At 50.5% G+C, this 57,671-nt stretch carries 41 protein-coding genes and 1 tRNA gene (2 of these 42 cut by a window edge); 27 read left to right on the top strand and 15 right to left on the bottom strand.

Features of this window, described 5'->3' with window-relative positions:
- Nucleotides 1-56 carry the 5' portion of a cellulase family glycosylhydrolase gene (locus ACYVAM_RS12045; protein WP_461067240.1) on the bottom strand. 1,132 nt of this gene lie to the left of the window's left edge, so 56 of the gene's 1,188 nt are visible here — the first part of the coding sequence; its start codon is at nucleotides 54-56; its stop codon lies off the left edge, out of view.
- 323 nt (nucleotides 57-379) lie between these two features.
- On the opposite strand from ACYVAM_RS12045, the gene ACYVAM_RS12040 reads away from it, so the two are divergent.
- Nucleotides 380-1,618 (top strand): DUF5018 domain-containing protein, encoded by a 1,239-nt coding sequence (locus ACYVAM_RS12040; RefSeq protein ID WP_461067238.1) that lies wholly within the window; start codon nucleotides 380-382, stop codon nucleotides 1,616-1,618.
- Between the two features lie 89 nt (nucleotides 1,619-1,707).
- Complete coding sequence (locus ACYVAM_RS12035; protein WP_461067236.1) at nucleotides 1,708-3,162, top strand: outer membrane protein assembly factor BamB family protein; 1,455 nt, start codon at nucleotides 1,708-1,710, stop codon at nucleotides 3,160-3,162.
- Between the two features lie 258 nt (nucleotides 3,163-3,420).
- Here ACYVAM_RS12035 and ACYVAM_RS12030 read toward each other — a convergent pair whose 3' ends face one another.
- Together ACYVAM_RS12030 and ACYVAM_RS12025 are read right to left on the bottom strand one after the other, a co-directional pair.
- Nucleotides 3,421-4,434 (bottom strand): sterol desaturase family protein, encoded by a 1,014-nt coding sequence (locus ACYVAM_RS12030; protein ID WP_461067234.1) that lies wholly within the window; start codon nucleotides 4,432-4,434, stop codon nucleotides 3,421-3,423.
- Nucleotides 4,435-4,700: 266 nt separating this feature from the next.
- Entirely contained in the window at nucleotides 4,701-5,327 is a 627-nt protein-coding gene (locus tag ACYVAM_RS12025; RefSeq protein WP_461067232.1) for a hypothetical protein, read from the bottom strand.
- A 272-nt stretch (nucleotides 5,328-5,599) separates the two neighbouring features.
- On the opposite strand from ACYVAM_RS12025, the gene ACYVAM_RS12020 reads away from it, so the two are divergent.
- The 5 genes from ACYVAM_RS12020 to ACYVAM_RS12000 all read left to right on the top strand — a co-directional run bounded on the left by ACYVAM_RS12020 (nucleotide 5,600) and on the right by ACYVAM_RS12000 (nucleotide 10,910).
- On the top strand, nucleotides 5,600-6,850 hold the full coding sequence (locus ACYVAM_RS12020) for a hypothetical protein (RefSeq protein WP_461067230.1): 1,251 nt from the start codon (nucleotides 5,600-5,602) through the stop codon (nucleotides 6,848-6,850).
- A 169-nt stretch (nucleotides 6,851-7,019) separates the two neighbouring features.
- Nucleotides 7,020-8,270, top strand: coding sequence for a hypothetical protein (locus ACYVAM_RS12015; protein ID WP_461067228.1), 1,251 nt, complete (start codon nucleotides 7,020-7,022; stop codon nucleotides 8,268-8,270).
- A gap of 26 nt (nucleotides 8,271-8,296) precedes the next feature.
- A complete protein-coding gene (locus tag ACYVAM_RS12010) occupies nucleotides 8,297-10,009 on the top strand; it encodes a hypothetical protein (RefSeq protein WP_461067226.1) in 1,713 nt (570 codons plus the stop codon).
- Between the two features lie 146 nt (nucleotides 10,010-10,155).
- Nucleotides 10,156-10,228, top strand: a tRNA-Gly gene (locus tag ACYVAM_RS12005).
- Nucleotides 10,229-10,553: 325 nt separating this feature from the next.
- Entirely contained in the window at nucleotides 10,554-10,910 is a 357-nt protein-coding gene (locus ACYVAM_RS12000; protein ID WP_461067224.1) for an HNH endonuclease signature motif containing protein, read from the top strand.
- A 295-nt stretch (nucleotides 10,911-11,205) separates the two neighbouring features.
- On the opposite strand, the gene ACYVAM_RS11995 is transcribed toward ACYVAM_RS12000, so the two are convergent.
- Nucleotides 11,206-12,189 (bottom strand): GlxA family transcriptional regulator, encoded by a 984-nt coding sequence (locus ACYVAM_RS11995; protein WP_461067222.1) that lies wholly within the window; start codon nucleotides 12,187-12,189, stop codon nucleotides 11,206-11,208.
- A gap of 552 nt (nucleotides 12,190-12,741) precedes the next feature.
- On the opposite strand from ACYVAM_RS11995, the gene ACYVAM_RS11990 reads away from it, so the two are divergent.
- Both ACYVAM_RS11990 and ACYVAM_RS11985 read left to right on the top strand, forming a co-directional pair.
- Nucleotides 12,742-15,744 carry a DEAD/DEAH box helicase gene (locus ACYVAM_RS11990; protein WP_461067220.1) on the top strand — a complete coding sequence of 1,001 codons (3,003 nt, stop codon included), beginning with the start codon at nucleotides 12,742-12,744 and terminating at the stop codon, nucleotides 15,742-15,744.
- A gap of 93 nt (nucleotides 15,745-15,837) precedes the next feature.
- The gene (locus ACYVAM_RS11985; RefSeq protein WP_461067218.1) at nucleotides 15,838-16,014 is read left to right on the top strand and encodes a hypothetical protein; all 177 of its coding nucleotides are present in this window, start codon (nucleotides 15,838-15,840) and stop codon (nucleotides 16,012-16,014) included.
- 96 nt (nucleotides 16,015-16,110) lie between these two features.
- On the opposite strand, the gene ACYVAM_RS11980 is transcribed toward ACYVAM_RS11985, so the two are convergent.
- On the bottom strand, nucleotides 16,111-16,623 hold the full coding sequence (locus tag ACYVAM_RS11980) for a phosphoribosyltransferase family protein (RefSeq protein ID WP_461067216.1): 513 nt from the start codon (nucleotides 16,621-16,623) through the stop codon (nucleotides 16,111-16,113).
- Nucleotides 16,624-16,761: 138 nt separating this feature from the next.
- Here ACYVAM_RS11980 and ACYVAM_RS11975 point away from each other — a divergent pair, with 138 nt between their 5' ends.
- From ACYVAM_RS11975 to ACYVAM_RS11965, 3 genes are all read left to right on the top strand, one after another.
- Nucleotides 16,762-17,160 carry a DUF4783 domain-containing protein gene (locus ACYVAM_RS11975; RefSeq protein ID WP_461067214.1) on the top strand — a complete coding sequence of 133 codons (399 nt, stop codon included), beginning with the start codon at nucleotides 16,762-16,764 and terminating at the stop codon, nucleotides 17,158-17,160.
- Nucleotides 17,161-17,292: 132 nt separating this feature from the next.
- The gene (locus ACYVAM_RS11970; protein WP_461067212.1) at nucleotides 17,293-17,877 is read left to right on the top strand and encodes a YcxB family protein; all 585 of its coding nucleotides are present in this window, start codon (nucleotides 17,293-17,295) and stop codon (nucleotides 17,875-17,877) included.
- A 94-nt stretch (nucleotides 17,878-17,971) separates the two neighbouring features.
- On the top strand, nucleotides 17,972-20,173 hold the full coding sequence (locus ACYVAM_RS11965) for a S9 family peptidase (protein WP_461067210.1): 2,202 nt from the start codon (nucleotides 17,972-17,974) through the stop codon (nucleotides 20,171-20,173).
- A 90-nt stretch (nucleotides 20,174-20,263) separates the two neighbouring features.
- Here ACYVAM_RS11965 and ACYVAM_RS11960 read toward each other — a convergent pair whose 3' ends face one another.
- From ACYVAM_RS11960 to ACYVAM_RS11930, 7 genes are all read right to left on the bottom strand, one after another.
- Complete coding sequence (locus ACYVAM_RS11960; protein WP_461067208.1) at nucleotides 20,264-21,736, bottom strand: DASH family cryptochrome; 1,473 nt, start codon at nucleotides 21,734-21,736, stop codon at nucleotides 20,264-20,266.
- A 139-nt stretch (nucleotides 21,737-21,875) separates the two neighbouring features.
- Nucleotides 21,876-23,264 (bottom strand): TonB family protein, encoded by a 1,389-nt coding sequence (locus tag ACYVAM_RS11955; protein WP_461067206.1) that lies wholly within the window; start codon nucleotides 23,262-23,264, stop codon nucleotides 21,876-21,878.
- Complete coding sequence (locus ACYVAM_RS11950) at nucleotides 23,261-23,734, bottom strand: hypothetical protein (RefSeq protein ID WP_461067204.1); 474 nt, start codon at nucleotides 23,732-23,734, stop codon at nucleotides 23,261-23,263. The genes ACYVAM_RS11955 and ACYVAM_RS11950 overlap by 4 nt, the downstream gene beginning before the upstream one ends.
- Nucleotides 23,731-25,674 carry a TonB family protein gene (locus ACYVAM_RS11945; protein ID WP_461067202.1) on the bottom strand — a complete coding sequence of 648 codons (1,944 nt, stop codon included), beginning with the start codon at nucleotides 25,672-25,674 and terminating at the stop codon, nucleotides 23,731-23,733. The genes ACYVAM_RS11950 and ACYVAM_RS11945 overlap by 4 nt, the downstream gene beginning before the upstream one ends.
- The gene (locus tag ACYVAM_RS11940; protein WP_461067200.1) at nucleotides 25,671-26,042 is read right to left on the bottom strand and encodes a BlaI/MecI/CopY family transcriptional regulator; all 372 of its coding nucleotides are present in this window, start codon (nucleotides 26,040-26,042) and stop codon (nucleotides 25,671-25,673) included. Before ACYVAM_RS11940 ends, ACYVAM_RS11945 begins: the two co-directional genes overlap by 4 nt.
- 167 nt (nucleotides 26,043-26,209) lie before the next feature.
- Nucleotides 26,210-28,147, bottom strand: coding sequence for a glycoside hydrolase family 2 protein (locus tag ACYVAM_RS11935; RefSeq protein ID WP_461067198.1), 1,938 nt, complete (start codon nucleotides 28,145-28,147; stop codon nucleotides 26,210-26,212).
- Between the two features lie 82 nt (nucleotides 28,148-28,229).
- Nucleotides 28,230-30,758 carry a glutaminase family protein gene (locus tag ACYVAM_RS11930; protein ID WP_461067196.1) on the bottom strand — a complete coding sequence of 843 codons (2,529 nt, stop codon included), beginning with the start codon at nucleotides 30,756-30,758 and terminating at the stop codon, nucleotides 28,230-28,232.
- A gap of 221 nt (nucleotides 30,759-30,979) precedes the next feature.
- Here ACYVAM_RS11930 and ACYVAM_RS11925 point away from each other — a divergent pair, with 221 nt between their 5' ends.
- From ACYVAM_RS11925 to ACYVAM_RS11890, 8 genes are all read left to right on the top strand, one after another.
- The gene (locus ACYVAM_RS11925) at nucleotides 30,980-31,924 is read left to right on the top strand and encodes an RraA family protein (RefSeq protein ID WP_461067194.1); all 945 of its coding nucleotides are present in this window, start codon (nucleotides 30,980-30,982) and stop codon (nucleotides 31,922-31,924) included.
- A 42-nt stretch (nucleotides 31,925-31,966) separates the two neighbouring features.
- Entirely contained in the window at nucleotides 31,967-33,244 is a 1,278-nt protein-coding gene (locus tag ACYVAM_RS11920) for a mandelate racemase/muconate lactonizing enzyme family protein (protein ID WP_461067192.1), read from the top strand.
- 338 nt (nucleotides 33,245-33,582) lie between these two features.
- The gene (locus tag ACYVAM_RS11915) at nucleotides 33,583-34,911 is read left to right on the top strand and encodes an MFS transporter (protein ID WP_461068316.1); all 1,329 of its coding nucleotides are present in this window, start codon (nucleotides 33,583-33,585) and stop codon (nucleotides 34,909-34,911) included.
- Nucleotides 34,912-35,080: 169 nt separating this feature from the next.
- Nucleotides 35,081-36,523: an alpha/beta hydrolase family protein gene (locus ACYVAM_RS11910; RefSeq protein WP_461067190.1), complete on the top strand. Its 1,443-nt coding sequence runs from the start codon at nucleotides 35,081-35,083 to the stop codon at nucleotides 36,521-36,523.
- A gap of 118 nt (nucleotides 36,524-36,641) precedes the next feature.
- Nucleotides 36,642-37,862 carry a mannonate dehydratase gene (gene uxuA, locus ACYVAM_RS11905; protein WP_461067188.1) on the top strand — a complete coding sequence of 407 codons (1,221 nt, stop codon included), beginning with the start codon at nucleotides 36,642-36,644 and terminating at the stop codon, nucleotides 37,860-37,862.
- Nucleotides 37,863-37,893: 31 nt separating this feature from the next.
- Nucleotides 37,894-40,008 carry an alpha-glucuronidase family glycosyl hydrolase gene (locus ACYVAM_RS11900; protein WP_461067186.1) on the top strand — a complete coding sequence of 705 codons (2,115 nt, stop codon included), beginning with the start codon at nucleotides 37,894-37,896 and terminating at the stop codon, nucleotides 40,006-40,008.
- On the top strand, nucleotides 40,008-40,811 hold the full coding sequence (locus tag ACYVAM_RS11895; RefSeq protein WP_461067184.1) for an SDR family NAD(P)-dependent oxidoreductase: 804 nt from the start codon (nucleotides 40,008-40,010) through the stop codon (nucleotides 40,809-40,811). Before ACYVAM_RS11900 ends, ACYVAM_RS11895 begins: the two co-directional genes overlap by 1 nt.
- A 290-nt stretch (nucleotides 40,812-41,101) precedes the next feature.
- Nucleotides 41,102-42,343, top strand: a complete 1,242-nt coding sequence (locus tag ACYVAM_RS11890) for an alkaline phosphatase family protein (protein ID WP_461067182.1) — start codon at nucleotides 41,102-41,104, stop codon at nucleotides 42,341-42,343.
- 3 nt (nucleotides 42,344-42,346) lie between these two features.
- Here ACYVAM_RS11890 and ACYVAM_RS11885 read toward each other — a convergent pair whose 3' ends face one another.
- Together ACYVAM_RS11885 and ACYVAM_RS11880 are read right to left on the bottom strand one after the other, a co-directional pair.
- Nucleotides 42,347-42,802: a DUF2147 domain-containing protein gene (locus tag ACYVAM_RS11885; RefSeq protein ID WP_461067180.1), complete on the bottom strand. Its 456-nt coding sequence runs from the start codon at nucleotides 42,800-42,802 to the stop codon at nucleotides 42,347-42,349.
- 212 nt (nucleotides 42,803-43,014) lie between these two features.
- Complete coding sequence (locus tag ACYVAM_RS11880; protein ID WP_461067178.1) at nucleotides 43,015-43,467, bottom strand: hypothetical protein; 453 nt, start codon at nucleotides 43,465-43,467, stop codon at nucleotides 43,015-43,017.
- Nucleotides 43,468-43,592: 125 nt separating this feature from the next.
- Here ACYVAM_RS11880 and ACYVAM_RS11875 point away from each other — a divergent pair, with 125 nt between their 5' ends.
- The 5 genes from ACYVAM_RS11875 to ACYVAM_RS11855 all read left to right on the top strand — a co-directional run bounded on the left by ACYVAM_RS11875 (nucleotide 43,593) and on the right by ACYVAM_RS11855 (nucleotide 54,803).
- Complete coding sequence (locus ACYVAM_RS11875; RefSeq protein WP_461067176.1) at nucleotides 43,593-43,889, top strand: SCP2 sterol-binding domain-containing protein; 297 nt, start codon at nucleotides 43,593-43,595, stop codon at nucleotides 43,887-43,889.
- A 188-nt stretch (nucleotides 43,890-44,077) separates the two neighbouring features.
- Nucleotides 44,078-46,051: a sensor histidine kinase gene (locus tag ACYVAM_RS11870; RefSeq protein ID WP_461067174.1), complete on the top strand. Its 1,974-nt coding sequence runs from the start codon at nucleotides 44,078-44,080 to the stop codon at nucleotides 46,049-46,051.
- A 101-nt stretch (nucleotides 46,052-46,152) separates the two neighbouring features.
- Complete coding sequence (gene treZ, locus ACYVAM_RS11865; protein ID WP_461067172.1) at nucleotides 46,153-48,021, top strand: malto-oligosyltrehalose trehalohydrolase; 1,869 nt, start codon at nucleotides 46,153-46,155, stop codon at nucleotides 48,019-48,021.
- Nucleotides 48,022-48,211: 190 nt separating this feature from the next.
- Nucleotides 48,212-51,640, top strand: a complete 3,429-nt coding sequence (locus tag ACYVAM_RS11860; protein ID WP_461067170.1) for a HEAT repeat domain-containing protein — start codon at nucleotides 48,212-48,214, stop codon at nucleotides 51,638-51,640.
- Between the two features lie 418 nt (nucleotides 51,641-52,058).
- Nucleotides 52,059-54,803, top strand: coding sequence for a bifunctional YncE family protein/alkaline phosphatase family protein (locus tag ACYVAM_RS11855; protein WP_461067168.1), 2,745 nt, complete (start codon nucleotides 52,059-52,061; stop codon nucleotides 54,801-54,803).
- Here ACYVAM_RS11855 and ACYVAM_RS11850 read toward each other — a convergent pair.
- Entirely contained in the window at nucleotides 54,800-55,348 is a 549-nt protein-coding gene (locus ACYVAM_RS11850) for an RNA polymerase sigma factor (RefSeq protein ID WP_461067166.1), read from the bottom strand. The two genes, ACYVAM_RS11855 and ACYVAM_RS11850, sit on opposite strands and share 4 nt — an antisense overlap.
- 245 nt (nucleotides 55,349-55,593) lie before the next feature.
- Here ACYVAM_RS11850 and ACYVAM_RS11845 point away from each other — a divergent pair, with 245 nt between their 5' ends.
- Together ACYVAM_RS11845 and ACYVAM_RS11840 are read left to right on the top strand one after the other, a co-directional pair.
- Nucleotides 55,594-56,133: a heme NO-binding domain-containing protein gene (locus ACYVAM_RS11845; RefSeq protein WP_461067164.1), complete on the top strand. Its 540-nt coding sequence runs from the start codon at nucleotides 55,594-55,596 to the stop codon at nucleotides 56,131-56,133.
- 3 nt (nucleotides 56,134-56,136) lie between these two features.
- Nucleotides 56,137-57,671 carry the 5' portion of a PAS domain S-box protein gene (locus ACYVAM_RS11840; protein ID WP_461067162.1) on the top strand. 1,318 nt of this gene lie beyond the right edge of the window, so only the first 1,535 of its 2,853 coding nucleotides appear in the window; the start codon lies at nucleotides 56,137-56,139; its stop codon lies off the right edge, out of view.

Here is a 57,671-nt window from a genome sequence, read left to right as displayed (position 1 = left end):
GCCAAATGGCTGATCGCTATCAGGAAAAAACTCCGGGTAATTAGTAGTTTGTTCATAGGTGACAGAGTATGTGTAATGGAGATCGAACGTATACCGTAGAACTGACTTTCTCAAAAGACAGTCCGCCAACAGCATCAATTACAGGGTGAGTAGCCGACTTTACCAAGTTAGTGGTGGCAGGCCGATCTGCGAACCGATCTGTTGTGTCGCCTGACCGTTTACTTGCTTACCCTGGAAAAGCCGTCGTTTACCCTAAAAAGTCAGCGACTCACCCTGACTGGCTGGCATTCTAGTAGCTAGGTGCTGCAACTTAGCGACATGGAATTATACAAATGAGCCAATAATGATCCTATCTACGCATTTTTAAACCAAATTAATCGTGAAAACACATTTTTTACGTCTATCCATTCTGTTAGGTCTGCTACTCGTATGGATGCTCGCCTGCAAGAAGACAGAAGATACGCCGGTTGTTACGCCCAAGAGTGCCGATAAAAGTATTGCGACCTTTGCTTTCAGTGAGCTCATCCCAGTCGTAAATGCCACGGTTGATGCTACGACCAAAACTATTTCGGCAACCGTCACGTCAGGAACAGACGTAACAAAACTGGTTCCGACCATTACCGTATCGACAAAAGCTACTGTTTCGCCAGCCTCGGGCATAGCGCAGGATTTTACGAATCCTGTTACCTATTCGGTCATGGCCGAAGATGGTACGAAGCAAACGTATACGGTAACCGTTACGAAGTTGACGGCTTTGAAAAGTTCAGCAAAGAATATTTTGACCGTATCGTTTGATAAAACAGCCCCTGCCGTAAAAGCGGTAGTTGATACAACTGCCAGAACGATAACAGCTTTGTTGCCTGCTGGTGCCGACCTGACAAGACTGGTACCTACGATCACTACATCTGCTAAATCGACGGTTTTGCCAGCCTCGGGCGTAGCACAGGATTTCTCGAAAGTTGTAACCTATACCGTAACCGCTGAAGATGGCAGTACGAAGGTGTTTAGCGTATCGGCCGCCACGGATGCCTATTATTTCGCCAACATACGGATGACGGTTAATCAAACCGCCGACAGGTTGACCGATTCATGCCTGATCGACTATAAGACCGGTACGGTCTTTCAACTGCAAGATGGCGCCAAATACGCCGACCGCATTGATGGCCTCCTGAACGGTTATTGTAACCTGGAAATGTATACGCCAGCCAATGTTATCCTTTGTGGGGGTAGCTGTGGCGTTGGCAAACTGAATGCAGTTATTGTCGGCCAGAAGTGGAGTACCTATCGCAAAGGAGGTATAGAGTTTATTACAAAAAACAGCGTCACGGCAGATAATGGGTATACATCAGCTGACCAGTGGAACAAGTTGTCTTTCGGGGCTGACATTGCGGCCCTTGTCGACAAAACCAGATTGAAGCCTGAGGGCGGTGCTGCCGATTACACCGTTGTCGCTGACGATGCAGTTAATGGCGATCCCTGTGTGCCTGTTGTCTTATTTGACCAGGTTTTAAACCGATTTGTGACGCAGGATGGCAAAAAAGGCGTCATGCGCATGAAACAACTGGGCAAGAAGGGAACCGGATACTTCATTGTCTTTGATCTTAAAATCCAAAAGTAACATCCAGGTTCAATCAGCAGCCGTTGTTGGCCAGCATCCAGCTGATTCGGAGAAGTCCTATTTATATCATTTTCAAACCAGACAAGCCAATGAAAACCTCCTTTCCATTTCTGCCCACTTTAATCTGTTTATTGCTGTTGTGGGTTGTTTCCTGCAAAAAAGATCCAGATCCTGCACCTACAACTGGCGGCACGACTACACCCGGTTCGACAACCACTAAAAGTGCGGCTAAAGATATCAAAACATTCTCCTTAGCAGCGCTGAGCCCGGCCGTAACGGGCAACATTGATGCAACGGCCAAAACCATCTCGGCTACGGTGGCTACTGGCACGGACGTAACGAAGTTAGTGCCCACTATTACGCTCTCTGATAAAGCTACTGTTTCGCCAGCCACGGGCGTAGCTCAGGATTTCTCGAAAGCAGTGACCTACACCGTTACGGCCGAAGATGGCAGTACGCAGGCATATACGGCCAACGTGACGGTCAATAAACCGGTAGTCAGTAGTATCTCAACGGCTGATCCATCCCCTGTAGCCGAAGACTCACCTGACGCTATTTATTTTGGAAGTAGCCAGGTATTAAGTGCAATTGATTTGGCCACTCAGAGTAAGAAATGGAGTCTTTTTACACAAACTGATTTCGGGCGCCCTACTGTGAAAAATGGGATTGTTTACGCTGGTTCGGGTAGTAGCTTACTTGCTTTTGATGCCGTAACGGGCGCATCAAAATGGAAGGCTTCTGTTAAGGACGGAAGTTATTATGGAGTAGATGCGCCTAAAGTGGCTGATGGTATGGTCTATTATAATAGCAACGGAACGGTATACGCATTCGACGCCTTAACTGGGGATAAGAAATGGGAGTTTGATGCTGGACAGGGGAAATTTGGGAATATTAATCTGGCTAATGGAATTGTTTACACCAATGGTTATTCGAAGACATATGCACTCGATGCTAAAACTGGTGTGAAAAAATGGGAATTGAATCAGGCGATGAGCATTAGCGAGTACAATGGCGTACTTTTTGGATTGAATGTTAGTGGAATTTATTCGCTTGATGCGGCCTCTGGTTCTCAAAAATGGTTTTTTCCATCAAGCAGCCAGTTCGGAATGTATCCTTTAACAATTTCGCAGGGGATTGTCTATTCCGCCGACGGAAATACCGCAGTTGGCGGACAATTTTTTGCGATAGATGCCATGACGGGCGCTGTGAAATGGAAAGTACAGGCCGAGGGAGGAAAAGCCTTTAATGGAACCCCAATCGCCTACAACGGAATTGTTTATGCGTATAACAGTAACAAAAAGATTTATGCATACGATGCCGCTACAGGGGCAAAGAAATGGGAATTTGATACGAACAGTGAATTCAGTGGACTCGTAGTAGCTAAAGGAGTCCTTTATGCTGGCGCCTATTCAGGTAAGAGTTATGCGCTGGATGCAACGACCGGAGTGATGAAATGGGCGTTATCCGAAAATCTGAGTGGACGATACCCATGTATTGTATCTGGCAAGAAACTGTACGAGGTTCTAAAATCCATTAAAGAATAATAAATCGATTCATTCTCTGGTCAGCAATAGATTAATTAAAACTAATCCCTTACTAACCTTGACGCAAAGCAGGGGACCAAAACAGGTCTGCCATAAGCTGAACTCCATTTTTTAACAATTCTAACCATTAAAAGACAAGCGGTTGCTGTTCAGGGTAAAGTAGAACGCCTGTGCATCAGGATGCTCACTTATATGGACTCGATGTCATTTCTTTTGCTATATCCTGACCCTATTCCTATATCCCTTCAGGCTTTACCGTCAGGATTTCGTTTCTAAATGAAGCTCGTGCTGATTGTTTTTGACATACTCAGCCTTCACAATGTTGGCCGTTTTGTGGTCGCCGGTATGGCTCCAGCCGGGGGGCATGAAAATATAGAGAATTTTGTTTTTGAGGCCGGGGGCGTGGTATACGTCCTTGCCCAGGGCAACGATCTCGCCAAAATAGGCATCCAGAAAATCGCCCTTTTTCATCGGGCGGCTGATGCCATACTCGATCTCCATGGTGTGTTTTTCATCCTGCAGGGTGCCAAACACTTTATCCCAGATATTGAGCAGATTACAAAAATTAGTATCCATATACAATGGATTGCGTGCGTGGTGTACGCGGTGATGCGATGGCGTCAGAATTAGTTTATTCAGAAAACCCAGCCGTCCGTCTTTAAGTAAGTTCTCGCCAACATGGATGAAGGCCCCCCAGGTTCCGTCGATGAACATGATCAGGAAAAGCAAGGGTGGATTTACCCCAAGCAGCATACAAATGGTGGTACGGATGATGTCGGCATAGGGAGCTTCAAGGAAGAAGTGGGCGTAGGTTACCGAAAGGTTCATGTGTTCGGGCGTATGGTGAGTAGAATGCAGGCACCAGAACAGCCGGACTTTATGCCCGAAATAATGATAGACAAAATGGGCCAGCTCCCAAACGACATAGCTATAGATAAACCAGTACCAGGTAAACGTCGTCTTGAAAAGTGCATAGGGTTCAAAAAAGCCGATGCAGAAGGCGACCATCGCAATCGAAAGAAAACTGGAAATGAAGCGGTTCAGAATGTAGGTGAACAGCGAAATTTTGTATTGGGAGTGGGAGTAGCGTTTATGGAATAAACCCCGTATAATCTCGAACAGTAATAGAACCGGGACCAATGGTCGTAGAAAAGTCTGAATCCCTTTTTGCGTCAGCAGGGCTTCATAATTCTGCGTTCGTACAAGATCTATGAGCCCGTCGAACCCCCAAAAACCAATGAATTCTTTGTATAGGATGTCGAAAATATTCATGGTATAACGTGATCTAAACGTAGAGCAATGAGTTTCGCTTCTTTTCGGTTGGTCTATCGAATGAGGCAATCGACATACAATAGCCTATAAACAGGATAAACGCAATTTATGCAGAATTATACCGATCCTGGGAAGCTCATCCACGCAACAACACGTGATCTTTACACGACTTTCTGGCACCCAGGGTAAAAGCCAGGCATTAATTTAATCAAAGCTTAATAGAGAGTACGTTTTTTACGGGCGGTAAACTCTCCGGAACGAACGGATTAATCGACAATTTTTACCCGAATGCGGTGCGGAGCTACCTGATTACCGCCGAAGTAAAGACCTGTATTATAGGCAAACGACTTGTTGTGGGTGAACGGCACGGTTTTACCCCCTAAAACCTGATACACTTTCCGTTCGTAGTCGATTTTGATGGTTAGTTTGGTGGGCGTATTCAGCGCTGTTTCTGCAACCTTGAAGTCAGTGCGTACCCCTTCCACATAGATGTAAGCGCCCAGGTCGATGCGACCGCGTTGCGGATTCCAGCGCCAGCCTACCCGGGCCCCATCGACCTGGTGTGGGGGGACGCCGGTTGTAATGTCCTGATCTTTAGAGCCCACAAACCCCAGACCAATTACTTTGTTCCAGTCATCGGCATCAACAGCGCCGACATCGTAAATGCAGGAGCTATCGAAGGTAACCGTTGCCGATATTTCTTTGGGACTGATAACGATGCCTACCTTCCGTTTAGGGTTGGGTTCGTGCTCCCCCGCTTCGATCACGACCCAGTCGGGGTCGGACAGTAAAAAGTCAGGAACGCATGCCGTCATCGACAGGCCAAGTCCCAGAAATACAAGTGTCTTTGCCGAGAGCAGGAAAATGCGTACCGATGAGGTTAGACGTAACATGGTGATTGGGTCGGAACACGAATGGTTATGCAAATAACGTCATAAACCATTTGATTGGTGTCCCGTTGGCTCAAGTTGGCCGTTTGACTCCCGCTTGGCTAAGGGTACATCTATTTTCCGGGTACGCCACCAATCAAAATGTACCGGCCTGACTGACAGTATAGTGTGCCTGATAAAATTAGCTACCGTACGCACTAATTTTAGCCTGATGTGTGCAACTTTTAGGTAAGTTTGGCCTTCCTTACCATACCGTTTCTTAGCCCGTTCTTTTTATGGAATCTTCATTTCCTTCCTCATTTCATGTCAGCCGTGAGCAGTCGGATGCTCGTTCCGGTAGTTGGCGACTGGGCATACCCGCCTACATTTATGCGGTTGTTTTCTCGTCGTTTTGCGTGATCATGGGTCTCCTATGGGACATTATGTGGCACATGAGCATCGGACGAGATGGCCTACTGGCTCCTCCCCACGTTGTCATCTATGTAGGGGCCATTGTATCGGGTTTATTTTCGGCCTACCAGATTCTGAGCCTGACCTTAACCAAGAACCATCCGGGTCGGGCCAGCGCGGTTCCCTTCTGGGGCATTTTCTATGGACCGCTGGGAGCCATGTTCAGCGTTTGGGGCGCTCTGGCCATGCTCACATCGGCTCCCTTCGACGACTGGTGGCACAATACGTATGGCCTGGATGTTCAGATTCTGACCCCACCGCATACCATTCTGGCGATCGGCATCATGACCGTGCAATTCGGGGCTATGGCTGGCGTACTGGCTCTCCAAAACCAGTATCGTGCACAAACGGCTATGCCCGGGGGCGGTAGTTTACAGCAACTGGCTCGCTTAAAATGGCTTTTTGCGCTGGCAGCCGGGTTGCTTCTGATTATGCTTTATACGCTGATGTCAGAGTCAATGGGTATGCGGGAAACCCACCAGTCTGGTTATTATGCGACAGCCGCTATCATCTTGCCATTTTATTTACTGGCCGTCGGGCGGGCGTCCATGCTGCGCTGGCCCATCACCATCATTACCGGAATTTATATAGTAGGGATGCTGGTGCCAAGCTGGATACTGCAGAATTTTCCCGCCACTCCCCGGCTTGGTCCTGTTCTGAACCCAATCACGCACTATCAACCATTTATGTTCCCGTTGTTGCTGATTATACCGGGAGTCGTTCTCGATTGGCTGATGCACCGCTTCGATTCGGCCAGGGATGGTCAAAAGAAACCGAACGACTGGGTATTATCTGGTTTATATGGGGTTGCCTTCATGGTTATCTTGCTGGCCGTACAATGGCCATTTGGCGAATTTCTGCTCACCTCGCCCTACGCGCAGAATGGCTTTTTTCTATCGTACTCCTGGACGTACGACAGCCCACCCGACTGGCAGTATCGGTTTGCCTTCGCGCCCTGGAATACACAGTCGGCCGCTGGATTCTGGGCTGGCTTTGCGAAAGCGCTGGTCTACGCTACTCTCTCCGCCCGGGTTGGCCTGCTCTGGGGTAACTGGATGAAACGAATTGCCCGGTAGAGTTTTGTTGGCTACCGAATTGACGCCGAGGGCCTTATCTGGAGATCGGTTGGCGATAGAACGACCGGTTAAAAACCGCTTAGCCAACAGCCAGACTTAGCGGTTTTTCGGGCAGATGAAGCCATTAATTTCGTTATCTTTAAGGCTTAACTCCGTAATTCGTTCCTCTATGCAACCTGCAATTCCTTCGTCAATTCAAACCGGTCGTGCGCAGTCAGCCACGCGGTCGGTTAGTTGGCGACTGGGCATACCCACTTACATTTATGCGGTCGTTTTTTCGTCACTTTGCGTCGTTTGGGGGCTACTCTGGGACATCATGTGGCACATCAGTATTGGCCGTGATGGACTCTTAGCTCCTCCCCACACACTGATCTATGTGGGGGCCATTGTATCGGGTTTATTTTCGGCCTACCAGATTCTGAGCCTGACCTTAACCAAGAACCATCCGGGCCGGGCCAGCGCGGTTCCATTTTGGGGCGTTTTCTACGGTTCGCTGGGAGCTATGTTCAGCGTTTGGGGTGCCCTGGCCATGCTCACGTCGGCTCCCTTCGACGACTGGTGGCACAATACGTATGGCCTGGATGTTCAGATTCTGACCCCACCGCATACCATTCTGGCGATCGGCATCATGACCGTCCAATTTGGGGCTATGGTGGGCGTGCTGGCCTTGCAGAATCAATATCGAAATCCGGTCGGTGTGCAAAGCTTGGACCAGCATCAACGGGCCACCCGCCTGAAATGGCTGTTTGCCATCTCGGCCGCTCTTGTCCTGACGATGCTATTTGTCATGGCATCGGGCATGATGGGATCAGGGCGATCACACCATTCGAGTTATTACATCACGGCCGCTATTGTTTTTCCATTTTTCCTGCTGGCCGTTGGGCGGGCGTCGTTGTTACGCTGGCCCATTACGACTATTGCCGGGCTTTATTTTCTGGCGCAGGGGTTGCCGAGCTGGATTATTCAGAATTTCCCTGCCACCCCCCGACTGGGACCCGTGCTGAATCCAATCACGCACTATCAGCCGTTTCATTTTCCGATACTGCTCATCGTTCCGGCTTTTGTTCTGGATTGGTTAATGCATCGGTTCGATACGACGACCGCTAAACGCCGGAAGCTATCCGATTGGGTACTGGCCGGGTTATATGCAACGGCCTTTCTGGTTGCTCTTCTGATTATCCAGTGGCCATTTGGCGAGTTTTTGCACACATCACCTTTTGCCCGTAATGGCTTTTTTCTGTCCTACACGGCTCCATATAACAGCGATCCTAACCGAACGTATCGCTTTATAATGGCCCCATGGAACCTACAGTCGGCCACTGATTTTGGGATTGGTTTTGGAAAAGCATTGCTCTATGCCACCCTCTCCGCCCGTATTGGCCTGCTTTGGGGTAACTGGATGAAACGAATCGTACGGTAGAAAAAGAAGCTAGTCGAATCAAGCACATGACCACTAATAAAAAATACAACTGGATCAAGGAATTCCTGTTCCTCTATGCATTCCTTCTGGCACTCACTCAAGCACCAGTAGCCTCTGCCCACGTGGGTAGTTCGGGCGTGATCGTGCAGAAACAGGCCGGAAAATATCAACTCCTGATCAGTATCAAACCGCCTGATGTGGTGCCCGGCACGGCCAGCGTAACGGTGTTTGTGGAACAGGGGCGTGTGGGCAGCATTGGCGCGCGCCCGATTTATTTCCGTTCCGGCGACAAGGGTGCGCCAACGCACGATATTCTGGCACCCACCGGCCAAAACCGCTATGAGGGTGATTTGTGGCTGATGGATTCCGGTTCATCGAGTATTGAATTAAGCATAGACGGTCCTGATGGCAAACAGCAGGTCGTTGTGCCCGTTATGGCCGTTGCCACCGCCCTGCGTGACATGCCCGAAGGAACCGGATTCGGGCTAGCCGCCATGGGGTTGTTGCTCGTCGTTATGTTGATAACCATTATTGGGGCTAGTAATGCCGACGGTGTTGTGGCACCCGGTCAGGCACCTCCGGCTAAAATTGGCCGTCGTCGGCTGGCGGGTATGAGTGTCGGGCTGGTAGTTATCGTGCTGATTCTGGCTGGCTGGCGGTCGTGGTGGAACAGCACCGCCGAAGACTATCGGAACGTTCAATTGTATCGCCCAACGCCCATTCGTTCGTCAGTAAAGGTTGCCGACGGCCAACGACAACTCACGATTCAGTTTGATACAACCGGCTTTGGTAAGGATCGGCAAAAACGGCGGACACTGAGCTACATCTTACCGGATCATGGTAAACTGATGCACGCATTTCTGGTGCGCATGCCGGGTCCATCCAGACCGGGACTGGATGCGTTCGCCCACCTTCACCCAAACCGGCGTGATACCCTGACGTATGAAGCCACATTGCCTGCGCTGCCGGGTGGTAAATACCTGCTCTATACCGACGTGGTGTATCGAAGTGGTTTCGCCGAGACCCTTACCGATACCGTCGACGTGCCTGGCCTGAAGACTGCCGGTTCACTTCCTGCTGCGAACGTTTCTAAACCTTCCGATAGCGACGATAGCTGGCTTGTGGCCGAACCGATGGGCGTAAAAGCTGGTGCAGAGAACATACCTCATCTGGATAATGACATGGTGGTTTGTGGCAAGCCCGGCGCCAGTGTCAAGCTTGCCGATGGCTCTACGATGCTCTGGATGGATAAAGCGTCGCCGGTTTTGGAAGCCGGTAAGCTGTATACCCTGAAATTTGCGGTGGCCGATGCACAGGGCAAAGCGGCTCCGGTAGAGCCTTATCTGGGTATGGGCGGCCATGCCGTTATTTTACGCTCCGATGGTACGGTCTACATTCACCTTCATCCCGTTGGGACATACTCGATGGCGGCTGAGGGATCGTTGGTTGGGCGCATTGCAGACACTGCCCGAACGTTTCACTATCCGGATGCTGTCCATTTCCGCGATAGCATCGACTTGTATATTGCCAGGCTCAAAACGATGCCGGAAGCGGAGAAAAACAAGTTGCTGGCAGCAGCCATGCCGGGCATGAGCCACCAAATGAAGACGAACAACATGGTCGAGTTTCCTTACGCTTTTCCGCGAGCCGGGCATTACCGAATCTGGGTGCAGGTTAAGCGAAACGGGCAGGTATTAACGGGCGTGTTCGATACACAAGTTAACGAGCCCTTATTGTAAAAATGGCCCTTAACTCGCTCAGAATCAGTTTTTGATAGAAAACTTGAGATTTTTATTGAAATTTTTTTGAGGTGAACTCTTGACAAGCGCCAAAAATAGGCTACCTTTGCATCCACAATTCGCCGATAGGCAGGCGAAATTGAATCGCGAAAGTAGCTCAGCTGGTAGAGCGCGACCTTGCCAAGGTCGAGGTCGCGGGTTCGAACCCCGTCTTTCGCTCAACAAAAAGGCACCGACCCCGGTGCTTTTTTTGTAAATGCCGCTCCGTTAATTCGGGGCATGGAATGCCGGGATGGTGGAACTGGTAGACACGCCGGACTTAGTTCTTTGATATGTTCGATTTTATGCTGTAATTGAGAATAGTACTTTCTTGATTATATGGCGCGTTACGTGTTTGATCTTCTTTTGAGGAGAAATTGATTGACGTTTGTGTGACGTCTGATAGTATGGCAAAGGCAGCTTTGACACTGGGTATGAATTACAAAAATTGTGTTTCCATGCAAAGAAACTTAATTGCTTTTACGCCAATTAATCAGGACTAGGTTTGAAGAAGAAGCCATCGAAGGAGTCTATTTTTATGGCGGATATCTTTAGTGGTACTCATCGCACCTATCAAACTCACAAGATCAAAAAACGACTTTTGAAAGAAGGTTATAAAAAACACGTTTGTGAATCATGTAATTTGTCAGAATGGATATCTAATCCAATTCCTTTGGAACTGCATCACAAAAATGGAGTAAAGGCAGATAATTCATTAGATAATCTTGAGTTGCTCTGTCCTAATTGCCATGCGCTTACAGATAATTATCGAGCTAAGAATATCAAAAAATTGAGTGCGCGAATGGAAACGTTCGCAGTAGAACCGCTTAAATTCGGGGAAACCTTACCAAGTGTAACTTGATTGGCAATCCCGAGCCAAGCCCGTTAGAGAAATCTGACGTGGAAGGTGTAGAGACTTAACAGGCGGCACCTACGTCCTTGCCATTGGCAGGATATGGTGAAGAGAAAGTCCAGACCACAAATCATTGCAATTGGCAATGTGCAGCGAAAGCTGTAGTTGGTACGAAAATCCTGTGGGCCTCAAGCCCGTGCGGGTTCGACTCCCGCTCCTGGTACAAAACGAAAAAAGGTCGCTATTTCTAGCGACCTTTTTTCGTTTTTAGCATCTGAACATTATGCCTTAACCAATAAACTTGCTACGCAAAAATAGCCTCTTTATTGTACTTATTTCTATAATCAACGGGCGTCATGCCAGTCGTTTTTTTGAAAATAATGCGAAATGCTTTCGTGTCAGAATAGCCGACGTCATACATTACTTCATTAATATTTTTTCGGCTGGTTTCTAAATTCTTTTTAGCGGCTTCAATTTTTACCCGTTGAATGTATTCACTAACGGTATTGGAGGTTGCTTTTTTAAACCGACGTTCGAGACTGCGTCGACCCAGGGCAAACCTGTCGGCCAGTTGATCAACGGAAATTTTGTCCTGAAAATTAGTTTCAATAAATTCCTGCGCTTTTTTTATGGGCTCATCTTCATGGTTTTTCTGCCCTTGAAAAATAATAAACGGTGATTGGCTCGTCCGGTCAATATCAATCATAAAGGCCTTTGCTGTCAGAACAGCCATTGCCCGCCCGGCATATTTCTCAATCAGGTACACCAGCAGGTTTAAATACGAATAAGCGCCCCCGCTTGTGTAGATGCCCCCATCTTCGGTCATTATTTTATCATCGACAAGATGTACATCCGGGAACATAGTTCGGAACTCGTTAGCCAGTTTCCAGTGAGTGGCGCATTGCCTGCCTGTCAATAAGCCCGTAGCAGCCAGGAAAAAAGCCCCTATGCAAAAACTGGCGATTTCGGCACCCTGGTTATGTTGATGTAGAATCCAGGGAATAAAGGCTCGATTCAGCTCGATAGCCTTTACGGGATCGCCGTGCAGGGCGGGAATAATAATTAAATCTGTCTTTTTTATATCCTCGATTAAATGATCCGGATTTATCGTAAATAAGCCATTTCGTTGTGAGATTTCCTTTGAAAGGCCAATGAATTGAATGGTAAATATGGGCGGCTTTCCCATACCAGCAAGAAAGCTGTTTACTTCGGAAAGTATCTGGTGAGCGCCCTCAATATTTGTTAAACTGCAATGCCCTTTAGGGATTAGGATGGAGATGTGTTTCATAGATTAAAAATAACCAAAATCAGGGGTATAATCAACTTATATTATATATCTTTTTGATTTGGATAAATGTAGTTTGTAAGCCTATTTATTGTCATCAGAAACGCCAGAGTTGGCTTGATTACGATAAACCTGGTGACATATTCGCGCCTTAATCCAGGCTGTATTACGCTTGTCAAATCATGAATTTTAAGAATGCTCTGCCTAAGTCCCTGACCATATGTGCGTACCGCCCATTTTACCTTTTGTGAAATTGCCTGCCTTGTAGTCTCCTTAAATTTTTGCCCATTTTTGTCAACGTATAACAGGTTTGACAATAGAATTTCCCGTTTACTGATTTTGTCAAATTCTCACTTGTACATTTTGTTTTGATTCGTATATTTGACACCTTTGATAAATGTAGACGGCCGTTAATTCGCTCATTATGAGCAACTTTGATTGGTCTTTCTATGCTTGTCCGCCATTATATCCACGCAGTTTCTTTTCTGAAATTGTTCACCTATTCCCGGCGTTCTACCCAACCCCCAACGGGCTGGCCTGAACGATATTGTTATCATGAAAGTATCGCCTTTGCAGCCGTTTCAAATCGTGTATTCGTTACTGGATCACGAGTTTCTAGGTTATCTGATTGAGGCTTTTGTGGTGCAGCGCAACAGTAAGGGCGAATTGACCTTACAAAATCAGACATTATCTGCCCAAAACGTCAGTGAGTTTGCTAAAGGACTGGACGACCGGGACTTCGAACTGGTAAAACTCATCGATACGATTCAGCAGGATTTTATTGTTAAGAAATTCAACACCAAGAAGTTACCCGCCGTTGATTTCTTCTTGAAAATATACGATCCGCAAAAGGGGGACAAGCTTATTCAGGAAACGATTGGTGGGCATCTGGAAACGGTTAAGGCTAAAATTATGGCGTTGCTGCCCGGTAAGCCTTTTTATATCATGGGAAACGATGGTAATCCCGCCTGGGAGCCGATCGTCTGGATGCCCGAACCAGCCCGTGTGCATTTTCACTTTGTTCGCAATACCGAGTCGACGCACTATTTCCCAATTATCCGCTATCCGGTGACTCCGCGCGAAGGCGGTGCGAAAGATGGACAGACCAGCGAGACCGAGCGGGTCGAATTCCAGTTCAAGGATGCCCTGATGATTTGCGATGAACCAGCCTACCTGATGGTTGGCAATCGACTTTATCACTTCAGTAAGAATGTAGATGGCAAAAAACTACGGCCGTTCTTTACGAAAAACCATATCGTTATTCCCCGAAACATCGAGCAGCAATATTACGAGCGCTTTGTTACTCCCCTGATTGCTTCGTATGACGTATATGCCAAGGGTTTTGAAATTCGTACCGAAGCCATTGAGCCAGTGCCCGTTCTAACGGTTTCGGAGATGGTGCAGTCGAGCCGTTCCGTAGCCGTTCCTATCTTTCAGGGAGGCCCCGAGGTTGTCGACAGCGAAGAGGGAACCAACCAGCGTATTGTTTTCGATCTGTCGTTTCAGTATGGCGATTTTATGTTTCGGTTCGAGAGTTCCGGCGCATTGGCCAATGTGAGTCTGGAAAAGAAAAATGACGAGTACATTTTCCATAAAATACGCCGGGATCAGCGTCTGGAGCGGAATAAGCTTGCCTTTCTGCAGGACGCCGGTCTGGATTTACGGCATGGCAGGCTTGCGGTGTCGAAGGCCGAAGCTTTCTCCTGGCTGTCGAACAACAATAGTCAACTTCAGGAGGCCGGCTTTTTACTTCGGCAGGATGCACAAGATACCAAACGCTATTTCCTGGGGTATTCGAGCATTAACGTGTCCATTGAAGAGGGGCGCGACTGGTTCGATATCTACGCCAATGTTCGCTTCGGAGAGTTTGAGATTCCGTTTCTAACCTTACGAACGCTTATCCTCAACAAAAAACACGAGTTTACTCTGCCCAATGGCGAGATCGCCGTTATTCCCAACGCCTGGTTCACTAAATATTCTGAATTGTTTGGTTTTCTGGAACATGCGGGCGGTATCGACGACAATGAACGGCTGGTTTTGCATAAATACCATCTGGCCCTGGTGCAGGAACTGGAGCGGGAAAATCTGGCAACAACCATCATTAGCCGAAAACTCGAACGTTTACGGAACTTCGAAGAGATCGAGCCATTTCCATTACCCAAAGGCTTCAACGGAAGCTTACGGCCCTATCAGCAGGCAGGCTATGACTGGATGAATTTCCTGCGGCAGTACCGGTTTGGCGGTTGCCTGGCCGATGATATGGGTCTGGGTAAAACCGTGATGACACTGGCAATGCTCCAGGGTCAGAAAGAAGCGGGTGCTACCGAACCCAGCTTGCTGGTTATGCCGACCTCGTTGTTATACAACTGGGAACTGGAAGCCAAAAAGTTTACGCCCGATTTACGCGTAATGGTGTATACCGGCACATACCGCGAAAAAAATACGGCTCAATTTGATGGGTACGATTTGATTTTAACCTCTTATGGCATCGTCCGTATTGATATTGATTTGTTGAGCGACTACCGGTTCAACTACGTTATTCTGGATGAGTCGCAGGCGATCAAAAATCCGTCGTCGCACATTACAAAAGCGGTGATGCAACTCAATACGAGCCACCGGCTTATTCTGACCGGAACGCCACTCGAAAACAGCACGATGGACCTTTGGTCGCAGATGTCGTTCATCAATCCGGGTTTGCTGGGCAGTCAGTCATTTTTCCGGAATGAGTTTCAGATTCCGATCGAGAAGCGGCACGACGAAGCAAAAACTGGAAAATTGTACGCGCTGATCAAGCCATTTATGCTTCGGCGAAATAAGGCACAAGTCGCCACCGATCTGCCAGCCAAGGTAGAGAGTGTCCTGTATTGCGATATGACCCCCGACCAGTCGGCTCAGTATGAAGAAGCAAAATCGTACTACCGGAACCTGATTCTGGAGCGGATCGAAGAAGAAGGCATTGCCAAATCGCAGATGATCGTCCTGCAGGGGTTGACCAAACTTCGGCAAATTGCCAATCACCCGCGCATGGTCGATGCGGATTATGAAGGCGATTCGGGTAAGCTGGATGATATGCTGATGCGACTGGAAACGGCCATGACCGAGAATCACAAGGTGTTGGTGTTCAGTCAGTTCATTAAACACCTAAACGTCGTTCAGCAGTATTTGAAAGAGAAAGGTACCAAGTATGCGTATCTGGACGGGTCTACGGTCGACCGCAAGAGCCAGGTGGAGTTATTCCAGACCGACGATTCGATAAAATTGTTTTTGATTTCGCTAAAGGCGGGTGGCCTGGGTCACAATCTGACCGCTGCCGACTATGTGTTCATTCTGGACCCCTGGTGGAATCCCGCTATCGAAGCGCAGGCTGTAGACAGGGCGCACCGCATCGGGCAATTGAAAACGGTATTCACCTATAAATTCATCGCCAAAAATACCGTCGAAGAAAAAATCCTGTCGCTGCAACGAGCCAAACAGCAGCTGGCCGGGAGCCTGGTTACGACCGAAGAAAATTTCATGAAATCGCTGACAAAGGAGGATATTATGGTGCTTCTGGAGTAGAGTGTTCAACAGAAACCATAATTTTTGGGAGGATTTTGGCTGATGGTAGTTATTCACCCGGTAACCTGTCATTCTCACTAAAAAACTCGGCGTATGAATGCTAAAAGTGTATTGGGTATTATTCTGACACTTGTCGGTTTAATTGGTCTCATCTACGGTGGTATCGACTTCACCAAGGGCGGTGTTTCTCAGGCTTCTTTCGTGTATGTCATTCTGGGTGGCATCTTCTTCTTTGCTGGCATAGGCCTGGTTCGCAGCACACGAGCGTGAATTAAGTTGTAATGAAAGTATATCCTAAAGGGTAAGCGGCTAATAATTAAATTCATTAATTATCAGCCGCTTACCCTTTAGGAGTTGTGTCGATGATTACGTTAAATAAACGCCCATTCGGCTTTCATCGCTAAGCACCACGTCAACGCGTTCGGTGAGCGTTGTACTCAGTTCATAGCCTTTGTAATCGGCAGAAACAGGGTAGCGGGGGTGATTGCGATCCACCAGCACGGCAACCTGCAACTTGCGAACCGGCACGGTCAGAAAAGGCTGTAAGCTAAACGCCAGCGTACGGCCGGTATACAAAACGTCGTCGATCACGATCACGACCGTATCGGTATACGCAGTGGCAGGCTGGTCAGCCTGCACGAGCGGTTGAGCCAGTTGTGTTTTGTCGAGATTAAGTTTAAGCAGGTTGACGGAAAACGGAGCGATAGCTTGCAATTCTTTTGCCAATGCCTGTGCCAGTACATACCCCTCTCCCGAAATACCGGCCAATAATAAAGCTGGTTCTTCAAAATTATTCTCATAAATCTGGAACGCTATCCGTCTGATTTTCTGACGGATCTGCTCTGCATTCAGGATAAGCGTCGGCTGGAGGGTATTCATGTAGGAGTCAACGAAATTTTTGGCGGTGTAAAGATGGAGAAAAAGCCATTAGCCAATGAAATATCGGCAATGTATTTAGTTGGCACAATTTTCGCCTTTAATGGTAGAAAGCTAGTCAAGCTTTATCCATCTATGAACATGCTTATTAGTTTTATTGTCAGCCTGTGGCTCTGCCTGTCTCCCGGAAAGGTCCCGTCAGAAGCTGATATTACCCAACTGGTGGGTACATCGCTACGAAATGGCGATGCCAGTCGGTTATCCGCGCGTTTTGCAAAAACGATTGAGTTGGTCATTGATGCCGAAAACGTTGAATTTCAGGCTTTGCAGGCTACTCATGCCGAATTGATTTTACGCTCCTTTTTTCGCAAGTACCCGCCCCATGGTTTTCAATTCGTTTATCGGGGCGCGTCGGATAAACTTCGCTACAGCACGGGCACCTATGCAACGGGAGGGCAGGTATTCTCGGTATATGTCCTCATGCGTCAGACACCCGATCACCAATACGCGATTAGCGCCCTGCACTTTAGAAAAGAGTAGAGAGTGATGTATGATGTAGGATATAGGGTGTATCTGGCCGCGAAAGCAATACATCATACACCTCTTATCCTACATCATACATCTCTTATCCTATATCTTTCTCTTATCTTTGCACTTTCATGTAGAGGTACTATGATTGTTAAGACTAAAAAATACGCGTTAGACCAAAAAACGTATATCAATATCGCCCTACGGCAGTGGGTAAAAGACAACTGGAAGTGGGCCTTTGTGCCATTGGCTCTTATTATGCTGAATGTGGTACTGAACCTGACGAACGTATATCCTAATTACTGGATTTATATTGTCATTGTGTTGCTCACCATTCTATACGTACTTTTCTGGGCCGTTCAGATCACGGGTATTGCTCAGATGGAACAGAGTAAAGCCTTGTTTCAGAAATACGTTTATGAAATTGATAGCCGTCAGATTTTGATGCGCATCAACGCCAAAGAAGGCGGCATTTTGAAATGGAGCCAGATCGATAGTGTTATCAAAGACAAGGACGCTTATATCCTGTTTCTGGACAATGCCGAAGCCATGTCGAATGTAAAGGCTAACTGGATTGCCAGAACCGTTACTAAAGGCCTCTCGAAAGCGCAGTTTTTATACCTGCCATTTAACATTTTTACGAGCGATAACGACCTGCGCTTTACCGACGCCCTACTGAAACGGAAGGGTTTGTTGCCCGGCAGCGTTCCCGCCGAAACAGTAAAATAAATTCAGTAGATACAGAACGGTTCGCCGTTGCGTTGGTTCGCCACTGCAATGGCGAACCGTTCTATTTGTAGCACATCATTAATAAATTGAGATCATGAAAATCCGGTATTGGCTGACGGGAATACTTCTTTTGCTCAGTACGATTTCCACCATTGGTCAGTCATTGAAAACGGTTTCGCTCGATGACATCTGGGGGCGCAACCAGGGCGTGTTCAGTCAACGTACGGTAGAAGCGGTCAACTGGATGAAAACCGGCGGATTTTATACCACCCTGGATGGCGGCAAGATCGTCAAGTTTACCATCACCACCGGTGCACCGGTAGAAACACTGTTCGATGCCCGGCAGGCAACCGTGTCGGGAAGCGGGGAAAAAGTCACTGTCGACGGCTACCAATTATCGGCGGACGAGCGAAAAATGCTCATTACCACGCAGGAAGAACCTATCTACCGTCGGTCGAGCAAAGCCGAATTTTATGTCTACGACCTTATTACCAAACAGTTGGTTCCGCTGAGCAAAGGCGGTAAACAACAGTATGCAACCTTCTCGCCCGATGGCAAGCGCGTTGCGTTCATGCGCGACAACAACCTGTTTGTCGTTGACCTTGGCACGAAGAAAGAAACGAAACTCACGACGGACGGCAAACAGAATGCCATTATCAACGGCGGAGCTGACTGGGTTTACGAAGAAGAATTCAGCATGGCACGCGCCTTCGAATGGTCGCCGGACAGCAAGCGTCTTGCCTGGATCCGGTTCGACGAAAGCCGCGTTCCTGAATACGATATGCAGCTCTGGGGTAATTTATATCCGATCGAGTATCGGTTCAAATACCCCAAAGCGGGCGAAGCCAATTCGGCCGTAACGGTCTGGATAGCCGATGTACTGACGGGCAAAAAAGTACAGGCACAAACAGGTGTGGAGACGGATAAGTATCTACCCCGGATTCAGTGGACGAAAAACGCAAATCTGCTCTCCATTCGCCGGATGAATCGCCTACAGAACAAGCTTGATTTACTGCACGTTAACGCCACGACCGGACAGGCCACAACGGTCCTGACCGAAACCAGTGCTACCTATGTCGATCTGGAATTTACCGACGACCTGACGTACCTGAATGATGGTAAATCGTTTCTCTGGAGTAGCGAACGCAGTGGTTACAAGCACCTATATCGTTACGATATGGGCGGTAAGTTGATTCAACCCATTACGTCGGGCAATTTTGAGGTGGCCACCGTATCGGGCGTCGATGAGAAGACGGGCACCGTTTTCTTTACCTCTACCGAAGCGTCGCCACTCGACCGGCATTTGTACCGTGTCGGGCTGGATGGGCAGAATAAGCAAAAACTGACCAGCGAGGCTGGCACTTATGCCGCCAACTTTAGCCCGGATTTCGCCTACTACCTGTTGTACCACACGGCGGCCAATACGCCTGTAACGGTTCGCTTACGGGACACCCAAACGCCTACAGATCAGCGCGTACTGGAATCGAATGAGGCTTTAAAAACACGATTAACGGCCTATACGCTGTCTCCCAAGCGGTTTTTTCAGACTAAAGCTGCCGATGGCACCCCCCTGAATGGCTGGATGATCCGACCCGCAAATTTCGATAGTACAGGAGCAAAGAAGTACCCCGTTCTGATGTTTGTCTATGGTGGACCAGGCTCGCAAACGGTCAAAAATGACTGGGACAGCCGCGATTTCTTCTGGTATCAGACACTGGCGCAAAAAGGATACATTATCGTATCGGTGGACGGGCGGGGTACGGGCGCGCGGGGCACTGCTTTCCGCACGTCCACGTATGCACAGCTTGGTAAACTCGAAACAGAGGATCAGATTGCCGCAGCGCGTGATTTGAAAACGCTCCCCTTTGTCGATCCGGCTCGGGTTGGCATTTGGGGCTGGAGTTATGGCGGCTACATGAGCGCCCTCTGCATGACGCTGGGTGCAGATGTATTCAAAGCGGGTATCTCGGTGGCACCCGTCACGAACTGGCGCTTTTACGACACGATTTACACCGAACGTTACCTGAAACGGCCGCAGGAAAACGCACCGGGTTACGACGATAACTCCCCGGTCACACACGCGGCCAAACTAAGTGGTCCGTATCTGCTTATTCACGGCACCGGCGATGACAATGTGCATTTCCAAAATTCGATTGCCTTCGAGGATGCGCTCATTGCCGCTGGCAAGCAGTTTCAGTCATTTTATTATCCGAATCGCAATCATGGTGTTTACGGTGGCAATACGCGGCTGCATCTTTACCAGATGATGACCAATTTTATCGAGAAGAATTTATAGCAGGCGTATGGCCGTGCTGCATCAGTTTCTAAAACTGACAGGCGAGGCTTCTCAAAACCTCTCCTGTCATAAAGCCACTACAAGAGTAAATTAAGGAGTGGGTTTTGTTATCCACCTGGACGGATCCACAACCGGCAACGGGTAATCGATACCCAGCACCACGCCGTACTGTTCCTGTTGAGCAGCGCTCAAATTTGAAACAAGATGTACCTGATCTGCAGGTACCCGCGTCAATTCCGGAAGCCAGTGTTTCACATAATTGCCTTGCTCATCGTACCGCGTGGCCTGGCTGTAGATGTTGAAATAGCGGGGCTGCCCGTTGCTAAACTGGCGTGGGTCATTGCCCACACCGGCTACATAGTTCCAATTACCCCAGTTGCTGCATGGGTCGTAATCGATAAGTTTGCTTTCAAAATAAGCCGCTCCCCAGGTCCAGTCCAAGCCTAGGTCACTGACCAGGAAACTGGCAACGTTTTGTCGGCCCCGGTTGCTCATAAATCCGGTGGCGTTCATTTCGCGCATATTGGCGTCGATAAACGGGATGCCGGTTTTGCCTTCCGCCCATCGTTGGAATAGCGCTTCATCCTGAATGAATTTCCGGTTGAGGTCATGTTTGATCCCACTGCTCTTAAAGATTCGGGTACCGAACCGCAGGGCGACGAACCGGAAAAAGTCGCGCCACAGTAACTCAAAAACCAGCCAATATGTCGACTCATTTTTAACCCGCTCGTTTTCGTACCGTGTTATTTCTTCATAGATCAACCGGGGCGACAGGCATCCGTTGGCCAGCCAGGCTGAGAACTTACTCGAATAGTCGTCGCCGAGGAGCCCGTTGCGGGTTTCTTTGTAAGTTGTAATCCGATCGGTTTGCCACAGGTAGTGGTTAAGTCGGTCAAGCGCTGCGTGTTCGCCCCCTTTAAAGGCTACTGCCCGCCGTAAATCCGGTTGTTCGACCCGTTGTCGGGCTTCGCTATCAAAACCAAGTGTTGTCAGTGTAGGCATATCACCGGGCAACACATTGGGCACGAATGTGACGGCTTCTGGCGTTGGAAACGTTGGACGAATGCTGACACTTTTCTCGATTTGATGCCGGTACTGGGTGAACACATCGGGTAACCGCGAGATCGTAAACGGTAAATCCCGGACATGGTACAGCGTACTCATCCAGAAAAACTTAATATCGATATTGAGCGGTTTGAGCTTGTTACTCAATTTCGACTCCACGTCAGTTTCTTCCTGTGTAATCTCCTTGCTTGTATACATGGTCGATGCATTGATTTCGCTGGCCAGTTCGGGCAGCACATCGGCCGGATTGCCAATTCGGATGATCAGGTCGGCGCCTTTGTTTCGGAGTGACTGCTGGAGATCGGCAACGCTTTCAATCAGAAAATTGGCCCGAAAAACCGCCGTTTTAGAAAAGCCCAGCCGAGGGTGTGGCGTAAACCAGCGGGGGTCAAACACGAATACGGGCAGCACCTGATCGGCGTCGTCAAGCGCGCGAACAAATCCCTCATTGTCGTGCAGACGAAGGTCGTTACGGAACCAGTACAGAATGCGATTCATTAGTAACAGAGAACGATTATCTACTACTAAGGAACGAGCGGGCGTTCTTGGTTCATTGGTCTGTAAAAAGAATGTGCCCCGGAGCTTATTAATAAGCTCCGGGGCACGAAATGGATACAACTAGTTGGATTGATGTAGCTTATTTAGTGGTGATAGAAACTTTCTTGTTGGGCGTATCAACATCCATCCGGGCAATTTTGTCTGGTGAAATAGCCTTGAATTCTTTTTCGGTAACGGGCTTTCCATCAACCAAAAATACATCTATACCCTTAAAAGCGGACTCATTTGTAACCGGCGTTGCCTCATCCGCCTGAAAGTTGATCGGCAGATTATACTTCACATTGACAAGCTGACCATTTTGTCTGGCTGGTGTCCATTTGGGCATGTTTTGGACAACCCGCACCGCTTCGGCATCAGCACCGTAGCCAATCCCTTTCAGGAGTTGTATATCGGTGATTTCACCCGTTTTCGTGACAATAAAACTAACAAACACCCGTCCATGAACATTCGCTTTTTGCGCAGCTTCGGGGTATTTCAGATTCTTCTCCATGTAGGATGTTAGTTCCTTCATGCCTCCCGGAAATTCGGGCTGGTTTTCGACAACGGTAAAGATTTCACCTTCTACTTTCACCGTTTTTCGGGCCGAAGCGTCGGCTGTTGTGAGGGCGGTCTGATCCTGCTCCGATTGGGTGCACATGGTCAGCATAGCGGCCAGTGGGAACACGAGGGCGTAACGGAGTAAAGCCCGGCGGTGTGTTTGCGGTTTTTGTAACATAACGATGCGTTGTTTAAGGGTTGATTTAGAGACAAAAGGGGTTGTTAAGGCAGTGGATGGAATGTTAAGCGCGTAGGCTACCAACTGACGCGGATAATCAGGTTGGGGCGTTTGAAGGACCGATCGGTCGGCCAGAAATTCGTGAACTTCCTGCAAGGCACCTTTGTAGAGCCAAAGCATCGGGTTAAACCAGAACAGTGCCTGCACCAGCTCGATAAAGAGTATGTCGGCGGTGTGGCGCTGGCGAATATGGGCTTTCTCGTGGCGCATCAACACCTCCGGTTGCGTACGGGCATCGGTGTGATTGAGTACTAAATACCGCCCGAAGGAAAAGGAGGGCGTCCGGCTTAGTAAGCCATCGGGAAGCCGAACAAGTGTATACTCCGACTTGTGTTCAATTGTACCTCGTTTGATCAGGGCAAACACCGCTCGCAAATGCACGCCAAGCCGGATGAGCATACCAGCGACGCCGATACTATAAAGAAGCCAGAGCCATTGCGCTATTGTCAGGCTATTGCTTCGGGGAGCGTTGCCAACCGCAAATGTCGGTAGCGTAATGGCGCCAACGGGCATTGAATCCGCTGTTGCACCTGGTAAATCGACCAGCGGAAGCAGGAGCGACAAAATCACCGATATCAGCAAATAAGCGCGGTTCAGGCCGAAAAACGTGTTGCGTCGAAGAAGCAGGCTGTAGCAACCGTAGAAGAGCGCCAGATAGAGGCTGGCCGTCAGGAAATAGGGGAGAGCGTTCATAACGTATTCGTTCCTTTGAGGTGAATAATGACGATGCCTTTGGCCGCTTTTTCGCCGTAGAGAAGTTTATATCGAGCAATCGATTTGGTGTCTTTCAGCAGTTCGATCGACTCGATTGTATTTGAATCGACATCGCCAATCCGGTCAACTTGCTTGGTGCCATTGACCAGGATCAAATCAGCTTTTCCGCCGGGCATATTGTCCCTTGGCACCGTAACGGTATAATGGCCCGGTGCCGAGTAGCGCGTTTCGCTGGCTTGCTTTGCTGGCTGAACGGGCTTGGTATGAAGCTTTGCTGATTGCTTTTTAAGGGTGTCTGACTGAATAATTGAGCCTGTTCTAGCCCAGGTGAATACGGGCGAGCGGCCAGCGAGGTTCCCTGTATGCTGGCTGAAAAAATTACCCGTCAGCCCTGCCCATATCAGGGCTGTCGATGTGAGAAAACGTGCGTAGTTCAGGAAGCCGATCATTTCTTTTTTGTGGTTATGAGTACGACTCCATTTTTGCCCTTCTCGCCGTAGCTAGCGGCTGATTCACCCTTTAAAACAGTGGCATTGTCAATGTCTTTTTGATCGAGGTAACCGATACCATTTTTAGCCTCGACACCATCGACGATATACAGCGGATCGCCTATACTGAATCCATTACTCCGAATAGTTACACGCGAACTAGATTTTCGCAGGGAATCAGGCAGGTACCTCCAAGGAGTTTTATTGGTCTGCACATCGTTATAGAGAGCAAAACGTGCATTTTTGCTGTTGTCCACATAATACACTCTTGGTCGCTCTGAACTAGCTTTTGACTCAGGCATAACCAGCCCTGTTCGTCTGTCCTCGACTTTCTTTTCCAGCGAAAACTGAATGGGTAAAACGTGCTGTGTGGCAACTGCCTGCCCGTTTTGCTTAGCCGGTAGCCAGTACGGCATGTGTTTCACGATACGGAGGGCCTCGGCGTCACAACCACCACCGATGCCCCTTTTCACGCTGGCTGAGCCAATAGCACCTGTTGGCAATACAACGAACGATACCAGCACAGTGCCCTCAATTCCATTGGTCCGAGCCTTTACCGGATAGCGCAATGCGTGAGCTACATATTGCATCAATCCTGGAATACCCGTTGGAAAAACAGCCCGTTCTTCAACCGCCCTATACACCTCACCATTGATGGTATCAACTGATGGCGGTGTACGTATCGGCATAGCAGGATTAGGTTTGACGGCTCTATACGCTGCCGTAGCGCCCATAGTGGGTAATTCGTTTGGGTCCGTCAAGGCTAATGATGCGCTAATCGCTGTTCGCCCATCAACCGGTATGGTCATCGTTTGAAATCCAACAAAACTGACGCTTAATGTCGCATTCTTGGGAACATTTATAAGAGTGAAGAAGCCTTTTGCATTTGTTTGTGTCCCTTTTCTTGTGCCGTTAATTAAGACAATAGACCCTGCCAATGGCTTTCCACTTACGGCGCTTTTTATTCGCCCTGTAATGGTTATTGTATCTTCAGTTGCCTGACGGATGAGAGTTTTAATCTCTTTCCGGGCGGTAGTCATGGCCAGTAAACTCAGCATCAGAGGGAGCACCAGCATATATTTTCCTAGTGCCCAGCGTGGCGTAGCTGTCTGATAAAGCATTTGAATACGTTGTTTGAGCAAAGGCGGGTTAAAAAAGCCGTTTGTAAGCGCGTCGGGTTGTAGGCCAAACGTGTAGTCAAGCAGGAACCGGGCGTATTCGGTTGGCTGACTGGCTTCTTTATCCGCCAGAAATTCGTGTACCTGCCGTAGCATTTTGTCGATGAACCACAAGGCCGGACACGCCCAGAATAACGCCCGAAGCAGGGCCAGACCGAGTACATCGGCACTGTGGTACTGGCGGATATGCACCAGCTCATGCCGGATGATGAGGCTATTGTGTTTATCGGCCGGGTTAAGAACCAGATACCGGAAAAACGAAAAAGTAGGTGCGTCAGAGTCACTGGCCTGTCCGGATAGGTTTATCACCAGTACGTGATTGGCCTGAACTTGCCGTTCGGATCGTTGAATGAGCCAGCATAAACGGCCCACCCGGACAGCCAGGCGAAGCACGAACAGCAGGGCAATAAGGCCATACGCAATCATGGCAATTTGCTCCCAGTCAGGCGCGGTACTTGCCTGGCCAAGTTGAGCGGTTGCGGTAGCCACAGTAGCCACGGGTAAGGTGATAACGCCCACGGGTACCGGCCAATCAGTTGGCAAGGTCTCAACCGTTTGCGCGGGTAAACTGGCCAATGGTAAAACCAGCGACAAAACCGCCGACATCAGCAGATACACCCGGTTCAACGTAAAAAACGTGTGCCGACGCAGGAAGAACCAGTAGCAGCTCGCAAACAGCAGCCCATACAGGTTCGCTTTAAGCAAATAGTCGAGAGCGTTCATTGATCCTTCTGTTTGTTTAGGAGGTTGATAATCTCATCGGCTTCGTTCAGGCTAATAGTCTTATCCTGCACGAAAAATGACACCAGCTTCTTGAGTGAATTATCGAAGTAATTTGCCATTAACTGCTCTGTCTGAAACCGGCGGTACTCTTCTTCCGAAATAAGCGGGTAATATTCATGCGTTTTTCCATAAGCTGTATAGCCCACTAATTCCTTCTTCTCCAGAATGCGGATAATCGTCGAAACTGTGTTATAGGCGGGTTTTGGCTCCGGCAGTTCAGCTAAAACATCTTTGACAAAGCCTTTTTTGAGCTGCCAAAGCACGCGCATAATCTCTTCTTCGGCTTTGGTAAGTTCACGTATCGGCATGATTTTTATAAAGGGTAGTGATTACGATTGAAAGGTATGACTAATGGTTTAGTTTTACAACTAATCTATTAGTTAAAAGTTTGGTAAAATTAAAATACCCCTTCCTAGCGCTAGGAAGGGGTATTTTAATTGCAGCCCGGTTCAGGCTTTGGCGGGAAAGCGACTGACTATTTGAATAAAGGCGCGTGGATTTTCCGAAGCGTTTCGACCGGAATCTTGATCACTTCCCGATCATAGGTGAGTAGCCCGTTTACTTCGCCTTCTACATCCGTAGTCTGCGTATATACGGCCGCCGAAAGTGCCTGTTTCTGATAATACTCAATGATCTTGGCGTACTTTTTCTGGTAAGCTTTCAGGACATCGTCGGCCGACTGATAGGTCTGGTAGCCCCAGTTGCGCATCTCAGGATTCCAGAGGTGCCCCTGAACCGGCCAGCCGATGCCCCCGAATTCGCCAATAACAACCACGCGGTCGGTCTTGGGCGCTGGTGCGTGCGGTTCTTCCTGGTAGGTATGTATGTCGTAGAAATCACCTGCACCGAGGTCATTCCAGCCGCTGCTAGCGTTCACCGTCCGGCTTGGGTCAAGGGCTTTTACCCAATCGGCCAGGCGTTTGTTATCGTACTGGCCCCAGCCTTCGTTATGCACGACCCAGGTCACAATGCTGGGGTGATTGTGTAGCCGGTTCATCATTCGGCGCAATTCAAGCTCAAACTGCTCTTTACCTTTCGACCGGCGAATGGGTTCGGACTGGTCGCCCGGCTCTTCGTTCTGGCCTTCCAGAAAACCCGATGGCATGTCCTGCCAGACCAGAATACCGAGCTTGTCGCAGAGGTAATAATAGCGGTCGGGCTCTACTTTAATGTGCTTGCGGAGCATGTTGAAGCCGGACTTTTTGAGGAAGTCGATTTCGAACGTCATCGCTTCATCCGACGGTGGTGTCAGCAAGCTACCAGGCCACCAACCCTGATCGAGGGGGCCATTTTGAAACACAAATTTGTTGTTAAGCAGCAACACCGGCTGGTTGGCTATCGACGTAGCGACGCTCGGCCCTTTGCCCATTGCTATTTTACGCATGGCAAAGTAGCTGGTGATAACATCGAACGGGTTGCCCGTCACGGTTGCGTTGGCAAAGGCCTTGTTCAGGGCGGAATCCTGGCGTGGGCGTCGGTTGCGGGGCATTTCGCCAAACGGATCGGTAACAGTTACCAGTTCGGCTTTTAAATTGTACAGAAACGGGCTGTCGGGCGACCATAATTTGGGATTTTTCAGGGATAGGTAAGCCGTTCGCCCCGCCCGAACCAGCGTAGTCGCCACTGTCTGACTACCATCCATAGCCGTCACTCGAATGGCTGTTGTGTAATTATTGGCTGGTTTGTCGAGCAATACATCGACTCGCACGCGCCCTGAGTCGACTTCGGGGGTCAACTGAATTTCTTCGATATACGCTTGCTTCGGCACGGGCTCCATCCAGACCGTCTGCCAGATACCGGATACCGGGGTATACCAGATGCTGTTTGGATTCAACAATTGTTTGCCGCGTGGTTGCTCGCCGGTAGACGTCGGGTCCGTTACGCCTAAAACCAATTGATTCTGGCCGTCTTTCAAGTAATCCGTAACGTCGAAACTAAAAGCATCAGACCCGCCCGTGTGCGACCCCACGAGTCCGCCGTTTACCCATAGTGTACATTCATAATCGACAGCGCCGAAGTGAAGCAAGACGCGTTGCCCGGCCCAATCGGTGGGGAGGCTAACGGTGCGTCGATACCATAGGCGTTGATCGGCCGTAAGGGCTTTGTTGACTTTCGATACGGTCGATTCAACCGCGAAGGGAACCAGAATTTTCCCTGAAAAATCTGTTGGGACCGGAGCTGTTTTTGCCGTGATCGCATAATCCCACATGCCATTGAGATTTTGCCATTGCTTACGAACCAGTTGCGGACGCGGGTATTCGCGCCAGGCATTTTCGGGCGTGAGCTGTTTTTCCCACCGGCTCATGATGGGAGCCGCACGGGGTAAATTCTGAGTGGGTGATTGCGCGATGGCAAGGCCCGCCGTCAGCAGGGTGAGGCTGAGAGAAGTGTGTACGAGTTGAGGAATGTTCATGCTTTAAAAATGTAGGCTTGGTTACACAGCTTTACGGCCCCAACCGAAGCGTCGGACGTTTCGGTTGGGGCCGTAAAGACATTTACTTACTCAACTTTCCTTCCAGCATTTTGATATAGTACCCACCTACCACCGAACGGGCCTGGAAGCCTACCTGCTTGGCGTTTGTTGTTTCGTGCCAGTCGGAGAGGGGAACTCGGGTGGGGGTTTCATTGACATACTTCCAGACGGGTTTCACAAAGGCTTCGAAATCGCGATCCGACTTGGCTAACGTAGCCGTCCAGATGATCCAGTCCGACTTGGTGTAGGTTTTACGGCTGTCCAATGGAAGGCCGTACGGTTTCTGTTTTGTCAGGTAATAGTCGACTTCAACCGCTGTCACTTCCTTCGGAAACACGTCGAGTCCCAGCAGTTTATCCCAGACCAGGTTGTATTTCTGGCTCCAGGTATGGCCCTGATTCTCGAAGGTCAGGTCATAGTGTTCTTTCTGGCCCGGTGTTTTGTCGAGGGCGAGTTGTTGCCATTTTACGGCCATATCCCGAGCCGTTTTCAAATAGCTCTGCGCCGTTGTTTTATCGCCTAACTGGGCGGCCATCTGACCATAAGCCGCAATGCCCAGAATCGCCTTCACCGACAGGTTGGCGTTGCGGGCGATATGACCCGCGAAGTCGTCGGTGCATAATTGATTTGTCGGATCGAAGCCATCTTTTTTAAGATATTCGACCCAGGTTGTCAGGGTTTTCCAGTGTTGTTTGGCATAATCAGCATTGCCTTCGGCTCCACTAATGGCACCGGCCAGTAGCAGCATGTTGCCAGATTCTTCAACGGGCATGTCTTCGCCGTAGGTTTGCCCATTGGCCTGTGGATACGTCCCTACATCGTGTGCCGGGAAAGGTTTTTTCCACCGACCGCTTTCCGAATACTGGAAAATCGGCTCCATCATGCCCTTCAGCAGAGTTGGGTTATAGAGCAGAAACAGCGGGGCTGACGGATATGTGATATCTACCGTACCGATCGAGCCATTGGAGAAATTTTCTTTCGACAGGAAAAGCGTTTCGCCTTTCGGTCCCGCTACAATTTTGTGCGCGGCAATGGCCTGCCGATACGCCAGCACGCACAGGTCAGCGTATTCTTTACCGCCTGCTTTTTTGGCATCGGCCCGTAATCGATTATCGAATTTGTCGCACTTTTCCTTCAGCCGACTGTAGTCTTTTTCGGCCGTTTGCAGCAGGGCGGGCATCGTCGTTTTCTCGTCCCGGCGCCACCAGGGACGTAGATTCTGCTTGAAATACTGGACAGAATACAAATCATCATAGGCCAACATCAGGTGCTTTTCGGCCGGTTTCGACACGTTACCAAAGTCGAGCACCGTCGCGAGGGCTACGTCGGCAGCTGCACGGGGCTTGTTTCCCGGCACAGATGCCTTGTTATCTGTGGGGAGTTGTCCCGTCATCAGAAATGCCTGCTTGAGGCCTGGTGCCATGCCATTTCCGGTCTGGTTACCACTTTCCTGCGGAACGGCCAGATACGCATAGCCCCAGTCGATGCGTACATTATCGCCTTTTTTTGCCAGAATGGGCTGAGCTTCGGTGCCCACTGTCTGGTAGATCAGGCCGGGTGCCTGCCCGGCTTTCAGCACAACTTCCTGCCCGATGGTGTTCGTTGCCATTGTACCGGATTCGCTCAGGAACACCTGCACCGAGTGCGACTTGCGATCCTGCGAACGAACGTCGACCGTAACATAGGTGATTGGTCGGGCCACCACGTCCAGCTCATCCAGCAACAGGGGCGACATAAACGTTAGTGCCAGATTCACCGGCCCGGCCGAAAAGGTATAATTCGTTTGCGTAGCTGACACGGTCACGCCCGTTTGGGTGGCGACTGTAACACCTGACGTCTTGACCGGGTTGAAAATACCCACATCGATAAACGATCCACCCCGCGGACTCACGCAATGAACGGCCAGCACGTTTTTACCTTTACGAAGGGCTTTCTGACCAGCGGCCGATAGCGGCAGATAAATATATTCGTTGACATAATCGGGTTTATCCAGAATTTTCGTGCCGTTCAGGTAAACGACCACATCATCGTCGTGATTGATGGACATAACCAGTTTGGCTGGATCGGCATTGCCGTCATAAGTGAACTCGCGTCGGTAATAGATATCCTTTGATGCGTTCGATGCCCCATTAGTGGTCCACTTGGTTTTAGCCTCCGGTGTATCACCGAAAGGCCCCGTGCCCGACGTCCAGCCCGTGGCGGCATACTCCGTTTTCTCCCAGCCCTCGCTGGGTTTTTTAAACGTGTATTTGGCGGGGTATGCCTGCGTTTCCCCCGTCGACGCAATGGCTTCGTAGTTGGTTGGTACGGCTCCCAGGAACTGGTACGCCTGGCCATCTACCCGAACAATGCCCTCCAGCGATTGCGGTTTTCCGGTCCAGTGGCGGGTAGGTGAATCGGTTAGTTTATCGGTCGTACTCCAGACGCTGAAATAAGGGTCGTGCGTAATGAGTGGATAGGCGGGTGGGCGAAGGTCCTGGGCTTGGGGTTGTCCGGAAACAAGAAAAAGAAGAAGTGTAATGGAAATGAAAAGAGCCGAATTTTTTTGCATTGGAACTATTGGTTTGTCGAGACACGAAAATCATCCACAACATAAGCCATATGTCGGTAAACCTTTACTTATTGGCCAGAAGAATTTGAGGGCGGTAAAACCGGTCAAATCACAGGATGTTGCCTGATTCATCAGATTCTCCGGTCCGGCAAGGGGTAGATGCACCAGTTGACTGCCTTTTTTTAAGCAAAACCTAAACACTTAATCTAGAAAATTTTTGAATGAAAAAGGTAATCTTAATGATCGCTGTGTTGGTGCTGACCGGCTTGGCGTCGGTGTCCGTTGCGCAGCAGATTTCCAAGGAAGAACTCATCTTCCTCACACCCGACTGGAAAGGGGAGCGTTTCCCCGATGGACGCCCAAAAGTGCCCGATGCGATCATAAAACGGATGAAGCTCGTCACTCACGAAGAAGCCTGGGCCGTCATGAAAGGCGAAAATTACCGGTATCAGTATGCCGGTGACTGGCAAACGATCAACCCCGATAGTGTACTCGTGGGCCGCGCCCTGACCGCAACGTTTATGCCTGGCCGTCCGGATGTACATCGGGTAACCGACGAAAAAGGACATACCAAAGATGGCCGGGTAAAATCACAGAACGCCTGGCCGATCGACATGCTCGTAAAAGGGGACGTGTATGTGGTCGACCAGTTTGGTATGCATGAAGATGGGCCAACCATTGGCGATAATCTGGGCAATTCGATTTACGCCAAAACCGGAAATGGTATTGTCTACGAAGGAGCCCTTCGGGATGTAGCTGGACTAAAGGAGATTGGCGGGTTTACGTCGTATTTCCGAAGTTATCACCCATCGCACCACAACCCGGAGGGTAATCTGAATACCACGCTGGTGGGCATCAATCGCCCGACGCGCATTGGAAAGGTCATGGTTATGCCCGGCGACATTGTACTGGGCCGTGATGGCGGTGTGGCGTTCATTCCGCCCCATCTGGCTGAGAAAGTGGTGAAAACGTCGGAGATTATCCGGTTGCGGGATATGTTCGGCCATTTGCGGTTGCGGGAGCAGAAGTACACCCCGGGTCAGATCGATTCGCGCTGGTCGGATGCAATCGAGAAGGATTTTTCGCAGTGGCTAAACGCCCACGTCAGCGAACTGCCCGTCCCGAAAGAGCAAATTCAGGAATACCTCAAAACCCGTACCTGGTAAGCTGTTCGGTACATATCCCAATACCTATTCCTTTCCTAAATCATGACAACATCCCGTCGTTCTTTCTTAACCAAAGGAGCCATTGCCAGTGCCTTAGCCGCCAGTACGTTAGCAACGTTCGGTGAGGGACTCGAAACCGCCGTTCATAACGCGCCCCTGTCGTCGGCTCCCTCCGACCTGAAGATTACTGATATTAAATGCGGGTTTACCCGGGGTGGCCATAGCCTGTTCGTTAAAATTCATACCAACCAGGGCATCTGGGGCTGTGGCGAAGGTGTTGACGCTACGCCCGGAACCTATCACCTGGTGAAAATGATGGGCGAACGGATCAAAGGCAAAAGTCCGCTCAATGTCAATCGGTTGTTCGAAGATATTCGGAAGGCCGGTTTTTTCGAAGGGGCGCAGGCTGGTATGTACATCGCTGTATTGTCGGCCGTAGAAACAGCCCTTTGGGACCTGACAGGCAAAGCCCTTGGCATGCCCGTATACCAGCTGCTGGGTGGTAAGTTTCGGGACAAAATCCGGGTTTACTGCGATACCGGTGCTTATCGGGAAACGGATACCAGCGCCGACGCTTTTGGAAAAAGTGCCAAACGAGCCGTCGACATGGGATTCACAGCGGTGAAATACGATATCGACGAGCGCAATGACCCGAACAAATACGATTCCTACAACTGGACCGCCAGCCCCGGCGAACTGGAACGGATGTACAACCAGATTGCGGGTGTCCGAAAAGCCGTTGGGCCAAAAATCGACATTTGCGTGGATATGCACGGGAAGTATGATGTGCCTACAGGTCGACGGGTGGCCAAGATGATGGAACCCCTGAACCTGCTGTTTCTGGAAGAGCCCATCCCGGCCGAAAACCCCGAAGCCTACAAGCAAATTCGGGAAGCGTCGAACACGCCGATCTGTGCGGGCGAGAACCATTACCTGGCGCATGGTTTCCGTAAGCTTCTCGAAATAGGAGCCGTCGACATTATCATGCCTGATTTGCAGAAAGCGGGTGGCTTGGGCGAAGCGCAACGGATTGCCAACCTGGCCAATCTGTACTACGTGCCGTTTGCTCCGCACATGGTGGCTTCGTATCTGGGCGCGATGGCATCGAGCCACGTGTGCGCGTCCGTGCCGAACTTCCTGATTCTGGAGTGGCAGATTTACTTCCACGAAGAGCCTATGTTCAAGGAGATCGTCACCTTCGACGGGCCAATGGTCGAGAAAGGATTTATTCCGTTATCGAACAAGCCGGGTATCGGGGTCGAGATCAACGAAGAAGGCATGCGCAAATACGCTCCGAAAGACGTGCCGTTCTTTGTGTAGTAAGTTTTTCGGACAGAATGAACCCGTCTGGGTTTCGGACAAAATTTGTTCATCCTGTCTGAAAATGGCTTCATTCTGGTCATGTCAATGTGGATAAGTAGGCACGTTTACGCGTAAACGTGTGGATAACTTTTTTATCTGTGGATAAAGTCCACTGATTCCCCATCGACCTGTGATTTCCTTTAGCTGAACTGGCTCGAACAGCTCAGGTGCATTCATCCATCGGCTGCATACAGTATTTAACCGGGCTAATCGTGTTTTAGAGTAATCTGACAGACACTCATCCTAATCGACCTGTTCCTTTGACGACAAAACCCACTCCCGTTGCTGCCGATGTCCTGCGGCCTACCGGTGGTACGTTGCCCACCTCCAGCAATTATCGCTGGATAATTGTTGCGCTCCTCTTTTTTGCAACAACGATCAACTATCTCGACCGGCAGGTCATGAGTCTGCTGAAGCCCGTTTTAGAAAAGGAGTTTAACTGGAGTGAAACGGATTATGGTGACCTTGTCACCGTCTTTACGTTTTTCTACGGAGCGACAACGTTGCTGGCCGGCTACATCATCGATCGGGTCGGCACCAAACTGGGCTACATCGGGGCTATTCTGGTCTGGAGTCTGGCCGCCATGGGCCACGCGCTGGCGGGTGGTACGGCCGGATTCATGGTTGCCCGAGCCATGCTGGGCATTGGCGAGGCTGGTAACTTCCCCGCTTCGATCAAGACCGTAGCCGAGTGGTTTCCGCAGAAAGAGCGGGCGCTGGCGGTGGGTATTTTTAATTCCGGTGCCAACATCGGCGCGGTGGTTGCACCCGCTATTGTGCCGCCCCTGGCCCTGATGCTGGGCTGGCAGATGACATTCATTCTCACAGGTGCGCTGGGTTTCCTCTGGATTGTGGCCTGGTGGTTTTATTACGAAGTCCCTGCCCGGCATAAGCGTGTAAGTACTGCTGAATTAACCTATATCACATCCGATCCCGTTGACGCAACCATTGCCGGTGATGCTGCCGCCACGGATCTGCTGGCCGATAAACCGGAACCCCGTTATCCGATTTTCGCCAACAAGGCCATCTGGGGATTCATGAGTGGCAAGCTCTTAACGGACCCGATCTGGTGGTTTTTTCTGTTCTGGCTGCCTTCGTATCTGGCTAATATCTACCACCTCGACCTTAAAAAGCTGGGTCTTCCGTTGATCGTTATTTACCTGGCCGCCACCATCGGCAGCGTTGGGGGTGGCTGGCTCTCGTCGATGCTGATTCGCAAAGGCTGGCATCCAACACGGGCGCGGCAATGGTCGATGGCTCTGTTTGCCATTTGTGTGATGCCCGTTATGTTGATTAGCCAGATGAACAGTATGTGGCCGGTTATTGCCATTTTATCGCTGGCCGTAGCCGCTCACCAGGCGTGGTCGGCCAATATTTTTACGGTTGCTGCCGACCAGTTTCCAAAACAGGTAATCAGTCGGGTCGTTGGTTTGGGCACCATGGCCGGTACGTTGGGCGGGGCCGTATTTCCCATGATTGTAGGGCGCATTCTGGATCATTTTAAGGCGCTTGGAAGCCTTTCGGAAGGCTATTACATTATTTTCTACATCGCCGGATTTGCCTATTTAGCCGCTTGGACGATGTTGTATATTTTCGTTTTCAGCCGGGTGAAGGCTCGTGCTTGACAGCCTTGATGGCGCGAACGTCTTCGTTCGTGCCAGCTATGAACCGGCCTCTGGCCGTTAGGAAATCGTAGCTGGTCGGCCAGAGGCCGGTTCATAGCTGGCACGAACGAAGACGTTCGCGCCATCAGACCCCCTTTCTGCCAGCACGCTGCCAATCCTCTACCTAAACATGAAAAATCGTCCATCACTCAATCACCTCTGCCAACGGCTGTTTTGTGTTGGCATCATGTGTTTTCTGTCAACTGCCAGCCTACATGCCCAATCGCCCGACTTTCAGAAAATGACGCCGGACGAACGGACGGCGTATATGACTAAAATGCGGGCTGCCAGCCAGGAGGATTGGCAGAAAATGATGGACAAACTCCATCTGAAACTGCCAGCTCTTCCACCTCCTGCCGATGACCCCAAACGACCACCGCATCTCAAACCGAAAGAGGGATCTGGCAACTGGTTCGATGACTCGGGTTATACGCACGTTCGGTCAGGATGGGGCATTTGGTCAAATTACGACGAAGCGATAGCCAGTAACTACAAACTTCCTGACCCGCTGGTGTTGAAAAACGGCAAGCCCGTCACGAACGCAGCTACCTGGTGGAAACAACGTCGACCTGAAATTCTGACGGATTATCTGACAGAGATTTACGGCAAAACGCCTATCAATACGCCTGGTGTGACCTTTGGCCCAACGGGAATCGATAGCACGGTTCTGGCCGGTAAGGCGCTCCGAAAAATGCTGCTTGGTCGTATCGACAACGCCCGGTACCCGGCGGCAACACCGAGTATTCCCGTCACCTACTACCGACCGGTTAATGCGAAAGGCAAAATTCCAATGATGGTTATTGTATGGGGCTCATTTCCACAACCGTTACCCAGTATCGAAAAACTGATCGATGCGGGCTGGGCCGTCGCCCTTGTCAACACGGGAGCCATTCAGATGGACAGTGGAGCCGGTTTACACGAAGGTATTATCGGGCTTATGAACGAAGGAAAAGACCGAAAACCTGACGATTGGGGTGTGCTGGCGGCCTGGAGCTGGGGTCTTAGTCGGGTACTCGATCACTTCGAGAAAGACAACGATATCAATGCCAGACAGATCGGCATTCAGGGGCATTCGCGTTGGGGTAAAACGGCTATGCTGGCCGGCGCGCTGGATACGCGTTGGGCCATCGTTTTCTCCAGTTGCTCCGGGTCGATGGGCGCTTCGCTGGAAAAACGCAATTATGGGGAAACGATCGACAACGTAGCGGGTTCCGGTGAATATCATTGGATGGCGGGAAACTTTTTGAAATACAGCGGCAACTGGGCCGCAATGCCCGTTGATGCCCACGAATTAATGGCGCTCATTGCACCCCGGCCCCTGTTTATTACGGGCGGCACAAAAGACAGTTGGTCCGACCCCAAAGGCGAGTTTCTGGCCTGTGTTGGCGCCAGTCCGGTTTATGCCTTGCTCGGTAAGAAGGGTGTTGGGACAACCGAGATGCCCGCCCCCGATGTCGCCCTCATCGACGGTGATCTGGCTTTTCGGAATCACGAAGGAGGCCATGTCGACATACTCGACTGGCCCGTCTTTCTGGAGTTTGCAAAGCGGGCGTTTAAATTGAAAGAAGAGTAGTTGTGGTTGTACCCACGGGCTTCAGTCCGTGTTTTTAATCTATCAACAGCACGGGCTGAAGCCCGTGGGTGCAACCATTCCAGCAAGGAAATTAAAAATAAGTCTAATAGGGTAAAAAATGGGAATGTTACAAACCATGCGGTGGTTCGGGCCAAACGACCCGGTTTCATTGATGGATATCCGGCAGGCGGGTTGCGCAGGCGTCGTTACGGCGCTGCACCAGATTCCGGTGGGCCAATTATGGACGATTGACGCGATAACCGAACGGAAAGAGCTCGTTGAAGCCAATAATCATCAGTATTCACCCTTGCAGTGGGCAGTGGTGGAGAGCTTGCCCGTTCATGAGGACATTAAGAAAGGCCGACCGACCCGAATTGACTATATCGAGACCTATAAGCAGTCGATCCGAAACCTGGCCGCTTGCGGTATCAAAACCGTTTGCTATAACTTCATGCCGGTGCTGGACTGGTCCCGCACGAACCTTAACTACGAAATGCCCGACGGCTCGCGGGCGCTACAGTTTGTTTGGCAAGACTTCGCCATCTTCGACCTGTGCATTCTTAAACGCCCTGATGCCGAGATCGACTACGAGCCTGAAATCATTGAATCGGCCCACCAGAAGTTCGGGCAAATGACGGCGGAACAGATTGCCGAATTGTCGAACGTTGTGCTGCTGGGTTTGCCCGGTTCTGAAGAAGCCTTTACCCTCGATACGTTTCAGGGTTTATTGAACGAGTATGCGTCCATCGGTGATACCGAACTTCGCCAGAATCTCTATTACTTTATTCAACAGGTAGCGCCGGTAGCGCAGGAGGTGGGCGTAAATCTGTGCATTCATCCCGACGATCCCCCATATCCGTTGCTGGGGTTGCCCCGCGTCGTTAGTACAGAAGCCGACCTTACCCAGCTACTGAACGCCTGCGACGTAACCGCCAATGGCATTACGTTCTGTACGGGTTCGTTGGGTATTCGCCCCGATAATGATCTGCCGGGCATGATTCAGCGGTTTGGCGAACGGATTCACTTCATTCATCTGCGGACAACGAAGCGCGAAACAGCCGAAACGTCGGCCCGGCCCGGTAATTTTCACGAAGCGGATCATCTGGCGGGTGATGTCGATATGTATGCCGTGGTGAAAGCCATTGTGCTGGAACAAAAACGGCGGGCGCAACAGGGCGTCGGCGAATCGGCTATTCCCATGCGCCCCGATCACGGTCACCAGATGCTCGACGACTTGCACAAGAAAACGTACCCCGGCTACTCGGCGATCGGCCGACTGCGCGGACTGGCAGAATTGCGCGGTCTGGAAATGGGTATTGAGCGAAGTTTAGCTACATAGCGTGTTTAATCGCTGATAACTTTCCCGGAGAATGAAACGAATACTATTTTGTCTGTTGCTGATCAGTACGCTTTCTTTTGCGGACGACGGTTACCGATTATGGCTCAAATATGACCTCATCAAGGATGTAGCTCAACGCAATGCATACGCCCGGTCGGCACAGTTTATTGCCGTAAACGGCACAAGTCCGGTCCTGACATCGGCCGCTCAGGAGCTTCAGTCCGGTTTGCAGGGCTTACTGGGTAAATCCATTCCTATTGTCGCCAATGCGGGTAACCGAACGGGGGGAATTGTCTTAGCCGTCATAACGGCACCCGCCATCGATGCTCGGAAACTGCTGAACGATGGCTACCAGTTAACCAGTCGGAAAACGGGCAACCTGACGATTTCCGGTAAGACCGATGCGGGCCTATTGTATGGCGTTTTTGCCCTGCTGCGACAGGTACAAACGGGGCAGTCCATTGACAATCTTTCCGTAACCAGTAACCCGAAAATTCAGTATCGAATGCTGAATCACTGGGACAACACCAACGGCACCATCGAACGCGGATATGCGGGAGAGTCGCTCTGGAAATGGTACGAACTACCGGCCACCGTCGACCCACGGTATCGGGATTATGCCCGTACCAATGCATCGCTGGGAATCAACGGAACCGTGGTCAACAACGTCAATGCCAGCGCCCGTTTCCTGACGGAGGAGTACATTGAAAAGGTCGCGGCTCTGGCGAATGTGTTCCGGCCCTACGGCATCCGGATTTATTTATCCATCTATTTCCCGGCTCCCAAAACCATTGGCGGCCTGAAAACCGCGGATCCGCTTGACCCGGAGGTGCGGAAATGGTGGGCCGATAAAACCAACGAGATTTACAAAGCCATTCCTGATTTTGGTGGCTTTCTGGTCAAAGCTAATTCCGAAGGTGAGCCCGGTCCGCAGGATTACGGCCGTACCCATGCCGACGGGGCCAACATGCTGGCCGAAGCCCTCAAGCCGTACGACGGCATTGTGTTATGGCGGGCCTTTGTGTATAAAGCTGATCCTAAGGCCGACCGCTTCAAGGCGGCTTACGAAGAGTTTACGCCCCTGGATGGAACGTTCGACAAGAAGGTGATTGTCCAGGTGAAGAACGGGCCTATTGATTTTCAGCCTCGTGAGCCGTTCTCGCCCCTGTTTGGCAACATGCCCAAAACGCCCCTGGCCATGGAGTTTCAGATTACGCAGGAGTACCTCGGTTTCGCAACGCATTGGGTATATGAAGCACCCCTCTTTAAAGAATGTCTGGATACGGATACCCACGTCAAAGACAAAGGGGCAGCCTCAACCGTAGCAAATGTGATCGATGGCAGCCTGCACCAGTATACCATGACGGCCATTGCGGGGGTAGCGAACACTGGCTCCGACCGGAACTGGACAGGCAACCCCATGGCGCAGGCCAACTGGTATGCCTATGGCCGACTGGCGTGGGATCATACCCTGTCATCGGAGGAAATTGCGGACGAATGGGTCAAGATGACGCTGACCAGCGAGCCGAAAGCCGTAAAAACAATTACGGACCTGATGCTTCGATCACGGACTATTTACGTCCGTTACAACACCCCATTGGGCCTGTCGCGGCCGTGGGCGGGCGTTCATTTTGCACCCGAACCCTGGCAGGAAAAAAGCCCTCGCCCTGACTGGACCGCCATTTATTATCACCGGGCTGATTCAATCGGCTTGGGTTTCGACCGGACGGCAACGGGAAGTAATGCCCTGGCGCAGTATCGCCCGGAAGTGCAGAAAATCTGGCAAAACCCGGACACCTGCCCACTGCCTTACCTGCTCTGGTTTCATCATGTGCCCTGGACGAAAAAGCTGACCACCGGAAGAATACTCTGGGATGAACTGTGTACCCATTTTTACACCGGCGCCGATTCGGTTAGCTGGATGCAGCAGCAATGGGCGCTGGTAAAACCGGCGGTCGACCCGCAACTATTTGCCGATGTAACGGGTCGCCTGACCACCCAACATAAGGAAGCTATCTGGTGGCGGGATTCCTGGGTTCTGTATTTACAGACGTACTCGAAAAAACCAATTCCTGTTCCGTTTCGGAAACCCGACCGGACGCTGGACGACGTAAAACGATTATCCGAAATTTATAAATTACGCTAGTGGAAAACCAACAGAACACGCAGGCAGTACCGCAATCGGTCTCCGATCAATCCGTTTTTTCGCTCGCAGGCAAGTTGGCCCTTATCACCGGTGGTGGCAGCGGTATCGGTTTCGATATTGCCCGCTGTATGGTGCAGGCGGGGGCTACGGTTGTCATAACGGGTCGGAGGGAGCAAGCCCTTCAGGAAGCCACCGACAGGCTGGGTGACCGGGCGCATTATGTGGTCAACGACGTGACCGAACGATCCCTACTGGATGGCCTGGTGGAACAGATCGAAGTCGCTCACGGGCCCATCGATATCTTAGTTAATAATGCCGGAATCAATATGAAAAAACCGGCTCTAGAGGTTACAGATGAAGATTTTGATCGCATTGTCCATACAAATCTGAATTCGGTTTTCAGTTTGACACGGGCCTGCGCCCGACGCATGATGGCCCGTCAGCAAGGATCAATCATCATGATCTCTTCGATGGCCGCCTATTACGGGATCGACCGGGTGGCGGCCTATGCGGCCTCGAAATCGGGTGTGGAAGGCATGGTGAAAGTGCTGGCATCGGAGTTTTCGGGCAACGGCGTTCGGGTCAATGCCATTGCACCGGGGTTCATCGAAACGGCCATGAGCAAAACCGCCATGGGGGGCGACCCGGACCGGTTTGCCCGTGCCATGCGCCGGACACCCATGGGGAAATTTGGCCAGCCCGACGACATTGGCTGGGCTGCCGTATTTATGGCTTCCGATGCGGCCAAGTACATTACGGGCGTTTCATTGCCAGTCGATGGGGGTAATTCGATTGGGTTTTAAAGGTTGATTTCACCACCCCCGACCCCCCCCTTGAAAAAAGGAGGGGGCTTTGTAACGGGGTACTCTTAGTCTAGACCTGTGCTTGTAACGGTGCCCTTGACGGAATCTTTGTAACGGGGTATCCTTTTTCTGGCCCCACTTAAAACAGGAGGGGGTTGGTGTGGTTGGCAGTAAAACCAAAGGGTTCATCGTACTAACAGCGCCTAATGATATTATGAAGTTGTGAAATTTTAGCCAGGTATTTCGATGATACGTTGCCATATCGTTACTTTGGCGTTTCTCTTATGCCGATGCCACAACGCTTTACATCCTACTTTCTCCTTGTCTGCGGCCTGCTTTTAGCTTCCTACAGTTGGGGGCAGAACAAACCCCGAAAAGCTCTATTCGTTATTGTCGATGGGATTCCGTCGGATGTGATCGAGAAGCAGCCAACGCCTAATCTGGATGCTATTGCTAAAGAAGGAGGGTATGCCAGGGCGTATGTGGGTGGTCAAAAAAATACGTATTCCCAGACGCCAACCATTTCGGCGGTGGGCTATAACAGCCTGCTTACTGGTACCTGGGTGAACAAGCATAATGTTTGGGATAACAGCATAAAAGCGCCCAATTACCAGTACTGGACGATCTTTCGCTTTTTCGAAAGCCAGTATCCGCAAAAACGCACGGCTATCTTTTCAACCTGGCTCGACAACCGAACCAAGCTCGTTGGCGAGGACCTACCACAAACGGGCAATCTACGCATCGACTATTCGTTCGATGGGCTGGAGCGCGATACGCTGCTTTATCGCCACGATAAACAGTCGGACTATATTCACCAGATCGACGAGAAAGTGGTTGATGAAGCCAGCCAGTATATTCACGATGAGAGCCCGGATTTGTCGTGGGTGTATCTGGAGTATACGGATGATATGGGGCATAAGTACGGCGATAGCGAGCAATTCTATAAAGCCGTCAGGATAATGGATGATCAGATTGGACGGCTATGGAAAGCCATTCAATACCGGCAGAAATCGACCGGTGAAGACTGGCAGCTATTCATTACCACCGATCACGGCCGAAGTGCCGATACGGGTAAGAACCATGGCGGGCAGTCGGATCGGGAACGGGCTACGTGGATGGTGACCAATGCAAAAGACCTGAACAGCCAGTTCAAAAAGAACACGCCCGGTATCGTTGACATTATGCCGACCATGGCCCGTCACCTGCAACTCTCGATTCCCAAAGAACAGGCGTTTGAACTGGACGGTATTCCGCTAACGGGAAAATTGTCCATTGCGGAGCCATCGGTCAAAAAGGAAGCGGGTAAACTTAATCTGAACTGGAAAGCCGTTGAGCCGAAGGGAACCGTTAAAGTTTGGGTTTCTACCACAAATCACTTCGAGGAAGGTAAACGGGATGATTATCTGCTTCTGGCTGAAGTACCCGTCAATGCTCAAACGGCCACGGTTGATGTGTCAGCGTTGCCAACCGGCTACTATAAAATTGTGCTGGAAGCGCGCTACAACCATCTCTCGCGCTGGATTGTCGAGTAGTGTTTATTTTACCCGCGTCCAGGTCTTGGATTTTCCCAGGAAGCTAAGGCCCATGATGTAGCCCCGTAAGTCAATGGAGTTCGCATCTTTGAGAAACACTTCGCAACTGTATGTTTTGCCATCTTCCGGATTATAAATCTCGCCATCTCCCCAGGTGTTGTTGCCCTTATAGATTAGATTCGTTACCAGTTCCAGTTGCATAAGCGGACGGTTGCGCAACTTTTCGTTCGGGTTCTCTTTGTCCAGTTTAGGCTTATTCGTACCCGGATAAGTGGGTTCCAGCATCCAGACCAGCTTGCCAAAATACTTGTTTCCCTGTTTATAGATCTGAACCTGATTTCTTTTCTTCGAACTAAGCCATTTGCCGACGATTGCGTCGGGATCGTCGGCTCTGGCTGCAAAAGAAGGTAAAAAAAAGCAGGCGAGTAAGAGTAGTGTAGGTAAGCGAAAAGCGTTCATACGTGCGTGTTTTGGTATATAAACGGAATCGCCGGGGTGTTTGTCTAATTATTTCCCTAAATGCGACTCGTTCTATAATAAACAGGATATATCTAATAACGCCTTCGATTGAACAATGCGTCGATTACCTGCCTAACCGTTGGAGTCGATTTAGGTTGTTTTGTAAAGTCTTATTTGAAAAAAACGCGTTTTCTACATACGTGGTCATGCGCTTAACTCATTTCCTTGAGCGAAACCCAGTATAAGCCCGCAAAAATTACACTAAAAAAAACACCGAACGAGGTGTTCAACGCGCCAAAGCCAGCCAGAACGACAGGTAATACCAGGCCGACGGCTATTCCCGCCACATAGATCCAGAAGCCGATCCGGCGTAACCGAAACATCAGGAAAGCGCCGATGAGCGTCAGCAGTGAATAAATGAACTGCGCGATCGCCAGCGATTCGATTTGTTCAGGGTCGCCGGGCAGGGGAACATCGCCAGACGAACGGTCTTCAAAGTATTTTTTTTGCTGTTTTTCCTGCTTTGGGTCCGTGCTTTTTTGCTCGACGTAAACCGTTTCAGAAACGGTGTCTGCCTGCACAAACGAGACGATGGCATCCAGCAGGCCCCAGGCACAACTAAGAAAGGTAAGGATGCAGAGGAGAGTTAAGAATTGAGAACGCATAGAGAACGCAGACAACCGTCTGCCATGAAATTTAAGCGGGCAGGATGTCCGCGTTACCTGGAAACCTTATTTTCGCTGCTGAGTTTCTTTTAACAAGACTTTTATACCAACGAAATCCAAATCAGATGACTCTGCAAGAGCTAACCGAGCAAATTCGGACCAAAGTTACGCATGCCGACAGTATTAATGCTACAATCAAGCTGGTGACCGACCAGGGGCCTATTTATATCGACGCCACCCAGTCGCCCGCTGTTGTTTCTAACGATGATAAACCCGCCGATTGCGATTTGCAGGTGAGCATCGACAATCTCGTTAAAATGGGTACCGGCGACCTGAATCCGATGATGGCCGTGATGACGGGTAAACTCAAAATTAAAGGCGACATGGGTATCGCCATGAAAATGGGTCAGATAATGGGTTAATAACAACCGAGTGAATGAGCAGGTCATGCGACTTTTTGTGCCCCTGATTGGCTCATTCACTCGGTTGTTATTTTGCCGATGGCCAAAGAAAGAAAGGGCCTGCCGGTTTTTCGTTCACTACCGGCCTGTTCCTAATTACTTGTTTATTAGTTACGCTCGTTATACATTAGTGGTGACCTCTGCTACTGATGATGCGTTTGCGCCTACTCGTTCTGTCATTTTTGCTTTGTTGCCAGGTAGGGCTACGGGTATCGGCGCAACCAGTAAGCAGCCAGCCCATTATGGTGCTGCCCGCCGATGGTGATCAACCGGCACTTCGCGGGGCGCTGGCCTATCTGCGGGACTCTACGCATACCCGGACAGTTACGGATGTGATTCAACTGGCCAAAACGTCCGCTTTTCTGCCTATAACATCGCCCGTACCTAACTTCGGTGTCATTACAGGAACGAAAACCGCCACCCCGTTATGGCTCCGGTTCCGGTTGCAGAACCCGGTGAATACGCCACAGAAATGGCTTGCCGAAATTGATTTCTGGTGCTTCGATGAGCTTCAGTTGTTTATCGTTGATGCCCGGAATAACGTCTTGTCAACGTCGCGAACCATTGGCTGGAAAACACGGGCTACCCAACGAATTTTACACAATCGACACTTCTGGTTTCCGTTCACGGTTCCCGCCGGGCAGACTGTAACGGCTTATTTACGCGTTGTCAAACACCGGGGTGCTCAGGTACTTCCCGTTGAACTGGTTCGGGAAGCCGACTACGAAACGGTTGTTCAGCAGAGCTATCTGTTTTGGGGCGGGGTGCTGTTCGCCCTCACGTTTGTGGCTATGATGAGCCTCATTTTCTTCCTGACTACGTTCGATCAAATTTATTCGAGGTATATTTTCTGCCTGCTGGGCCTGGTAGGTTTTTTTGTCATCAATGATGGCTTTTTGAATCAGTTTGGTTTTGAGGCCCAGTTCTGGATGCCCCGTCAGAATGTTTACTTCCTGTTTCCCCTCATCCTGTTCTATTCGCAGCTAACATTTGTGCGGCAGTTTCTAAATCTGCGGCATACCCCTTCATACCGCTGGCATACGGTTGGTACGGTTGTGCTCTGGAGCGGCATTCTGTGTCTGGTTGCCCTGACCGCCGAATGGTTCACTCCCTTGTCGCCCACGATGGAGCTTATTCTGGTTCGCCTGTTTACGGCTCTTTACTGGCTACCGCTGCCGGTTATTGTGGCCTACATCACAATCAGTATCATACGGCGGTATCATGTCCAGGAGGGTTGGCTTTATCTGGTTGCTATTTTACCCTTCTACACGCTTAACCTTGGCTTGGTCTTTGCCAATTTTGGCTTGTTGCCTACCTATCAGCCAGTGTCCTGCTTTGCCTACTACGCGCCGGCTGCTTTGTTTGAAGTGCTGGTACTCATGATCGGGTTGGCGTACCGGTATAAGCTGGACCGCGACCAGACCGAAAAACTGATCAAAGAACGTACCGTTCAGCAGCAACGTACATACGAAGCCGAAGTGCAGACGTTAGGGCTGAAAAATAACCTGCTGGTTGAGAAGGAACGCATTGCCCGCGATTTGCACGACAACGTAGGCGCGCACCTGGCCTTTGTGGTAACAAACCTGACCCATATCAGCGATCAGGCCGAAAAAACACCCATTGCCGACGGGCAGCGCTTGTCTATCCAGCTGCGGACCATTGTCACACACACGCGCGAAGCGGTGAAGCTTCTGCGCGAAACGATCTGGGCCATTCATCAGGAAAGCTTCACGGTAGAAGAGTTTGCCGAACGGCTCAACCAGTATATCAACCGCTACGTGCATGAAACGGATGGTCTTCATGTCGACGTTCAGGTGTCGGGCTCGCAGGCTTATAAACTGAGTTCATCGCAGGTGCTGAACTTGTTTCGAATCGTGCAGGAAGCCCTCAATAATGTTGTGAAGCATGCCAGAGCCACAGAGGCCATTGTAAAATTGTTCGTTGAGGCCGACGGGCATATCAACCTTCGTATACATGACAATGGGCAGGGATTTAGCTGGACGAATGGCGCCGTATCCAGCCATCACTATGGCCTGCGCAACATGGAAACCCGCGCTCAGGAGTTGGGCGGAACATTCCGGGTCTTCATCGAAGAGGGTACGACCGTCGAAGTGGCGGTGTAAATACGGGCACGATTGAGTTTGTCAAACTTTATTCCTGCCAACACATAGCGGCTGTAGCGTGTTGTTTGAGTAACCACTTACTCAACCATCAATTATACCCTATGAATCAGGCATTACTAAGCCGCCGATTGCTTGGCGTTACCTTTACGCAGGATGGCGCCACGGCGCAGGTCTGGGCTCCTTTTGCCCATAGTGTCGCTCTTCGTCACGGCGATCGTCAACTGACGCTTCCCCTCCTGAAGGATGGTGCTTATTGGCAGATGACCACGGCCCAGCTACAACCCGGTGATACGTACACGTTTATCCTGAACGATACCCTCGAACGGCCCGACCCGGCGTCGATGGCACAGCCCCAGGGCGTACATGGCCCTTCGCAGGCGGTGGATACCGCTTCATTCCGCTGGACAGATGCCGACTGGCAAAACCTGCCGCTGGAAGATTATCTGCTTTATGAGCTTCATACGGGCACATTTTCACCCGAGGGCACATTCGCCGGGATTGAGAACCGGCTGGATTACCTGGTGCAACTGGGCGTCAATGCCATCGAAATTATGCCTGTCGCGCAGTTTCCCGGTAACCGGAACTGGGGATATGATGGGGTGTTCCCTTTTGCCGTCCAGCATTCGTACGGTGGGGCCGAGGGTTTACAGAAACTGGTCGATGCCTGTCATCGCCGGGGGCTTGCCGTCGTACTCGATGTCGTCTACAATCACATTGGCCCCGAAGGCAATTATCTGGGCGACTTTGGCCCCTATTTCACGGCCAAACACCAGACGCCCTGGGGAAATGGCCTTAATTTCGATGATGATTACAGCGATAGTGTGCGCCGGTTTTTCATTGAAAACGTGTTGATGTGGTTTCGGGATTTTCACATTGATGCGCTACGGCTGGATGCCGTTCATGCCATCTGTGATGAGAGCGAAACGCACATTCTGCGCGAGATCAAACAGTATGTCGATGCGCTGATGGCGAAAACCGGGCGGCAGCATTACCTGATCATTGAGTCCGATCAAAACGAAACCCGCTTCATCGATCCGCTGGTGGTGGATGGGTATGGCATGGATGCCCAGTGGAACGATGAGTTTCATCATGCCCTGCGCGTTACGGCGGGTGGCGAGCGCAACGGCTACTATGCCGATTACAATGGGCTGCAGGATCTGGCGAAATCGTATCGGGACGCCTACGTGTACGACGGCACTTATATGCCCCGGCGTGCCCGAATCGTTGGGAAATCGACGGCGGGTCATGCCGGGCGACAATTTGTGGTCTTCTCGCAGAACCACGACCAGATCGGTAACCGAATGCTGGGCGAACGACCCAGTCAGCTGGTTAGTTTTGAGATGCAGAAACTAATGGCCGGTGCCGTTATGAGCAGCCCTTACCTGCCCATGCTGTTTATGGGCGAGGAGTGGGGCGAGCTAAATCCGTTTCTGTATTTCGTGAGCCATTCTGAACCCACGCTGGTAGAAGCCGTTCGGCAGGGACGAAAGAAGGAATTTGCTGATTTTCAAACGGATTTCGAGGCTCCTGATCCGCAGGACGAACGTACGTTTGACCGCTCCAGATTACAATGGCAACGACTCACGCAGGAACCACACCGGACGCTTTTCCGGTACTACCAAACGCTGTTGCGTTTACGCAAAACATCTTCGTTGCGTCACCCCGACCGGGAGTCGGTCGCGGTGGTTGTGGATGACCTTAAGCAAACCCTCACCCTGCTTCGGCAGCACAAAAAAGAAGTGAAGTCTGGCTCCTTTGCTGTGGAGGAAACCGTCGTTTGCCTGATGAATTTCTCCCTAGAGCCCCAATCGCTTACACTGCCCGCCAGCGATGGTCAGTGGCATGTGTTACTGGACTCGGCCGACCCTGTCTGGCGTGGGCCCCTGGCGGCCCCATTGCTGCTGAACGGGCAGGCATCGGTTGTTGTTCAGCCCGAAGCCATTCTGATTTACACAAGCGCCAGTCGATAAGTAAAGCAGGTGTTATTCATATCCGTGAAAACATATTTCCAAAATAAAGTAGTGTGAGCCGGGAAATGCCTTTCAACTGCTGGGATGGAATACCAATTTTCAAGCTTGTGAGGCTGCGTGTTAAACCACTTTCTACACCAGACCAGCCAGATCGACGTTCCATCAATAGACTTGTTAACAGCTGTTTAGAATGAAAAAAGGCAAGGCATTTTTAGTCGCAAACAAAAAAGTAATCTGGCTGTGCGCGCTGGCTCCGATGCTGGGGCTGCTCGGATACCAGAACGAAAAAGACCCTATCGACCGGCGTATCAAGCGAATGGCTCCCGAAAAAGCAGCCGCTCTGGCGAAGGCCATCGAAGCGACGGTAACCCCCGAACTAGCCGAGGGGCTGACCCTTCGTTTGTGGGGCGTGGATTCGCTGGTTGCCGATCCAATCGCCATCGACACTGACGAAAACGGGCGGATCTATTATACTCGAACGAACCGGCAGAAAAACACCGAGTTCGATATTCGCGGTCACCAGGATTGGGAAATCGAATCGAACCGGCTGCAAAGTATCGAAGATAAACGGGCGTTTCTCCACCGGGTGCTATCGCCGGAGAACAGCAAGAAAAACGACTGGCTGAAAGACCTCAACGGCGATGGTTCCCACGATTGGCGCGACATGACCGTTGAGAAAGAAAACGTCTTCCGGATCGAAGATACGAATGGCGACGGCGTTGCTGATCAGACGCAACTGGTCGTGGACGATTTTCATGATGAAGTGACCGACGTAGCCGGGGGCGTAATGATCAATGGTGACGATTTGTACGTTGCCGTTGCGCCCGATCTGTGGCGCATGAAAGACAAAGATGGCGATGGTATTGCCGAAACAAAAACGTCCATTTCGCACGGGTACGGCGTTCACGTCGGGTTTGGTGGGCACGGGATGTCGGGGATTGAAATGGGCCCCGATGGCAAAATCTACTGGCAAATCGGCGACATTGGTTTCAATGGCAAAGGACCGGATGGCAAGAAATGGGAGCACCCAAACAGCGGTGTCGTTGTGCGGTCGAACCCCGACGGCAGTGACTTTGAGGTTTTTGCTCATGGCGTCCGGAATGTCCACGAGTTTGTTTTCGACGAATACGGCAACCTGATCAGCGAGGATAACGACGGCGACCATCCGGGCGAGAAAGAGCGGCTGGTGTACATCGTCAACGGGTCGGATACGGGCTGGCGCAGCAACTGGCAGTATGGTAAATACCGCGATCCGAACAACAACACCTATAAAGTCTGGATGGACGAGCAGATGTACAAACCGCGCTTCGAGGGGCAGGCAGCTTACATCACCCCAACCATTACCAACTATGTGAGTGGTCCGGCAGGGATGCGCTATAATCCCGGCACGGCCCTGAGCCCGGCCTATAAAAACATGTTTTTTGTGGCTGAATTCGTCGGAAACCCGGCCAAATCAGGCATCCACGCATTCAAACTGAAGCCAAAAGGAGCCTCGTTCGAGTTGGGTGAGGAGAAAAAGGTTTTGGGTGGTGTGTTGGCCACGGGTATTGATTTTGGCCCCGACGGTGCCTTGTACGTGGCCGACTGGATCAATGGCTGGGATGCCAAAGATTATGGCCGTATCTGGAAGCTGGACGATAAAGCCGGGGCTGGCTCCGCTGATCGTCAGCGTACCAAAGCATTACTGGCTGAGAAATTCGCTGCCCGTTCTGAAACGGACTTAGGCGAATTGCTGAAGAACCCGGATATGCGTGTTCGGCAGAAAGCCCAGTTCGAACTCGTTAAACGGGGTACGAAAGGCGTCGATGTATTGACCGCTTCTACTAAACAAACCGACAACCAGTTGGCCCGTGTCCATGGCATTTGGGGAATCAGCCAACTGGCTCGTCAGGACAAACAATATGCTAGGCTGTTGTTGCCTTTATTGCAGGATAAAGACGCTGAGATTCGCGCGCAGGCGGCTAAATGGTTGGGTGATGTTCGGTATAAGGAAGCCGGTGATGCCCTGATTCCGGTCCTGAAAGATGCCAACAGCCGCACGCGCTTCTTTGCTGCTGAAGCCCTCGGGCGGATCGCCTATGAACCCGCCATTCAGCCTATCATTCAGCTATTGGAAGCCAACAACGACGAAGATGCCTACATCCGCCATGCGGGTAGTCTGGCGCTGGCCCGCATTGGCAAACCGGCTCCCGTAATAGCCTTGTCGAGCAGCCCGTCGAAAGCCGTCCGGATTGCCGCCGTGGTTGCCCTTCGTCGAATGAACGATCCGGGTATTGCTACTTTCCTGGCCGATAAAGATGAATTCGTCGTGACGGAAGCTGCTCGGGGCATCAACGATGACTTATCTATTCCGGCGGCTCTGCCCGCACTTGGGAAGGTGATGCAAAGCACAAGTTTTACCAACGAACCATTGATTCGCCGGTCCATCAACGCGAATCTGCGGGTTGGTACGCCCGAAGCGATGCAAATCCTGATCGACTATGCGCAGAAAGAAGGGGCTCCTCTGGCGATGCGCGCCGAAGCCATGGAAGCGCTGAGCACATGGGCAAAGCCATCGGTTCTGGACCGAGTCGACGGGCGCTATCGGGGGGTGATCGAACGTGATCCGACCCTGGTCAAAAGCAAAACGGCCGACCTGTACACCAAACTGCTGACGCACCAGGAATTAGCACTGCGGCTAAGTGCCATCAAAGCAATTACAAAACTAAATTTAACGGACGCTTCGGAACCCTTATTCGGCCGGTTGACGGGCGACAAGGAAGCGGTTGTGCGGGTGGCTGCCCTGCGGGCGCTGGCTTCGCTAAACGACAAGCAACTGAGCAAAGCGATTGAAACGGCACTGGCCGACAACGAGAAAAGTGTGCGCGTGGCCGGACTGGACTTAGTGGCTAAATCGAGCATGCCGAAAGATCGCATGGTGACGCTGCTTTCCGAGGTGATCAATAACCGCACAACGGAAGAAAAACAGGCGGCTTTGCTGACACTCGGTAAATTGCCTGTTGCCAATTCGCAAAAGGTATTCGATCCGTTACTGGCCAAACTGTCGGCGGGTACGCTCTCCCCCGAGCTTCAACTGGAGCTGGAGGAAGCCATCGAGAGCAGCCATTCGCCCCAGTTGACATCCCGGTATAAAGCCATTACGGCCAAGCTATCACCCGATGCGCTGGCGGCATCCTACAAGGGTAGTTTGCTGGGTGGAGAGCCCGATTTAGGTCGCCGGATCTTTTTCCGTCACCAAACGGCGCAATGTATTCGGTGTCATTCATACGATGACCTGGGCGGTAATGCCGGTCCGCGTCTGAACGGCGTAGCCAGTCGGCTCACTCGTGAGCAGTTGCTCGAAGCCCTCATCAACCCAAGTGCTCGTCTGGCTCCCGGCTTTGGAACGGTTAATCTGACGCTCAAGAACGGCAAAACCGTCAGCGGTATCCTCCAGGGCGAAACCAATTCCGAGGTGATGGTAAAAGTAGGTGACCAGCCCGATACGGCGGTTCGGAAAGATCAGATTGCTAAACGCGTCAACTCCCCGTCGAGTATGCCCGAAATGAAGTACCTGCTCACGAAGCGGGAAATTCGGGATGTGGTTAGCTTTCTGTCCACGTTGAAAGAGACGAATTAGGAAAAAAATCAGTCAGGTACATCGACCCGTAGTCGTAAACGAACAGTTTATGACTACGGGCTTTTTTTTTGTATTCTGAATGATAAAGCGCAGGAATAATGATCTGTTATTTCATTCTCGCCGGGTTAAAACCCGGCGCAGTTCATCTGGCATCTGGCGGTTGCCTTTTGCGCCGGGTTTTAACCCGGCGAGAACGAAAAATATTGGACCTTATTTAGTGCAAATCAATCATAAAGCTCGTAGTTGAGCTTTGTGATTGTCGATCATACTTAGGATTCGTGTGGACAAGGACCACCGCAATAACCACCCTTTACGCCCATGTTATCCATAAAAGAAATCTTTTTTTTACGTGAATTTGGCCTTAGCTTGGTCGCCATTATGGGTTTTTAGTACAGTACCAACCAGCTCTTTTACTCTCATGAAAATCAACGTTGCGTTAGTGAGTTACGGTCTTTTTACGCTAACCAGCCTGTTTTTGCTGGGTGGGTGCCATCATGTTGGCTCCATCGGAAGTAAGTCGGGTAAGCTTACTTCAGCCTATAAAACACCAACCGACGACGGCCCCCTGGGCGATACATCGCCATTTCTGATGCCCTATAACCGCATTATCGACGGGGCAGGTCAATCTGTTAGTTTTGGCGATGCCAGCGTTGAAAACCATAGCCTGGATGCCGTGTTGCTGCCCGATCAGAAGACACTCGTGGTCGAAGATCGTTTTGGTATTGCTTTTTTTGACGTAAAACAGCGAAAGCTCATTTCGCGCTGGGAGTATAACAAAGGCTCTGATCTCAAAGGGAGTATGAGTTCTTTTTCGGGCATAAAAGCCATCGTTCACCACGATTCAACCTATATTTTCTGGGGTGCCGGTGGGCGTGGAAAACCTAATTCACATGTCATGCAGGTCGCCTGGGACGGCACGCGTGCCCGCCTGATTCGGGCTATTCCCTTCTCGGCTATTGCGCCCGCCACCATTGCCTTGCCCAACGAAGTGGTCCTGAAAGAGGAAGCTGGCGAGTTGATGTTATACACCGTTCTTAACGGAAATAACCAACTGGTTAAGCTCCGGGTGAATGATCAAAAAGTAATCTGGACAGCACCTACGGGCGTGGCACCCTTTGGCCTGACCATTCTTGGTACAAGAGCCTACGTAACCAACTGGGCCGGGCCGGTTCCCGATTCAACCAATGGATTCGAAACGGCCGGTATCCCCTGGGGAAGCGCTTACATCGATCCAAAAACGGGTGCCATGGCCCGTGGTACAGTATCGGTAATCGACGTAACGCAGGGTAAAGTGGAGCGGGAACTGTCGGTCGGGCTGCACCCGAACGCCATTGTCAGCAGTCCTGATCAGAAGTTTCTGTACGTAGCCAATGGCAACAGCGATCACGTGTCCATCATCGACGTTCCGGCTCAACAAGTCGTTGATTCCGTTTTCGTAGGCTTATACAATCGGGGAAACGGCTACATTGGCAGCACACCCAATGGCCTGGCTATCAGCCCCGACGGTACCACGCTGTACGTAGCCAATGGGCTGGATAATGCCCTTTGTGTTGTTGGGTTAGGCAGTAGAGCATCCACTGCCGGTAAAGGCGGCAATACGGTTAAGGGCTATATCCCGACGCAGGCCTATCCGGCGGGACTGGTGCTGCATAACAATGAGTTATACGTGACTAATCTGGAGGCCATCGGGCCGCGTATTGCCAACCCGGTCGATCAGGGTGGACAGGGAAAAAATCCATCGGGAGGCACCCTGAAAGCTTATAACTCGCACAAGCAACTCGCATCCATATCGTTCATTCCGGTTCCTGATCAACAACAGCTGGATGCGTATACCGAAAAGGTAAAAAAGCTTAGTCTGCAATTCCGTCTGGCCTTAACCGAGCAGGTTCCCCGCCTGAATAGGGCTCCCAGACCCGTACCCGAGCGCATTGGCGAGCCGTCGGTATTCAAACACGTCTTGTACATCATTAAAGAAAACCGGACCTACGATCAGGTCCTGGGCGATTTGCCGCAGGGCGATGGTATGCCCGAGCTATGCATTTTTGGGGATAGCATTACGCCCAATCAGCACCAGCTGACGAAAGATTATCTGCTGATGGATAATTACTATGTTTCCGGTAAATCATCGGCTGAGGGGCACCATTGGGCCAGTGCGGCCATGGTTACCGATTACACGGAAAAGAGCGTACGGGCCTGGTTTCGGAGCTACCCACACGTGCTGTACGATGCCATGGTATACGACAAAAAAGGGCTGATCTGGAACAATGCCCTCGATCATGGTAAAACCGTGCGCATTTATGGAGAAGCCTGTTCCTGCACCTACGATAAGAAAGAGTATAACTGGAACAAGCTGTTTCAGATGCGGCAGGAAAGCAAACCGTTCTCATTTACCAATACAACGACTATTTCGCGGGTGAGGCCCATACTGGCCATGAATTTCCCGGGTTGCGATGACGAAACGATCAGCGATCAGATGCGCGCCGATGCCTTCATAAAAGAACTCAACGAAACAGCCGCCAACCCCAGTGCCGACTTACCGAACCTGATGGTTATGTCGTTACCCAATGACCATACGTCAGGCATGAGCCCTGGTTTCCCGATTCCACGCGCCATGGTGGCCGATAATGATCTGGCTGTGGGCCGAATTGTGGATGCTGTAACACACAGCCGGTTTGCCGCTTCGACCGTTATTTTTATTACGGAAGATGATTCGCAGGCGGGTTGGGACCATGTGTCGGCCTACCGGACAACGGGTTATATTGTCAGTCCTTATTCGCGGTTACAGAAAACGGTTCATACTAATTACAACCAGACGTCGGTCGTTCGAACGATGGAGCAGATTCTGGGCCTGCCGCCCATGAACGTTATCGATGCCACCGCCCTGCCCATGTTCGACTGTTTCACCGATAAGCCTGATCTATCTTTTGCGTTCAGTGCATTGCCTAACCGCGTTGCTTTGACCGACATGAATCCATCGCCAACCGGGCTGAAAGGGGCGTCGTTGCGGTTTACCAACCAGTCGATCCGCTACGGGTTTCATCAGATCGACCGGGGGCATGACGACCTATTGAATCGAATTTTATGGTTTACGGCCAAAGGTAAAAAACGATACCCCGCCTGGTTGGCTGGTTCGGAGGAAGACGAAGACGATGACGATGACTAAACCATTGCCGTCTGGCACAACTGCTTAACCTTGGTTCGCGACCGTTTGAGCCTCATTTTCACGGCGCTTTCTTTCAAATTCAGTTGAAGGCCAATCTGGCTCAGCGGTAGGCCATCCTGGTACTTTAATCGGAGTACGATAGCTTCCTGCGGGGAGATGCTGTTCATGACCTGGGCAAGTTGATACAAGCTGTGATCAACCTTCTCAGCCTCTTCGGTACTCGTACAATAGTAGTCTATATCGTCGTTTAAACAGGTCGTTGTCAGTCGCTTGGAGCGCTTGATCTGATCGAGGCAATAATTATAGGCAAGGCTATACAGCCAGGTTGAAAAACTGGAGCGTCCGTGAAATTGGTCTAAACGAGCGAAAAGGCGGATAAAAATATCATGGGTAAAATCCTGGGCCTGTGCAGCATCTTTCGTTATCGAAAAACATTGATTGTAAACTTTCCCCGCGTACCGATTATAAAGGTTTTCAAAGCAACCCGTGAAGTTTGCGTTTAAATGTTGACGGATCATTTCTTCATCACTCAGCGGAATGTTCATAGAGAGGTGTAGGTATGGTTTTTGACGGGTGGATTGGGTATTTCAACTACTGCAAACATGTCCTTTAAACATAACACACCGGGTAACTTTTCGATGAACTGCACATTTTGCCGGTTTTTTGGTAAAAACAGGTCTTTTTTAGGACATATTTAGTTAAATTTATGCATAATAATGTATCAAATTGTTACTATATTGCGCTATAAAATCACTTATTATCAGGTCTCATCGTACGGATTTATACTTAAATGAAAGGGATTGTTTTTACCGAGTTATTAGAAATGATCGAAGAAAAATTCGGTTATGAATTAGTTGACCATTTACTTCAGGATAGCAGTCTTCCGTCAGGAGGTATCTATACCGCCATCGGTACCTATGATCACGCCGAAATGGTGATACTGGTTACCAATTTGAGTAAGCAAACCAAGGTCCCCGTTTCAGACTTGTTGCGGGCCTATGGGCAGTATATGTTTACGGCCTTTACCCGAAGTTATCGACCTTTTGTCGACCGGGCCGATTCCGCTTTTAGCCTACTTAGCTCCGTTCAGCAATATATTCATGTAGAAGTTCGAAAGCTGTATCCTGATGCCGAACTTCCCCATTTTATCATTGAACAGCCCTCCGAGAACCACCTTCGTATGCATTATACATCGGAGCGAAAACTGGCCGATTTTGCTCATGGGCTCATTGAAGGTTGTCTGGCCACATTTGGTGAGACGGCAACGATCACCAAAACCATTCTTGTCGAAGACGGAAGCCAGGTTCTATTTGATATTGTGAAGGCGTAAGGTATGGAGGACATCGATCTACTAAAACGGCGGCTTGTCCGCGAAAAAACAGCTCGATTACAGGCCGAAGCTATTCTGGAAAAGAAGGCGCTGGCGCTTTACAACGCCAATGAACAGTTGTTGCACTTAAATGAAAATCTGGAGCAGCAGATCCGCAATAAACTGGCCGAACTTCGGGAAAGCGAACAGCGCTATCGCCAGCTTATTGAGTCTGTTCAGGATATTATTTATAAAATTTCGCCCGCCGGTTATTTCACCTTTGTGAGCCCCGTTGTTGAAAAACTGCTGGGCTATACGGAAGCGGAGTTTCTGGGAAGCCACTTTACGGACTTTGTGCTGGTTGGTTATCGGATGAAGCTCATCGAGTTTTATCGGACAATGATGACCGAACGGCAGGATAGCACCTACAACGAGTTTCCGGTTGTGGCAAAAGATGGGCGTGTCGTCTGGATCGGACAAACGGTCAGGCTCATCGAGCAGGATGGCCAGACGCTGGAACTGGTGGCGGTGGCACGCGACGTGTCGGACCGCAAGCTGGCCGAAATTGAACTGGAAACCACCCAAACGCGGCTATCGACCCTTATCACTAACCTACAGTCGGGCGTGATGGTTGAGGATGAGAACGGACGCGTCATTCTGGCCAACCAATTGTTCTGCGACCTGTTCGAGATTCCGCTCACGGCCAACGAACTGATTGGCTACAACTGCTCGCTGGCACGCCAACAGGTTAAGCCCCTGTTTGTGCATCCTGATGCGTTCGTCGACCGAATGAATGAACTGCTGGAAAACCGGCAGGCCCGTGTCGGCGAAGAAATCAGTATGGCCAACGGGCGTATTCTGGAGCTGGATTACATTCCCATTTTCCTGGATGACAACCAGTACATGGGCCATCTCTGGAAATACACCGACGTCACGGAAAAGTATCAGGCACGGGAGCTAATCCGTCGGAGTGAAGAGAAGTACCGGGGCATCATGAACAACATGGAACTCGGTCTTTTTGAGGTAGATAATAACCAGATCATTGTTCGGTCCTACGAGCGCTGCTGCAAAATGCTGGGCTATACCGAGGAGGAAATGATCGGTAAAAATGCAACAGATCTGTTGGTGCCTGCCGAGTTTGTCGCCGTTGTTGACCGGCAGCAGGAAGAGCGGAGAAAAGGGAATGCGGGCTCTTATGAACTGCAGTTGATCAAAAAAGACGGTAGCCGCATCTGGGTACTGGTGAGTGGCGTTCCGATTCTCGATGAGAACGGGACGATTGTCGGGTCGATGGGCATCCATTACGACATGACTGAGCGGAAGCAGCTTGAGCACGAACTGGCCCGGGCTAAACGATTTGCGGAAGAAGCCCAACAGGCCGAAAAGCAGTTCTTTGCGAACATGAGCCATGAAATTCGCACGCCACTCAACGCCATTATCGGCATGTCGCACCTGCTCTTCGATACACAGCCGACCCAGCAGCAGCGCGAATACATCGACATTCTGAAAACATCGGCCGATTTCCTGCACAGCCTCATTTCGGACCTGCTGGATATGAC

Source organism: Spirosoma horti (assembly GCF_054776595.1).
The sequence above is the reverse complement of the archived record's forward strand: the minus strand, read 5'-3'. Positions and strand labels throughout refer to the sequence as shown.

Bases quoted from the DNA above. Each gene is read 5' to 3' on its own strand.
- ACYVAM_RS12035 (WP_461067236.1), top strand. From the start codon at position 1,708: ATGAAAACCTCCTTTCCATTTCTGCCCACTTTAATCTGTTTATTGCTG.
- ACYVAM_RS12030 (WP_461067234.1), bottom strand. From the start codon at position 4,434: ATGAATATTTTCGACATCCTATACAAAGAATTCATTGGTTTTTGGGGG.
- ACYVAM_RS12025 (WP_461067232.1), bottom strand. From the start codon at position 5,327: ATGTTACGTCTAACCTCATCGGTACGCATTTTCCTGCTCTCGGCAAAG.
- ACYVAM_RS12020 (WP_461067230.1), top strand. From the start codon at position 5,600: ATGGAATCTTCATTTCCTTCCTCATTTCATGTCAGCCGTGAGCAGTCG.
- ACYVAM_RS12015 (WP_461067228.1), top strand. From the start codon at position 7,020: ATGCAACCTGCAATTCCTTCGTCAATTCAAACCGGTCGTGCGCAGTCA.
- ACYVAM_RS12010 (WP_461067226.1), top strand. From the start codon at position 8,297: ATGACCACTAATAAAAAATACAACTGGATCAAGGAATTCCTGTTCCTC.
- ACYVAM_RS11995 (WP_461067222.1), bottom strand. From the start codon at position 12,189: ATGAAACACATCTCCATCCTAATCCCTAAAGGGCATTGCAGTTTAACA.
- ACYVAM_RS11990 (WP_461067220.1), top strand. From the start codon at position 12,742: ATGAAAGTATCGCCTTTGCAGCCGTTTCAAATCGTGTATTCGTTACTG.
- ACYVAM_RS11985 (WP_461067218.1), top strand. From the start codon at position 15,838: ATGAATGCTAAAAGTGTATTGGGTATTATTCTGACACTTGTCGGTTTA.
- ACYVAM_RS11980 (WP_461067216.1), bottom strand. From the start codon at position 16,623: ATGAATACCCTCCAGCCGACGCTTATCCTGAATGCAGAGCAGATCCGT.
- ACYVAM_RS11975 (WP_461067214.1), top strand. From the start codon at position 16,762: ATGCTTATTAGTTTTATTGTCAGCCTGTGGCTCTGCCTGTCTCCCGGA.
- ACYVAM_RS11970 (WP_461067212.1), top strand. From the start codon at position 17,293: ATGATTGTTAAGACTAAAAAATACGCGTTAGACCAAAAAACGTATATC.
- ACYVAM_RS11965 (WP_461067210.1), top strand. From the start codon at position 17,972: ATGAAAATCCGGTATTGGCTGACGGGAATACTTCTTTTGCTCAGTACG.
- ACYVAM_RS11960 (WP_461067208.1), bottom strand. From the start codon at position 21,736: ATGAATCGCATTCTGTACTGGTTCCGTAACGACCTTCGTCTGCACGAC.
- ACYVAM_RS11955 (WP_461067206.1), bottom strand. From the start codon at position 23,264: ATGAACGCTCTCCCCTATTTCCTGACGGCCAGCCTCTATCTGGCGCTC.
- ACYVAM_RS11950 (WP_461067204.1), bottom strand. From the start codon at position 23,734: ATGATCGGCTTCCTGAACTACGCACGTTTTCTCACATCGACAGCCCTG.
- ACYVAM_RS11945 (WP_461067202.1), bottom strand. From the start codon at position 25,674: ATGAACGCTCTCGACTATTTGCTTAAAGCGAACCTGTATGGGCTGCTG.
- ACYVAM_RS11940 (WP_461067200.1), bottom strand. From the start codon at position 26,042: ATGCCGATACGTGAACTTACCAAAGCCGAAGAAGAGATTATGCGCGTG.
- ACYVAM_RS11935 (WP_461067198.1), bottom strand. From the start codon at position 28,147: ATGAACATTCCTCAACTCGTACACACTTCTCTCAGCCTCACCCTGCTG.
- ACYVAM_RS11930 (WP_461067196.1), bottom strand. From the start codon at position 30,758: ATGCAAAAAAATTCGGCTCTTTTCATTTCCATTACACTTCTTCTTTTT.
- ACYVAM_RS11925 (WP_461067194.1), top strand. From the start codon at position 30,980: ATGAAAAAGGTAATCTTAATGATCGCTGTGTTGGTGCTGACCGGCTTG.
- ACYVAM_RS11920 (WP_461067192.1), top strand. From the start codon at position 31,967: ATGACAACATCCCGTCGTTCTTTCTTAACCAAAGGAGCCATTGCCAGT.
- ACYVAM_RS11910 (WP_461067190.1), top strand. From the start codon at position 35,081: ATGAAAAATCGTCCATCACTCAATCACCTCTGCCAACGGCTGTTTTGT.
- uxuA (WP_461067188.1), top strand. From the start codon at position 36,642: ATGGGAATGTTACAAACCATGCGGTGGTTCGGGCCAAACGACCCGGTT.
- ACYVAM_RS11900 (WP_461067186.1), top strand. From the start codon at position 37,894: ATGAAACGAATACTATTTTGTCTGTTGCTGATCAGTACGCTTTCTTTT.
- ACYVAM_RS11890 (WP_461067182.1), top strand. From the start codon at position 41,102: ATGCCACAACGCTTTACATCCTACTTTCTCCTTGTCTGCGGCCTGCTT.
- ACYVAM_RS11885 (WP_461067180.1), bottom strand. From the start codon at position 42,802: ATGAACGCTTTTCGCTTACCTACACTACTCTTACTCGCCTGCTTTTTT.
- ACYVAM_RS11880 (WP_461067178.1), bottom strand. From the start codon at position 43,467: ATGCGTTCTCAATTCTTAACTCTCCTCTGCATCCTTACCTTTCTTAGT.
- ACYVAM_RS11875 (WP_461067176.1), top strand. From the start codon at position 43,593: ATGACTCTGCAAGAGCTAACCGAGCAAATTCGGACCAAAGTTACGCAT.
- ACYVAM_RS11870 (WP_461067174.1), top strand. From the start codon at position 44,078: ATGATGCGTTTGCGCCTACTCGTTCTGTCATTTTTGCTTTGTTGCCAG.
- treZ (WP_461067172.1), top strand. From the start codon at position 46,153: ATGAATCAGGCATTACTAAGCCGCCGATTGCTTGGCGTTACCTTTACG.
- ACYVAM_RS11860 (WP_461067170.1), top strand. From the start codon at position 48,212: ATGAAAAAAGGCAAGGCATTTTTAGTCGCAAACAAAAAAGTAATCTGG.
- ACYVAM_RS11855 (WP_461067168.1), top strand. From the start codon at position 52,059: ATGAAAATCAACGTTGCGTTAGTGAGTTACGGTCTTTTTACGCTAACC.
- ACYVAM_RS11850 (WP_461067166.1), bottom strand. From the start codon at position 55,348: ATGAACATTCCGCTGAGTGATGAAGAAATGATCCGTCAACATTTAAAC.
- ACYVAM_RS11845 (WP_461067164.1), top strand. From the start codon at position 55,594: ATGAAAGGGATTGTTTTTACCGAGTTATTAGAAATGATCGAAGAAAAA.